The sequence below is a fragment of the Enterobacter sp. SGAir0187 genome (assembly GCF_002952735.2).
Lineage (GTDB): Bacteria > Pseudomonadota > Gammaproteobacteria > Enterobacterales > Enterobacteriaceae > Enterobacter > Enterobacter quasiroggenkampii.
The window spans coordinates 1537406-1594385 of sequence record NZ_CP025034.2 but is presented as its reverse complement, the minus strand read 5'-3'; the positions used below and the strand labels follow the sequence as shown (position 1 = coordinate 1594385).

55 protein-coding genes and 1 tRNA gene (2 of these 56 cut by a window edge) are annotated in these 56980 nt (G+C 53.2%); 35 read left to right on the top strand and 21 right to left on the bottom strand.

From position 1 onward, the window contains the following. The 4 genes from proB to CWR52_RS07705 form a co-directional block, all read left to right on the top strand. Positions 1 to 61, top strand: the 3' portion of a protein-coding gene (gene proB / locus CWR52_RS07720; protein WP_008501877.1) for a glutamate 5-kinase. Its footprint begins 1043 nt before the window's first position; the window shows 61 of its 1104 coding nt (coding positions 1044–1104); its start codon lies off the left edge, out of view; it ends in the stop codon at positions 59 to 61. Positions 62 to 72: 11 nt separating this feature from the next. Then, positions 73 to 1326 (top strand): glutamate-5-semialdehyde dehydrogenase, encoded by a 1254-nt coding sequence (gene proA / locus CWR52_RS07715; protein WP_032646979.1) that lies wholly within the window; start codon positions 73 to 75, stop codon positions 1324 to 1326. 111 nt (positions 1327 to 1437) lie between these two features. Further along, positions 1438 to 1513 (top strand) — tRNA-Thr (locus CWR52_RS07710). A gap of 577 nt (positions 1514 to 2090) precedes the next feature. Next, positions 2091 to 2405 (top strand): hypothetical protein, encoded by a 315-nt coding sequence (locus CWR52_RS07705; protein ID WP_104949315.1) that lies wholly within the window; start codon positions 2091 to 2093, stop codon positions 2403 to 2405. Here CWR52_RS07705 and CWR52_RS07700 read toward each other — a convergent pair. Further along, positions 2402 to 3208 (bottom strand): DUF4225 domain-containing protein, encoded by an 807-nt coding sequence (locus tag CWR52_RS07700; protein WP_104949314.1) that lies wholly within the window; start codon positions 3206 to 3208, stop codon positions 2402 to 2404. The two genes, CWR52_RS07705 and CWR52_RS07700, sit on opposite strands and share 4 nt — an antisense overlap. Positions 3209 to 3556: 348 nt before the next feature. After that, positions 3557 to 3991 (bottom strand): tyrosine-type recombinase/integrase, encoded by a 435-nt coding sequence (locus CWR52_RS07690; protein WP_104950900.1) that lies wholly within the window; start codon positions 3989 to 3991, stop codon positions 3557 to 3559. Positions 3992 to 4024: 33 nt separating this feature from the next. On the opposite strand from CWR52_RS07690, the gene CWR52_RS07685 reads away from it, so the two are divergent. Then, on the top strand, positions 4025 to 4603 hold the full coding sequence (locus tag CWR52_RS07685; RefSeq protein WP_129546952.1) for a hypothetical protein: 579 nt from the start codon (positions 4025 to 4027) through the stop codon (positions 4601 to 4603). Between the two features lie 35 nt (positions 4604 to 4638). Then, a complete protein-coding gene (locus CWR52_RS07680; RefSeq protein ID WP_252152185.1) occupies positions 4639 to 5130 on the top strand; it encodes a DNA-binding protein in 492 nt (163 codons plus the stop codon). Positions 5131 to 5621: 491 nt separating this feature from the next. Here the strand turns inward: CWR52_RS07680 and CWR52_RS07675 are convergent, their stop codons facing one another. Beyond that, positions 5622 to 9665, bottom strand: coding sequence for an NACHT domain-containing protein (locus tag CWR52_RS07675; protein WP_104949312.1), 4044 nt, complete (start codon positions 9663 to 9665; stop codon positions 5622 to 5624). A 756-nt stretch (positions 9666 to 10421) separates the two neighbouring features. Here CWR52_RS07675 and CWR52_RS07670 point away from each other — a divergent pair. The 3 genes from CWR52_RS07670 (at position 10422) to CWR52_RS07660 (ending at position 12040) form a co-directional block, all read left to right on the top strand. After that, positions 10422 to 11486, top strand: coding sequence for a hypothetical protein (locus tag CWR52_RS07670; RefSeq protein WP_104949311.1), 1065 nt, complete (start codon positions 10422 to 10424; stop codon positions 11484 to 11486). Further along, entirely contained in the window at positions 11483 to 11782 is a 300-nt protein-coding gene (locus CWR52_RS07665) for a DUF6966 domain-containing protein (RefSeq protein ID WP_104949310.1), read from the top strand. The genes CWR52_RS07670 and CWR52_RS07665 overlap by 4 nt, the downstream gene beginning before the upstream one ends. An 81-nt stretch (positions 11783 to 11863) precedes the next feature. Then, entirely contained in the window at positions 11864 to 12040 is a 177-nt protein-coding gene (locus CWR52_RS07660; protein ID WP_080347335.1) for a thermonuclease family protein, read from the top strand. 70 nt (positions 12041 to 12110) lie between these two features. Here the strand turns inward: CWR52_RS07660 and catA are convergent, their stop codons facing one another. The 6 genes from catA to CWR52_RS07630 form a co-directional block, all read right to left on the bottom strand. Further along, positions 12111 to 12788 (bottom strand): type A chloramphenicol O-acetyltransferase, encoded by a 678-nt coding sequence (gene catA, locus CWR52_RS07655; protein WP_104949309.1) that lies wholly within the window; start codon positions 12786 to 12788, stop codon positions 12111 to 12113. Between the two features lie 63 nt (positions 12789 to 12851). Further along, positions 12852 to 14783, bottom strand: coding sequence for a putative bifunctional diguanylate cyclase/phosphodiesterase (locus CWR52_RS07650; RefSeq protein ID WP_104949308.1), 1932 nt, complete (start codon positions 14781 to 14783; stop codon positions 12852 to 12854). Positions 14784 to 14800: 17 nt separating this feature from the next. Next, a complete protein-coding gene (locus CWR52_RS07645) occupies positions 14801 to 15295 on the bottom strand; it encodes a molybdopterin-dependent oxidoreductase (RefSeq protein ID WP_024909477.1) in 495 nt (164 codons plus the stop codon). Between the two features lie 401 nt (positions 15296 to 15696). Further along, entirely contained in the window at positions 15697 to 16284 is a 588-nt protein-coding gene (locus CWR52_RS07640) for a cytochrome b (protein ID WP_104949307.1), read from the bottom strand. Then, positions 16281 to 17354 carry a catalase family peroxidase gene (locus tag CWR52_RS07635; RefSeq protein ID WP_104949306.1) on the bottom strand — a complete coding sequence of 358 codons (1074 nt, stop codon included), beginning with the start codon at positions 17352 to 17354 and terminating at the stop codon, positions 16281 to 16283. Before CWR52_RS07635 ends, CWR52_RS07640 begins: the two co-directional genes overlap by 4 nt. 162 nt (positions 17355 to 17516) lie before the next feature. Then, positions 17517 to 18128 carry a flavin reductase family protein gene (locus tag CWR52_RS07630; RefSeq protein ID WP_104949305.1) on the bottom strand — a complete coding sequence of 204 codons (612 nt, stop codon included), beginning with the start codon at positions 18126 to 18128 and terminating at the stop codon, positions 17517 to 17519. A gap of 276 nt (positions 18129 to 18404) precedes the next feature. Between CWR52_RS07630 and CWR52_RS07625 the strand changes: the two genes are divergently transcribed. Continuing rightward, positions 18405 to 18698, top strand: coding sequence for a hypothetical protein (locus CWR52_RS07625; RefSeq protein WP_104949304.1), 294 nt, complete (start codon positions 18405 to 18407; stop codon positions 18696 to 18698). Here the strand turns inward: CWR52_RS07625 and CWR52_RS07620 are convergent. The 4 genes from CWR52_RS07620 to CWR52_RS07605 all read right to left on the bottom strand — a co-directional run bounded on the left by CWR52_RS07620 (position 18695) and on the right by CWR52_RS07605 (position 24187). Then, positions 18695 to 20479 (bottom strand): diguanylate cyclase, encoded by a 1785-nt coding sequence (locus CWR52_RS07620; protein ID WP_104949303.1) that lies wholly within the window; start codon positions 20477 to 20479, stop codon positions 18695 to 18697. The genes CWR52_RS07625 and CWR52_RS07620 overlap by 4 nt on opposite strands. A gap of 119 nt (positions 20480 to 20598) precedes the next feature. Continuing rightward, positions 20599 to 21708, bottom strand: a complete 1110-nt coding sequence (locus CWR52_RS07615) for an AI-2E family transporter (protein ID WP_008503245.1) — start codon at positions 21706 to 21708, stop codon at positions 20599 to 20601. 98 nt (positions 21709 to 21806) lie between these two features. After that, positions 21807 to 22988, bottom strand: a complete 1182-nt coding sequence (locus tag CWR52_RS07610; protein WP_104949302.1) for an amidohydrolase — start codon at positions 22986 to 22988, stop codon at positions 21807 to 21809. Between the two features lie 11 nt (positions 22989 to 22999). Next, positions 23000 to 24187 carry an MFS transporter gene (locus tag CWR52_RS07605; RefSeq protein WP_104949301.1) on the bottom strand — a complete coding sequence of 396 codons (1188 nt, stop codon included), beginning with the start codon at positions 24185 to 24187 and terminating at the stop codon, positions 23000 to 23002. Positions 24188 to 24314: 127 nt separating this feature from the next. Between CWR52_RS07605 and CWR52_RS07600 the strand changes: the two genes are divergently transcribed. The 7 genes from CWR52_RS07600 to tauD all read left to right on the top strand — a co-directional run bounded on the left by CWR52_RS07600 (position 24315) and on the right by tauD (position 31837). Continuing rightward, a complete protein-coding gene (locus CWR52_RS07600) occupies positions 24315 to 25223 on the top strand; it encodes a LysR substrate-binding domain-containing protein (RefSeq protein ID WP_104949300.1) in 909 nt (302 codons plus the stop codon). Between the two features lie 237 nt (positions 25224 to 25460). Then, positions 25461 to 26861, top strand: coding sequence for an S-methylmethionine permease (gene mmuP, locus CWR52_RS07595; RefSeq protein WP_008503244.1), 1401 nt, complete (start codon positions 25461 to 25463; stop codon positions 26859 to 26861). Further along, on the top strand, positions 26848 to 27780 hold the full coding sequence (gene mmuM, locus CWR52_RS07590; RefSeq protein ID WP_104949299.1) for a homocysteine S-methyltransferase: 933 nt from the start codon (positions 26848 to 26850) through the stop codon (positions 27778 to 27780). Before mmuP ends, mmuM begins: the two co-directional genes overlap by 14 nt. A gap of 647 nt (positions 27781 to 28427) precedes the next feature. Beyond that, complete coding sequence (gene tauA / locus CWR52_RS07580) at positions 28428 to 29390, top strand: taurine ABC transporter substrate-binding protein (RefSeq protein WP_104949298.1); 963 nt, start codon at positions 28428 to 28430, stop codon at positions 29388 to 29390. A gap of 10 nt (positions 29391 to 29400) precedes the next feature. Then, a complete protein-coding gene (gene tauB, locus CWR52_RS07575) occupies positions 29401 to 30168 on the top strand; it encodes a taurine ABC transporter ATP-binding subunit (RefSeq protein WP_069720213.1) in 768 nt (255 codons plus the stop codon). After that, positions 30165 to 30992, top strand: a complete 828-nt coding sequence (gene tauC, locus CWR52_RS07570; protein WP_104949297.1) for a taurine ABC transporter permease TauC — start codon at positions 30165 to 30167, stop codon at positions 30990 to 30992. Before tauB ends, tauC begins: the two co-directional genes overlap by 4 nt. Beyond that, the gene (gene tauD, locus CWR52_RS07565) at positions 30989 to 31837 is read left to right on the top strand and encodes a taurine dioxygenase (protein ID WP_104949296.1); all 849 of its coding nucleotides are present in this window, start codon (positions 30989 to 30991) and stop codon (positions 31835 to 31837) included. The genes tauC and tauD overlap by 4 nt, the downstream gene beginning before the upstream one ends. A gap of 104 nt (positions 31838 to 31941) precedes the next feature. Here the strand turns inward: tauD and CWR52_RS07560 are convergent, their stop codons facing one another. Next, positions 31942 to 33642, bottom strand: coding sequence for a lysophospholipid acyltransferase family protein (locus CWR52_RS07560; protein WP_104949295.1), 1701 nt, complete (start codon positions 33640 to 33642; stop codon positions 31942 to 31944). Between the two features lie 127 nt (positions 33643 to 33769). Beyond that, positions 33770 to 34744: a porphobilinogen synthase gene (gene hemB, locus CWR52_RS07555; RefSeq protein WP_104949294.1), complete on the bottom strand. Its 975-nt coding sequence runs from the start codon at positions 34742 to 34744 to the stop codon at positions 33770 to 33772. Between the two features lie 451 nt (positions 34745 to 35195). On the opposite strand from hemB, the gene CWR52_RS07550 reads away from it, so the two are divergent. Next, the gene (locus CWR52_RS07550) at positions 35196 to 37970 is read left to right on the top strand and encodes an autotransporter outer membrane beta-barrel domain-containing protein (RefSeq protein ID WP_104949293.1); all 2775 of its coding nucleotides are present in this window, start codon (positions 35196 to 35198) and stop codon (positions 37968 to 37970) included. Between the two features lie 94 nt (positions 37971 to 38064). Then, on the top strand, positions 38065 to 38688 hold the full coding sequence (locus CWR52_RS07545; RefSeq protein WP_104949292.1) for a helix-turn-helix domain-containing protein: 624 nt from the start codon (positions 38065 to 38067) through the stop codon (positions 38686 to 38688). Between the two features lie 2 nt (positions 38689 to 38690). On the opposite strand, the gene ampH is transcribed toward CWR52_RS07545, so the two are convergent. After that, positions 38691 to 39851, bottom strand: coding sequence for a D-alanyl-D-alanine-carboxypeptidase/endopeptidase AmpH (gene ampH, locus CWR52_RS07540; protein WP_032638396.1), 1161 nt, complete (start codon positions 39849 to 39851; stop codon positions 38691 to 38693). Between the two features lie 204 nt (positions 39852 to 40055). Between ampH and CWR52_RS07535 the strand changes: the two genes are divergently transcribed. The 3 genes from CWR52_RS07535 to CWR52_RS07525 all read left to right on the top strand — a co-directional run bounded on the left by CWR52_RS07535 (position 40056) and on the right by CWR52_RS07525 (position 43036). Continuing rightward, on the top strand, positions 40056 to 40589 hold the full coding sequence (locus CWR52_RS07535) for an isochorismatase family protein (protein WP_104949291.1): 534 nt from the start codon (positions 40056 to 40058) through the stop codon (positions 40587 to 40589). Positions 40590 to 40703: 114 nt separating this feature from the next. Beyond that, complete coding sequence (gene sbmA / locus CWR52_RS07530; protein WP_104949290.1) at positions 40704 to 41924, top strand: peptide antibiotic transporter SbmA; 1221 nt, start codon at positions 40704 to 40706, stop codon at positions 41922 to 41924. 14 nt (positions 41925 to 41938) lie between these two features. Then, complete coding sequence (locus CWR52_RS07525; RefSeq protein ID WP_104949289.1) at positions 41939 to 43036, top strand: DUF1615 domain-containing protein; 1098 nt, start codon at positions 41939 to 41941, stop codon at positions 43034 to 43036. Here CWR52_RS07525 and CWR52_RS07520 read toward each other — a convergent pair. After that, entirely contained in the window at positions 43033 to 43332 is a 300-nt protein-coding gene (locus CWR52_RS07520; RefSeq protein ID WP_008503287.1) for a DUF2755 family protein, read from the bottom strand. The two genes, CWR52_RS07525 and CWR52_RS07520, sit on opposite strands and share 4 nt — an antisense overlap. Before the next feature lie 247 nt (positions 43333 to 43579). On the opposite strand from CWR52_RS07520, the gene CWR52_RS07515 reads away from it, so the two are divergent. Next, complete coding sequence (locus CWR52_RS07515) at positions 43580 to 43816, top strand: DUF2754 domain-containing protein (RefSeq protein WP_104949288.1); 237 nt, start codon at positions 43580 to 43582, stop codon at positions 43814 to 43816. Here the strand turns inward: CWR52_RS07515 and ddlA are convergent. Then, the gene (gene ddlA, locus CWR52_RS07510; RefSeq protein WP_104949287.1) at positions 43813 to 44913 is read right to left on the bottom strand and encodes a D-alanine--D-alanine ligase; all 1101 of its coding nucleotides are present in this window, start codon (positions 44911 to 44913) and stop codon (positions 43813 to 43815) included. The two genes, CWR52_RS07515 and ddlA, sit on opposite strands and share 4 nt — an antisense overlap. Before the next feature lie 103 nt (positions 44914 to 45016). Here ddlA and CWR52_RS07505 point away from each other — a divergent pair, with 103 nt between their 5' ends. The 6 genes from CWR52_RS07505 to adrA all read left to right on the top strand — a co-directional run bounded on the left by CWR52_RS07505 (position 45017) and on the right by adrA (position 50684). Beyond that, positions 45017 to 45700, top strand: a complete 684-nt coding sequence (locus CWR52_RS07505; RefSeq protein ID WP_104949286.1) for an extensin family protein — start codon at positions 45017 to 45019, stop codon at positions 45698 to 45700. A gap of 168 nt (positions 45701 to 45868) precedes the next feature. Then, complete coding sequence (locus tag CWR52_RS07500) at positions 45869 to 47083, top strand: multidrug efflux MFS transporter (protein WP_104949285.1); 1215 nt, start codon at positions 45869 to 45871, stop codon at positions 47081 to 47083. Between the two features lie 208 nt (positions 47084 to 47291). Beyond that, positions 47292 to 47552, top strand: a complete 261-nt coding sequence (gene iraP / locus CWR52_RS07495; protein WP_023293178.1) for an anti-adapter protein IraP — start codon at positions 47292 to 47294, stop codon at positions 47550 to 47552. Positions 47553 to 47651: 99 nt separating this feature from the next. Next, positions 47652 to 49067 carry an alkaline phosphatase gene (phoA, locus tag CWR52_RS07490; RefSeq protein ID WP_104949284.1) on the top strand — a complete coding sequence of 472 codons (1416 nt, stop codon included), beginning with the start codon at positions 47652 to 47654 and terminating at the stop codon, positions 49065 to 49067. A gap of 90 nt (positions 49068 to 49157) precedes the next feature. Further along, positions 49158 to 49478, top strand: coding sequence for a phosphate starvation-inducible protein PsiF (gene psiF / locus CWR52_RS07485; RefSeq protein ID WP_023334671.1), 321 nt, complete (start codon positions 49158 to 49160; stop codon positions 49476 to 49478). A gap of 102 nt (positions 49479 to 49580) precedes the next feature. Next, entirely contained in the window at positions 49581 to 50684 is a 1104-nt protein-coding gene (gene adrA, locus CWR52_RS07480; protein WP_104949283.1) for a diguanylate cyclase AdrA, read from the top strand. Positions 50685 to 50700: 16 nt separating this feature from the next. Here the strand turns inward: adrA and proC are convergent, their stop codons facing one another. Next, positions 50701 to 51510 (bottom strand): pyrroline-5-carboxylate reductase, encoded by an 810-nt coding sequence (proC, locus tag CWR52_RS07475; RefSeq protein ID WP_104949282.1) that lies wholly within the window; start codon positions 51508 to 51510, stop codon positions 50701 to 50703. Between the two features lie 97 nt (positions 51511 to 51607). Here proC and CWR52_RS07470 point away from each other — a divergent pair, with 97 nt between their 5' ends. The 5 genes from CWR52_RS07470 (at position 51608) to ppnP (ending at position 54245) form a co-directional block, all read left to right on the top strand. After that, entirely contained in the window at positions 51608 to 52066 is a 459-nt protein-coding gene (locus tag CWR52_RS07470; protein WP_010428006.1) for a YaiI/YqxD family protein, read from the top strand. 144 nt (positions 52067 to 52210) lie between these two features. Then, positions 52211 to 52735 carry a shikimate kinase AroL gene (gene aroL, locus CWR52_RS07465; protein WP_104949281.1) on the top strand — a complete coding sequence of 175 codons (525 nt, stop codon included), beginning with the start codon at positions 52211 to 52213 and terminating at the stop codon, positions 52733 to 52735. Positions 52736 to 52779: 44 nt separating this feature from the next. Next, positions 52780 to 52971 carry a protein YaiA gene (gene yaiA / locus CWR52_RS07460; protein WP_023334675.1) on the top strand — a complete coding sequence of 64 codons (192 nt, stop codon included), beginning with the start codon at positions 52780 to 52782 and terminating at the stop codon, positions 52969 to 52971. A gap of 237 nt (positions 52972 to 53208) precedes the next feature. Continuing rightward, entirely contained in the window at positions 53209 to 53886 is a 678-nt protein-coding gene (locus CWR52_RS07455) for an AroM family protein (RefSeq protein ID WP_045909804.1), read from the top strand. A gap of 71 nt (positions 53887 to 53957) precedes the next feature. Continuing rightward, the gene (gene ppnP / locus CWR52_RS07450) at positions 53958 to 54245 is read left to right on the top strand and encodes a pyrimidine/purine nucleoside phosphorylase (protein ID WP_008503270.1); all 288 of its coding nucleotides are present in this window, start codon (positions 53958 to 53960) and stop codon (positions 54243 to 54245) included. A 48-nt stretch (positions 54246 to 54293) separates the two neighbouring features. On the opposite strand, the gene rdgC is transcribed toward ppnP, so the two are convergent. Next, positions 54294 to 55208 (bottom strand): recombination-associated protein RdgC, encoded by a 915-nt coding sequence (gene rdgC, locus CWR52_RS07445; protein WP_023310540.1) that lies wholly within the window; start codon positions 55206 to 55208, stop codon positions 54294 to 54296. A 123-nt stretch (positions 55209 to 55331) separates the two neighbouring features. On the opposite strand from rdgC, the gene mak reads away from it, so the two are divergent. Further along, entirely contained in the window at positions 55332 to 56237 is a 906-nt protein-coding gene (gene mak, locus CWR52_RS07440) for a fructokinase (RefSeq protein WP_104949280.1), read from the top strand. A gap of 534 nt (positions 56238 to 56771) precedes the next feature. On the opposite strand, the gene sbcC is transcribed toward mak, so the two are convergent. Continuing rightward, positions 56772 to 56980: the 3' portion of an exonuclease subunit SbcC gene (gene sbcC, locus CWR52_RS07430; RefSeq protein WP_104949279.1), read on the bottom strand. Its footprint extends 2923 nt past the window's final position; the window shows 209 of its 3132 coding nt (coding positions 2924–3132); its start codon lies beyond the right edge, outside the window — the gene reads right to left on this strand; it ends in the stop codon at positions 56772 to 56774.

Here is a 56980-nt window from a genome sequence, read left to right as displayed (position 1 = left end):
CATTCTGGGCTATGAATATGGCCCGGTTGCCGTGCATCGCGATGACATGATTATTCGTTAAGGAGCCAGAACATGCTGGAACAAATGGGCGCCGCCGCGAAGGCCGCCTCTTATAAACTGGCGCTCCTTTCCAGCCGCGAGAAAAACCGCGTGCTGGAAAAAATCGCTGATTATCTGGAATCACAGTCCCAGGAAATTTTGCTCGCCAACGAGCAGGATTTACTGGAAGCGCGTCGCAACGGTCTGAGCGAAGCCATGCTCGACCGTCTGGCGTTGACCCCGGCTCGCCTGAAAGGCATCGCCGACGATGTTCGTCAGGTCTGCAATCTGGCCGACCCGGTAGGGCAGGTGATTGACGGTGGGCTGCTGGACAGCGGTTTACGCCTGGAGCGCCGTCGCGTGCCGCTCGGCGTTATCGGCGTGATTTATGAAGCCCGTCCAAACGTGACGGTGGATGTCGCCTCCCTGTGCCTGAAAACCGGCAACGCCGCTATTCTGCGCGGTGGGAAAGAGACCTGGCGCACCAACGCCGCGACGGTGAAAGTCATTCAGCAGGCGCTGGAAGAGTGTGGCTTACCGGCGGGTGCCGTGCAGGCAATTGAGAGCCCGGACCGCGCGCTGGTCAACGAAATGCTGCGCATGGACAAATACATCGACATGCTGATCCCACGCGGCGGCGCGGGCCTGCACAAGCTGTGCCGCGAGCAGTCGACGATTCCGGTTATCACCGGCGGTATTGGCGTGTGTCATATCGTGGTAGACGACAGCGCTGAGATTGCTCCTGCTCTGAAGATTATCGTTAACGCGAAGACCCAGCGTCCTAGCACCTGTAACACCGTTGAAACGCTGCTGGTGCATCAGGACATAGCGAATACCTTCCTGCCGGCCCTGAGCAAACAGATGGCAGAGAGCGGCGTGACGCTGCATGCTGACGCCAGTGCGCTCGCGCTGCTGCAGGATGGCCCGGCTAACGTCGTTCCCGTCAACGCGGAGCAGTACGATGACGAGTTCCTGTCACTGGATCTGAACGTGAAAATCGTGAGCGATCTTGACGACGCGATTGCGCACATCCGTGAGCATGGCACGCAGCATTCTGACGCCATCCTGACGCGTACGCTGCGCAATGCCGATCGCTTCGTGAACGAAGTGGATTCCTCTGCGGTGTATGTGAATGCCTCCACCCGCTTCACCGACGGCGGCCAGTTCGGCCTCGGCGCTGAGGTGGCGGTTAGCACGCAGAAGCTGCACGCGCGCGGTCCGATGGGGCTGGAAGCATTGACCACGTATAAGTGGATCGGCTTCGGCGACGATACGATTCGTGCGTAAGTAATCACGGGTGATGCAAAAATAGCCGTTTGATTCAAAAGGGCATTGACGCATCACCCGGATAGATCTAACCTTTTGCCCCGTGGTTACACTCGTAACCGGCCTCTCAGGGCCGATATAGCTCAGTTGGTAGAGCAGCGCATTCGTAATGCGAAGGTCGTAGGTTCGACTCCTATTATCGGCACCATCTAAAAAATCAATCACTTAGCGAAAAATATCTAACGGATTGTATCTTCAATTATCATCCTTAATAACACCTGGTAAACGCCTTTGCGTTGTATCGGCTCAAGGATTGTACAACGTACTTGCGGGTAGTTACCGGGTTCAACCCCGAACAGCATTAGAAATTTTGCCATCCCTTGAAGCTGAAAGAGTTGCCGGACTCTCTAAACACATCACTTGAACCCTTAGCGATACGTTCCGCGCTTCGTGCGGAGCTCAATGAAGCTACACGTCGAGATGACGTTGCAGAAAATAAACAGGCGTAATGTTGGGGAGAGTTGGCGCGAGCGGCTAATAACATGTTTTAACCTAGCGATCACGGCACTAAATGGTTTGTATTGTTAGAAATCTAATAAATTGTACAAACATCATGTGATCGATAGCCTTTAATGGTCGAAATGCCTTGGCGCCACCCAGACGACATGAAAGGGGATGGAGTCTGCCGAAAAGTTTCGGCTGGATTGCTATAAAGTTCATCAGTATGATTGCTGACACAATCAGTGATTGGGAAACAACTTCCGAGTGATAAAGGACGATACAATATGAAAGTGACTGATGAGGCGTTGTTACGTTCAGGGTTTACACCATCGGATTTGCAGAAGATAAAAAATAACGTTGATAGTTACGGCGGAACCTTGGGGGAAGCGATTCAGGATTTGGCTAATCGATTCAGGGTTGTTTTATGGATAACATCGGCATGTCTGATGGTTTTTATCCTTTTAGTGTTGTTTACTGCGAAAGAAACCGTCGTGGGTGGTGGGATATCAATTCTGATCGCAATAGTCATCGTTGCATTTATTCAGCCGCCAGTTCTTTCTTACAAATCCTGGCGGTTCTGGAGAAAATTCAGAGGCTAATTGTTCGATGTGTCAGTAGAAAGCAGGTCAAATATTACTTTGGCCTTAAGTCCATAACCTACTATTTTCATTGTTAATTTGGGACGGCTCATTGTATCAACCTTACGATAGAAATCACGAGGCATCCATTTAAACAGTCTCCATGCTTCGGGTTTTCTTGCTAATCCAAAGATGCTGTAAACACTTGCGCTTAACGTAACAGCGTTATAAATCGCCAGTCCTGTTTCAGGCTTGAAACCCATAAAGTGAGCCGCTTCCATAGTGCCATCAGCTACAAATCCCTCTGTTTTATATTGTTTTCCATATATACCAGGAATGATTTCTTTTGACAGACCGTTAATGCCATCTGTTACAAGAATAGCCCCTGCCAGCATACCTAAAGGTGTCATCGTAGCGACCATCAACGCACCGCCAGCAATTGCCATTCCAGAAACCACAATATGAATAGCTGAAATCATGTAGCCGACGATTTTATTATTTTCCTTAACAAACTCGACCTTCGCGTAAAGCTGTGCGGACTTGGTTCTTAACAGACGCTCTTGTTCAAGCAGATTGTCTGTTTCAGCGCGCAGATTTTTGATGCATACAATACATTCTTCATCGGTTTTAGCTCGTCGAGCTGTTTCAAACTCTCTATCTACAACCTGTTTTATCTCTCCAACAAACTTGATGCGCGTTATCCCATCTAGCAAATAGAATGCTGATAGCCGATTTGCTGTTTCGACCAGTTTCCGGGCTTCCAGATTCACCATGGTATCTGACCATGTTCTGTTCCAGCCCCTGTTGAGCAGCGCGATATCCATTAAAGACTCCTTCCCAAAATGTGTCTGGTCATTTTACGTGCAATAAGGTCGAAGACAACAGGAAATGATTTCCCAACATCTGATTTCAGCGGAACGAACACATAATTAAACCCTGAGACTCCACGCGGTAATTCTCTATTTTCATTGTCCGACGTATCAAACGTCCTGGCGTACGGGCAGGACTGTGAGCTCGTCACCACTGTAAACAAGTAAATGCTGTTCTGATACGTGCATAGCGTTTTCCCGTACTCCGTCTGTTCCCCCTGCGGGTTGGTCATCGTAATTTGTCCGGCAATCGCCAGGGCTGGGAATAGTGCCAGCGTGAGCACACAACATGTTTCATGTTGATCACTCCCAAATCTTTGCAAGGGCAGCGCCCACGCTCTTAACGTCAATCTTCAAATAGTTCATGGTGACTTTAGGGGCTGTATGGTTCAGTGCTTTTATGGCTAAAGCTAAATTTCCGTTAGACTGCTCCCACACCTGTGTGGCAGAAAACTTGCGAAAAGAATGGCAGCCTATCGTTCCTTTAATCTCGACATTCTTCGCAGCCTGTTTGATCTCACGGTTCACCTGCTCACGGCTTGCGGGCGCTTTTCCAGATGTACGGTTGCTGTGTGACGTGAAAACATATTCGTCTTTCGGGAATGCCTTATGGAGGCGTTCTATGTTCTCCTTTTTCTTGCTCGTCTTACTCTCAAGCACTTCCAGCGTGTTTCCCTCCTTGAACTGGTTGAACTTCAAATTCACCGTGTCACCGACACGCAAAGATAAAGAGGCCATTGTTACCGCTACATCTGCGAATAGCTGTTTGTTATGGCTTTCAAGCCAGCTAATCAGCTTAACCCGGACACGCTCAAAGACTTTACCCGCGGGGTGGCAGCCGTAAGCGAGCAGGCCGCAAACATTCTCGATTACCTGAAGAATAAGCTCGCACCGGTTAATCCCCTGGCATCTGATGATGTCCAGGGATTCATGCGTGACAGCGAAATGCGCCAGGCATTCGCCCGACTGGATCGCCGTAGTCAGGAAAAAATGCTGCTGTCGATGCACAGTGGAAAGCATCAGGAGCTGGCGGACGCCTTACTAAGGGCGCACGCGGTGTGTTCGGGACTCGATACGGAACAGCTAAAACGTCTCGGCTTCTCCCGTATTGCATCAGAGAACGGGCAGGTGATTAACGCGGTTGCCGATCTGGTCGACGCGGTAAGGAAGGACGTCGCACAAATTACAGCTGTCCGAACCTGGTATAACAATCTCGTTTACGGGAAGAACGACGATCCATCAGAAGTTCTGCCCCGCATGACCGGCCTTGATCAGTTAAGCGAACATGTCAGCGCGATGCTCAAAGGCAGCCAGCGGCAGACACATTCAGAAGAGAAGCAGGCCGCCTGAGGGCGGCTTTTTTCTGCCCGGAGGGAAACATCACGATGCTATTAAGTAAATCAGCCTACGCCAGGCATATGGGCGTCAGCCGGCAAACTGTTTACGACTGGATAGCCCGCAGTGAAATTGTAATTTCAGGCGATAAAGTGGATGTCGAAGCATCGCAGGCTAAACAAAATTCTGCTGGTGCTGGCGAACACCAGACTGAAATGACATGGGCGCAGGCCGCCGCATGGGTATGGAAGCATGACGGCGGGAAAGAGCTGCCGGCTGATATTAATGCTGGCCAGCGAATAGAGGCAGCAGCCGCTGAGCTGGGTTTTGATGTTCAGCACGAGCCCGATGAACAATTGCTGATTCTCTTCCGGCCGGATGAAGAAACCCACAGCTTGTATGGCAAAGACCGTGCCGCGGGCGCTTTACGGTTTCTTCGTTCTGAGCTGGCTTACGTTGCCACAATGCACCCCGATACGCCGGATGACTGGAGCAAAACAAGATTAAGGGCGCTCTGCCTGCTGGACGGCGAAAAACTGTAAATCTCCGACCAAACCTAACTCCTCTAACTTGACACTTTTTCGTGAAAAACAGGGAAAAGTGTCAACCCAACCTAACGGATCCTGACGCCTACGAACAGCAGCTACAGCAGAAGTGTAAAGGGCTGGCGTTGAGATTTGTTGAGCCCTGGCTGTTAGCTTTTGTTAATCCTGATGCGAAGCAGGGCAGGTGTCAGCCTGTTATGGTTTGTTATGCCTCACCAGAAAAGTGTCAGCCGCTGCCGCTTCAGAAAACTTCAGGTACACGAACTCGTGAAGGGGAGGTGTTAAGCACTCCCCCAATGCAACCATCCTCGAGCCTCTTTCAGACGCTGTTCTGGTTTGCCCGGACGCTGGCGTTCAGATTGAGTTGTCAAAAGTTGTCCCCACCGGCAGCACCAGTGGGGATTTTTGGCAGAACGCGCTCTAAGTTACAGTTGCTTCAGATAAACAATTACGCCTATCAATGTAGATTTAGAACACCCTTTATTGAATTAAGTTCTGCTGACGTCAAGTACAAAAACATCTATTAAATTTTTTAATTCGTGGGGTAAAAATCCTTCAATTTTGGTTTTCAGCTCTTCAGCTGATTGAAACTGATGCGTTTTTTTTCCTGCAACCGCAACTTCTTTTCCAAACCAAAGTACAAGAAAAATTCCTTGTTGCTCAGCATCAGGATGAATGGAGTAACGTTCATACAGTTGTGCGGATGCAGCATTGTATAATTCTCGATGCCACTGCCCTTTAACCTCTGTAACTAATAAGCAACGTTTGCCATTTAATATTTTTGTGGCTGTAAAATCACTTCTATTATGGTTTTTTAGCTGATGCTCTGGAGTAATTGAAATTCCTTGGGGTTCTAAACGTAAGTTTAAACGTTCGGCAATAATTGCTGTTGAATCATTCTCACTGAGATGCTGTCCATTCTGATAGAATCTATCGGTAGAATTAAACTCGCCACCATATAATGCGCCTTGAAAATCATTTAGTTCTTGAATTATAAGTTGACGTAAAGATTCGACCGTAACAATTTCTCCATTATCTAAATACTTTACAATTTCATTTGGAGTAGGAGGGACGAAATCATGAAGAGCTTGTTTTCGAACTTGCTGTGTATGAATGCTTTGCAGTGCATTTTTCAATAATGTAAATTTTGGATCGGATAATAATCTTTTAGTTACGGTTAATGCATCTAATGAGTCATCTGAATTAATTTTCCAAACTAAATCACTCATGAATCTAGATGCTTTCTCTTCATTTGAACTGTCGTTGATCAAATCGGACGAAGGATTGGTTTGAGGCCAAAGATTGTAAAAAGCTTTAAGAATATATTCAATTTTAATTGCTGAAAGTTCTGGCCAAGTAGACTGATTGTCATAGGGAATTCTATCAGAAACACCTTGAAATAAAAGGATGTTTTCCCTGTCGAGCGACAAATAGCGCCACCTAGTTTGATTTACTTCATCATTAAAATAAAAATCCCGAAGATACCAAAATGTTTTTTGTAAACTAACAGGGGAATTTTTTAAAGATTCGACGTCTTCTAATAATAAACACTTGTGAGAAATTAATTTTTTTAAAGAGTCTCTATTACTGTTTTTAACAGCAATCTCGAAAAGTGTATACAGGGTGTCACTATCTATATCTGGATATTTTTCAAGCCATTCAAGAGCTAGTTTTGAACGCAGATGGTTAAAAACTGTTTCATTTTCAAGTAGCCATACTTCTGGGTGTGCGCATGGTTGTTGAAGCTGGGGTTCAACATATTCTCTTAAGAACTCCTCAGCAAAATTTTTATCATTATCGAAGAGGATTCTATCTATCTCAGCTTTCAATAACTCGGATTCATCGGAGGTTAATGCACTAAACCCCATATTAATTCCAGTGCGTAAAGAAGCTAGCATTGATGAAGGTACACGCTCCAGGCTTTTTTCCGCTCGGAAGATTTCTAAACAGGCTGCATACAATACCATTTCATAATGTGAATATTTGGATTCACACTGTAATTTAGCGAGTTCTCGGAGGTTTGGCACGTGAGCGGAAATAAATCCGATACAATTTTTTAAGGCATTTCTAACTAATGAATTGTCGCCAACTTCTATTGCTATCTGGTCTGGTTTAGAGAGAGTAAGATGCGCAAAATGGAGAAGACAATTCCAGTGCTGCCCACTTTCGATCAGAGTTCTATTTTCATTAATATAAGCTATATTAGTAAATCTTTTTTCTTGTCGTTTTTTTTCATATCTTTTCCTCTTGCGATCAAGTTTACGATGTAAACCAGAATCATTCTTTTCCATATCTTTAAAAACTTTATTTAACCGCATCCATACTTTCATAAACTCAGGTTTGGAACATGCGTGCTGGCGCATTAAATGACGCAATTCATCTTTTCCACGAAGATTATTAACACCAAATCGTCTGTGAGGACTGAAGAAACCAGCCCAAAGCTCATGGTTATCGATTTCAAAAGCATAGGTGATAATAAATTTATAATCTTCGTTACGCATTTGAAGGCCAGAGTGAGCATTTAATGAATTTTGAAATGTATGTATCTTAAGGTCAAATATTTCATCTCGATCTTTCAATGGGCCAAATACAAAAGAAATAATTCCTTGTCTTAATTTATTGTTTGACTGAATTACTTCAACTGATTTGCTATGTTGTTGCTGCATAGGATGAACAAAATTAAGATTATGCAGCCAAGCCCATACTTTTTCTGGTGAGTATGGAGGTGCTACAAATTCAAAGTAACGATCAACAATTAATCCAACTATTTTACTAATACCCAGTCGACAATAACACTCGTAGCTTTCTTTTCCACAAGTACAAGTAATCTCATAAGTTAATGAATTAAGTAACGGTTCGAGATGATATGTAGGTAGTGACCTCACAAACTTCTTAATGAAATATCGAGTGCCAACTACTCTTTCTAAAGGTTGTCTTTCAGCGGGATATAAATGCGTACATAGTTTTAAGTAGTTTGACAAGAATTTTAATGAGAAATTCTCAATACCAATTTTTTCAATTATTTTAGCGGACATATTTAATGACAAATTGGTAGCTTCAAAAAGTAATATCTGAAGTGTTGGAAAAAGGTTATAACCTTTTAAATGCAACAAACAATCAACTGCGGAAGTTCTGATATTATTAGATTCTCCAATGTCTCCTGCAATTTCATAAATATCGTTAGCAAGCGATTCAACTACTTCTGAGCCAGAGATTAATTCAAAAATGAGTCCTCTTAAATGACTGTCATTACTTCCAACTATTAATGATCTAATTTGTTCAGAAACATCTCTTGTAAAAAAACCAGCTACGCTGAATCTACGCCAAAAATCACCTCTCCGGAAATAAGGATCTTTTTCTTGAATTTCTTTCAGTTTTGTTAAAAGTAGTTTTTTTGATGATGGTTCTAATTGTGAGGGATCACCGTTAGCCAATACTGCATAAGCATCAATTTCAATCAATTTCTCTTGTATTGACTTGCTTCCTAATGCTGCCATCCATCCGATCAGGCCTCTCAATTCATCGCGAGCTACATTGTTTGGTGCAATAATCGGAAGGCATTTCCACAGAGTAAGTGGATCACTACTATTATTTATTCTTTTAATTAAGTGATAAGCGGCGCAGTATTCAACTACTATCTTATGTACTGGACGATGTTGATATTCACATTCTCCTAGTCTAAACAACCTTGTTGAAAGGATGTCACTAGATGCTTGATTTTTAGGAAGAAGTGTTTTTAGTAACGGATAAATTATACTTTCATTCGCCTCTGATGTTGTTATACCTTCCGATGCTGATAGAAGTAATTTTGCGAATGCTTCTGAAGCAAGTTCGATCTTTTGTTCTACTGTTAAATGTGATGGCTTCAAGGGAGTTTTAGCATTAGCCTCTTTCGCTAAACGTTCAACTGCTAATGAAAAAATTGAACGTTTATTTATAAAATGTCTATTACTTTCAATATAAGCGTCTGCAAACATTTTTAAAAATTGCGGATTTGGCAAAAGCATCTCTAAGTTAAAACGACAAACTTCTCTTTCGAAACTATTAAAATCTTCGCCAGATGTATGAAATTCAAATATTTCAGATTGTTGTTGTCGATCAAATTCGTTCAATCTAACTATTAGAGGGGGGAACCCTAAAAATTGCTCAAATGCTATAGTTGATGATTGCCCCCATTCACTTGAACGACTTGACATAATTACTAATGAAGGGGTGTTTTTCTTGACTTCGCTCAATAATCTATAAATGCTTGATTGATCGATAGTTGCAACTTCATCTACCGCGTCGATCAATAATGGAGCGTTTTTTTCATTAATTCCTGCGAACAAAAAAACGCTGGCATTAACAGTTTCTGTCTCTAATCTTCGGGCAAGATTATTCATTAGCTCTGTTTTACCGCCACCCGGTTCAGCTAAAATCACAATGTACCTTGAAGCTTGGAGTAATTCAGTTTCAGTGAACGTTCTGTCACTATAAGAAAGGTTTCGTTCAAGATAAATTGATGAAGGCCTAGCCAAAGTATCGTTTTTCATAGTTCCTTTCATGAGTTTTCAATGAGTTCATTATGATGAAAATTTTAACACAGCTCTTACTACTGCCGTATGTTCATGTTGAACATGGTAAATCTATCAGATAAACAACTGGGTTCGCTGCATTGTGATTTCTTAGTATGAAGGGTTCAGTTCTCTCCATCTGTTACTTAGATATCATTTTTTAACCTAAGTATTCATTTGTGGGGTTTTTTAGGACTGAAGTTGTGGGGGAGGCTGGTTGGGCTTGCTGTAATTTTGCCGCCTTGTCTCAGAGAAGAACTGATGGGGGTACTTCTGGGGGTATCTAACAATGACATTCTTTTTTTTTCGATTAATTACAATAAGTTATCATGCATGATTTGTTCCTATTATCGGCACCATCTCAACTTCCCCAAACGTCCGTTTTCATCCATAAACACCCTGCTTTATAACGATTTTATTTCTTTTTAGTCCGTTGCTGTCCGTAACCTTCCAGTAAAATCGATGCTGAATCTGTATAGGATTGTGTATATATTCCTGTTCGGTTTGCGCCGTCCGTGGTTAAACAACAAACAGATCTTCGTCATCATTTACGTTCGGATGGGGCGCTAATGTGGGCTGTCTGTCATCTTCCGCAAGCAGTGTGCTTTCTTCTCAGCGTGCAGAACCCGTTGCTTACAGCCACAGAACTGGCCATTACCTGCTATATTCGTGTCTTTGCCAGATTTCCGGAATGAGCGATAATGTGGCACATAATGGCAGCGTAAAAGGGGCAATATGCTTCATCACAGCCAGGCAATGTCACTGGATGACATCTACCTTGAGGACATTCCTCACATTATTCACCCGGATACGGCGGCAGGAGACCTCGCAGATACTGCAAGGCCTAACCGCATCATTCAGGAGTGGAATTTGCCACAGGGCTACACCCGGTTTGTCAGCCGGTATCAACTGTACCACTGGCAACATCCCTGGATGGCATACCGTGACACGCTCGACGACATCAAATCCGGGAAGCTCGTTCTGCTGAGAAAAGACATCACCGGCCATGCAATTTCGGGCGTGCTGACGACATCCGGTGACCTTCGCAATGACCTGCCTCTGTTCCTTCAAACTCGACTCCGACACATCCTGTCCCGGCAACTGAAACGCCCGAGATATCAGGTCCGCCATGCGGCACCGGTGCAACATGCCCAGGCCGCAAAAACCATCAACAGCAAAACTGCCGGTCGGTTGCTGGCCGCGGGCGGGATCTATAATGGCAATATCGAGGGATTCCGTCAGACCGCGCAGCAGCTCGGTGGTGATGCACCGGCGGGTTACGATCAGGTTATGGATAATAAAGGGCTGATTATCGCTGGTGCTTCTGTTGCTGCGGGCCTTGGCCTGGGCAGACTGGGGACGGCGAGTGAGCTTAGCAATCTTCATGTTCTGGGAAAAGTCGAGGGTGAATACTCGATGATAAAACCCGGACCATTACCTAAAGAGCTGGCTGAAACCTTCTCCAGTGGTACATATAAAGAGATCACGCTATCAACAGACACGAGTTTCTACAGAGGTGGTATAGAGGGGCGACCACTAGGTCAGTTTTTCGGATATGAACAACCTCAGGGAGTGCTCCAGACCAGAATAGATAAGGCCCTGCTCCCCAAATGGCCTAACGGAAGTGAATCCCCTCTTGATAGCTATCACAAGATACAAATACCCGCTGGAACGAAAGTATATGTTGGAGAAGTTGGCTATCAAACAGACCTTTTTTCCGGTGGCTCTGAGCAAGTTGTGATACCTACCCCGTGGAAAATACCTGGCGTTAAGATACTTGAAAGTGGTGGTTTGAAATGAAAAATGAAATAAAGAAAACGGTAACTGATATCATCAAAATCCTCTCCTCAAATGATGAGGATTCATGGGCAAAAACATTCGAAAAACTAGCCATTGAGCTCGATGTTGATTGCGAGTCATCCATTTACTCGTTGAAAAAACTCTACGGCGGGATGGGATCATTTAACGATATTGTTCTTCATAAAAATGGCATACCTCTCATTCGGGAAAATGACGAGTTAGACGATTTGAGACACAAACTCTACAAGCAGCTTGACCATGCAATCGCTTTGTTAAAAGCAGGTGATTTACCATAGCGTTAGTTTCCGGCGCCGCCAGTAAATTATTGGGTACGCCTCCAGCCTGACAGGGGAAGCGCAGAACCTTACAACAGCCTCATGTGTGTTCGTCTCGTCAGCATCGATGCCCCCGAAAAGAACCTGCCCTTTGGGCAGCGTTCCCGGCAGACATTCTCATCGATAGTGGCGCAGTGTGCCGTCTCCATAACGTGCAGGAACGCAGATCTCTATGGTCCTCTACTGGATACGGTGTGGCCTCACATGGAAAGCGCATAAAATAATGAAAGGCCGGTAGGCTTCTCACACTCACTCCTGCCAGATGGAAACCATCAGCACTTCTTACGCATCATGCGCCAGGTTCCTCTAACAGCCCTGGCAAACCATCACACATCTCCTGCAGCTCATTAAACATCCTTGCCACATGGAAGCCATCGCACACCGAGTGATGAACCTGCACCGCGAGCGGCAACAGCACTTTTCCGTCCTGCTCGTAGTATTTTCCAAACGTGAACATAGGCGAAAAGAAGTTCTTCATGTGCGCAATGTTCATATTAAAGTTGGTAAACGTAACCCACGGAATAGACGACACAAAAAAGACATTTTCCCGGGACTCTTCCTTAGGCCAGTAAGAAAGGCTATTTCCATAGCGGGCCGTATCTTCAGCATACGTGTTCTGGAAGTGATGAATATTGCCGTCATAGTGGCTCCACAGTGACGAAAACGTCTCCGTTTCGGGGTGGAAAATGGTGTAGCTGGGATGAACTTCATTCCATATGACAAGCTCATTGTCCTTCATGGCCATGCGGAACTCAGGATGCCGGTTCATGATGTTAGACAGGAGAAAAATGATCGTCGGGTAAAACTTCCAGCCCACCGCTTTGATATGTTTTCGCAGCGCGGTAATGTCGATCAGAACGGTTTGGTTAATTGTGCATTCAGCAAATGACTGGAAGACTTCAAAATGCTCCTTCCTTGGCCAACGAGATAAATCAACAGGCGTATAGTCCGGGGCTGTTTTTTTCATTGTTTAACCTTTGATTATCAATCGTCTACATGATTTTGGGCCAGAAACAACCGCACAATCATTTCAACCGTATCTAATCTTCCTGTCAATCTCAGCCTGTGGTTTTCCGAACAGGTATCCCTGCACGAGATCGCAACCAAGCGCCTGAAGACGTTCAAGCTGTGCTTCGGTTTCAACACCCTCTGCAATGACCCGCATATTGAGGCTCTTCGCCATGCCGGTAATCAATTTAACGATATTAAGGGCATCATCCTGCGTGGATATCGGGTTCACAAAGGATTTATCTATCTTAATTTTATCAAAATTAAGTTCACTCAGTCGCGAGAGCGAGGAATATCCGGTTCCGAAATCATCGATGGAAATTTTTACGCCCAGTGCTCTAAGCTTTTTGAGAATAGTGATCGGCATGTTGCTGTCACTGAAGAGCGAAGACTCTGTTACCTCTAACTCAAGTCGGTTGGCCGGTAGCCCCGTCTCTTTCAGGATGGACTGCACCATCGTGGTAAACGATTTCGTGCCTAACTGAACGGGTGAGACGTTCACCGAGATCCTGGCCGGCACCGCCCAGGACACTGCTTCCCGGCAGGCCATCTCAAGCACCGACTTGCCGATCTCATTGATCATCCCCGTTTTTTCAGCGACGGAAATAAAATAATCTGGCGCGAGTATCCCTTTCACCGGGTGTATCCAGCGAATAAGCGCTTCATAGCCGTAAATTTCATTGCTGAATGAATCGACAATAGGCTGGTAATACACAACGAATTCATTGTGATCGATCGCCAGAGCCATATCATGTTCAAGGGTTCTGCTTTCCTGCAGTCTTTGCAACATCCACTGACGGAAGACTTTGATCTGCTGCGAACCTTCTTTTTTCGCCTCGTAGAGCGCCAGGTCGGCAAATTTATAAAGATAATCAGAGCGTCGTTCATTATCAGATAAAACGATGCCCACGCAGGTGGCAATTTTTATCAGCTGATTATTAATCGTATAGGGCTGGCTGATATGATCGCTGATTTCTTTGGCGCGCGAAACGGCAGCGGTTTCCGTGAGTCCGCTGGAGAGAAGGGCGAATTCATCGCCACCCAAACGGTAAAACGTATCCGTTGCGCTGCTCATCGAGGTCAGCCGTCGGGATACCTGATTCAGCAGCAAATCTCCTGTATCATGGCCATAGGTATCGTTGACCTCTTTGAAACGGTCTAAATCAAATAACATCACCGTGACGGGGACGTGGTTTTTATCTGCCTGAAGATTAATTTTGTTGAGATCGTCCCAGAAGAAAAGGCGGTTTTTCATGCCGGTGAGGGAGTCATGATAAACATCATACTCCAGCTTCGAGTTCTGAATTTGCAGTTTTTCTTTTGATATTTGAAGTTCATCAGCCAGGCTTTTAACCTGCATGTGTGCTTTCAGAATGTTTTTATTCTGGTAGATCATTAAGAAGCCAAGAATAAAGCTTAAAATCACCAGAAGCAAAGAAAGTGCGGAATAAATATAATACAGGATTTGTATTTTGTTGTTGGATTCATTAACCGTGTTAATATCTTTTGTTAATGCCGTTGCAGACAGCTGGCTGAGCGGTGCGTCAAGCTCATGCATATTTGTCAGGTATGCCTGTAACTCCGGGTGGCTCATATTTTCAAGATGGCTATCCAGATAGGCCAGTATGTTTTCTAAGCGTAAAGCGAGCTCCTGATGCGTTTTATCGCTGTCAATGTAACGACCTAAATCGCCCCCCTTCATTAAATCGCCCTGACTGAGCATAATTTCGAGACGCATGCGGACCTGGTCTATCGTAACGTCATCAGTATCGGTTGCGTATAGACCAAGCCATGATTCAAAACGGTAATACTCTGATACCAGTTGTGCCACGGACCAGGACTCAGTGTATTGAGTCAGTTTTTGCAATTCCTGCTGACGATCATAAACAAGGTATGCAATATATCCTGTCGTGATAAAAAGAGAAAAAATGATACCAACCAGTATCCTGTTCATTATGTTCTCCTGAACGGCTACTCAATCTTCATTTTGCTTACCTGCCATGCTGATCGTGAGTAATAAATCTGATTATTCAACTCAGGAAGACTGTCATAGGGGTATACAATGAACGATGGGCCCTTATCGCGGATGCGCATATATTCGCCATTGACCTTTAAGGCAAGGATGGCGTTGTATTTTTTAAAGTCGCTGAGAGGGATGACGGTTGAGTAATCATTGAGCGCAATAACATTCACGTTCGTACCTTTTGCACCCACATAATCCATGAGCTTGCTCATGGGGACACCCTCAAACTTCGTACGACCGTTATACCAGGGGGAGGTCGTCTCGAAACTCACTACTCCGAGTTTTTCAAGGCTGGCGAGATCAAACACTGCTTTTCCATTTTCGTTGGTATTTTCTATATTACCGTAAATCGTTAAAATGGGTTTACCAACTGGTTTTGGCAGGTCGCCAGCCCAGGTTACACTTTGTACCAGACAGCATAACAGCAGTAGGGTTAATCGCATTTTGACCTCCACCTTTTTAACAGAAGTATAAGAATTATAATTTAGATATCACACGAGTTGATATATTTTGTTGGGGAGTCGGGGATTTTATCGTTTTTATTGATGTAAAGTCTTTTTAATCAATAGGTTAGGTGTTGTGAGTGTCAGGGTGTTTGATACGCGAGCGACGCTTAACTTTTTGATAAAAGCTAAAATTGCGGGCATAAATGCTCTTCTGTTTAAAAAATAAACGCTTTAATTGAGAGATATTATCTTCCACGATAATTGTGGGGTGTCCATGGCTTTTTGGCGCGCGGAATTTAGCGGCTAAATACGCGCCCCGGTTGTGTGCGCTGTTTCAGGATGGCGATGATAAGCGAGGACACGAACATTCTGATTGTGCGTGTCACCTGCCGCTTGCCTTACTTCAGGTCATCCCGGATGGCTGACGCCGGCTTACCCCCTTTCGCCATGCTGGCAAATACTGTGTCCCGGTAGATCCACGCATGAACGAGTGCGGCGGAGAGATGAACCAGCACCACGGCAAAAAGCAACTTTGCCAGAAGGCTATGGGCGTCGTGACACCATGCATACAGTGCCGGACTGGTCGGGACAATTGCCGACAGGTTGACGCCATCAAACATGACAATTGGCAGGCCCGCTGCCGACAGTTGCGCCCAGCCCAGCAGCGGCATTGCCAGCATTAACCCATACAGCATCCAGTGTGATGCCTTTGCGGCAAGCACCTGCCAGACGGGCAAATCGGCAGGAGGTGGGGGCGTGCGGCTCAGGAGCCGGTTGACCAGACGAACCAGTGCCAGCAGTAAAATGGCGATACCCAGCGGCCGGTGGAGGTCGATTAACCAAATCCGGTGATGTAACGACGTCATCATCGCGGCACCGATGAACAGCATGGACAGGATCATCACCGCCATCAGCCAGTGCAGGGTTCGCGCCAGAGTATTGAAGTGCCGCGGCACGTGTGCTCGCCTATCTTTATTTGAGATCATTTTACCTCCTGCTTTTGCACGGCTTCGGTGGCCTTGCCGTAGCCGATTTCCCGCTCACGGCGGCTGAAAGAGTGGGAGTAGGCCGCGGAGCGGGCGTTTAAGATGGGATCATCAGACACCGCAACGCCTGCAGGAACGACAGAAGGGTCAAAGTTAACGTCGCGGCACGCGCCTGTGGATTGTGCTTCGACCCGCGTCACTTCCAGCGTACCGGCCACCCTTTTTTTGCGATCGTCCGGCCATGGCTGGGAAGGGTCATCCACCGGATCGCCCGGCTGTGCGAGCTGCAAAACGTAATCCCAGTAGAGTGGCTTCTGCGCCAGGCGCTGACGCAGGTTTTCGAACAGGAAGTTGTCATCGGCTTTCTGTCGTTGCTCATCGCTTATCGACAGGAAAGGCTCGTGTGGACGCATCATCCAGCGAACGGCCTGGCGATCCCCCTGCGCGTTCACAAGGTAAAAGGCGTTAATGCTGTAAAACGTCGCACCCGCGAAGCTGCCGGGCGCAGGTTTTTGTGCCGCCCATTTTAGGTATTTCTCCGCCTCCGGGTACGCTTTCAAAAAGTCTTTGAGACGCTGCGGATCCGGTTTGCCGGTGGCCGCATCAATGGCCGTGGCTTTTCGCAAGGCCAGAAAACCTTCCGGGCTGTGCGTGGCGAAGAAAGGCTCGTTGTTCATCGCCATTCGCCATTGTTGCTTGTCATCTGTCTTTAGCAGCAGCGCCATGCTCAGGGTTTTGGTCGTACTATCCGGGGCATGCGGATCGCCGGTACCAATAGAGAATCGGCCCACCACGGGCACTTCCTGCTGTGAGAAGAGGCGGGAGGTTGAAAGGGAATCCGCCGAGCCGTTTGGCGTAAAGGTGCCGGCAAAGCAGATGCCTTTTCCATGCGCGCGGCGAAAACCCGGTGGGAAGGGTTTCGGTGTTTCCCCTACCAGTGCCTGGCTGACCGTGCGTGAACCAAGCCAGCCTGCCGTCCATGCAAAAGCAGATGCCAGCGTACCGGCGACAACGGCGATCGCTGCCAGCGCGCCCCAGGTTTTTTTGGATCTCAAATCCAGTTTCGACATAGACGTTTTTCCAGAACAAAATATCTTCACCTGTCATACGCAACGTATTGCGCGCGACAGGTGTTAATACAGTGGCGAATATGGCTCGAGTATAGGAACTAAGGGGCGTAAAGAAAGAATATCACGAAAAGTTTAAACCTTTCCGCTGTCGAAAAGACCGGGTTACTCATCGTGTCGGAAGTTGTGACCGAGTCGGTGACCCAGTGAGAAATAGTGGCGAAATAGATAATAGAGGGGTTTCCATTTCTCCACATTAAATTTTACCCCTCTCTGAGTACGAATTAATAATGCCTCAGATATGTGGACGCAGGTTATCGTGGCATCAACGGACACCAGGTTCCCCTGCGAACCGGTCAGGGGCGATATCCCGCAAACCTTAGCCTCTATTTGTACAGGACACTCTTTAATTCTCAATGAGTTAATCGTCACCGCCTTTTCCTTATGGAAATTCCCGCAGCTAAATTTGTCCTGTTCAAAAATATATCCCATCTTTTTCTTCCATTCCGGTGGCGATGCTTTTCCCGTTTTATTTGCGATAGCTTCAATATTCTGCCAGAGCCTGCTGTCCGGTATGTTCAGAACAATATCGGGGTTACCCGTGATATTTTCATAACATTTTCCGGAGGTGCCAAGCCCGAACACGATATTCCGGTCAAGGACCCACCACGAGGAGATCGGGCTCAGGTTGGTTGAACCGTCAGGATTTTGGCTGGAGATAATGGCGACCGGTGTACCAAAATATAAAGAAGCAAAATCGACCTGCTGGGTTTTCATTTTATCATCCTCTGATTAACGAAGGTCCAGTCTACGTTGTGCAAACGTGCGTTACTTCGGTGAAGCGCGAAGTAAAACACGGCAGGCTAAAATTCCCAGGGGAACGGCAATAGCTGCCTTGTACCCAACTGAGCGAGAACGTGCGTAATGCGTCTACCTTTTGCGAGAACGCGTAAGGTTCGTTGTCCCTGCCGGAACAGATTTATTGACTTAAATCATGATGTCTATTTCATTCGCCGCCTATCGTGTGCACCCCCTCCTTAAAACGAATCAAAAATGAAAAAAAGACCGTTCCTGATGGTGCTTTGTGCTGTGTGCTGCTTTTTTGTAGCGGACATCGCCATGGCAAAAAACAGTTCAATTTCCAGTGAACAGGTTAAAGAGAACGTTATTGCAGAGTCGATAGCATCTTATCCCGGAGTATGCGCTTGTCCTTTTAACCGGGCCAGAAACGGAAGCGCTTGCGGGAGACGCAGCGCATGGAGTAAGGCGGGAGGCTATGCTCCCATTTGTTATAAAAATGAAGTAACAGATGAGATGGTAAAGCAGTGGCGTGAAAATAATAGCTAACCCGCCTCCAGCATCCCAAAACTCACAATCCGCGCGCGTCCCAGCTCTTTTGCTCGGTACAAGGCCACATCCGCGGCGCGCAGCAGGTTGTCGGTCTGGGCATGTTGTGGGTAGCTGGCAATGCCAATCGACACGTCCACCGGCCCAATCTCGGTCAGCCCGTAGCGAATCGAAAGCTCATGCACGCCGGTGTAAATCTTCTGCGCGCAGGCGTACGCTTCTGCTTCATCGGCACCGGAAAGCAGCACCAGAAACTCCTCGCCGCCGTAGCGGAATGCCAGCCCGTTGTCATGTGCGGCCCGCTGAACAATTGACGCCACGCTTTTGATCACCAGATCGCCCGCTTCATGGCCGAACCGATCGTTAATGCTCTTGAAGTGATCGATATCAATCATCATGCAGCTTAACGGTACGCCAGTGCGTATCGCCTGTGCCGTTTGGGTTTGCAGGGTATCTTCCAGATGATGACGGTTACGCAGGCCGGTGAGCGGGTCAAACAACGCTTTTTCCAGCAACGCGTCGCGCAGACGCTGGTTGGCCAGCGCCAGCCCGAGCGCCTCGGCCATCAGCTCCAGATACGCGCGGGAAGGGGCATTATCCGCCGTGATATTCTGGAAGGAGAGCAGGCCAATGGCCTCACCCTGAGCGATAAGCGGCACGCAAAGCGCGCTTTCCGCCTGGGATGCCGGAAGATGGTAGCAGGCAATATCCGGCTCGCCGTTCACCGGCGGGTGACTCTGCCCGCGACGCACGGCCCAGCACTCGTCCGGGTGGAACGTCGTCTCTTCACCAACCGGCGAAAGCCACTGCGCGACGCACCGCATCTGCCACGGTTCGCGGTCAAGGACGTAGAGTCGGCCCGCGATCCCCGGCGCGATATTGGGGGCAAACAGCTCCGCCACGTTAATCACATCGTTAAAGTTCTCACACCCCTGCAGCCGCTGGGTCATGCGCGCCAGCAGCTCGCGGATGGCCCAGTCGGCATCACGCTCTTTTTCCAGACGCTGCCGCGCCAGGCCGTTTTCACGGAAGATGCTGATGGCCTGAGCCATATCGCCTATCTCATCGATCTGGTTGAAATTGGGCGTTTCAACCGCGTAATCCTGGGATGCCAGGCGGTGCACCACGTCGCTCAGGCGCACCACGGGGCGCAGCACGCGGCGTTTTAATATAAAGCCGAGCACAAACAGGAACAGCAGGGCGGTCAGGCCAACCGTCAGCTCAGAGGCGGTACGCAGCGCTTTCGATTTTTTTGTCGCCTCCTGAACGGAGCCGATGACGCGCTTGTCGAGTATCTGGCGAAAGTGATCGATCTGATTCTGCGCGCGATCCAGCTCCTGCTCATAGGGCTGACCATAGAGTAAAGCAACGGCCTGGGCGTCTTCACCGCGTTCCAGGCTGGCGAGGGCGGTTTGCTGCTCGTCCTGCAGCTCATCGACGATCTTTATTCCTTCATGCAGCAGGGCCAGCTCTTCATCCGATGCGCCGTTATCCTGCAGCTTTTCCAGCCGAAGCTCGATGCGCTTCAGGCTGTTTTCTGCCTGGTTATATTCCTTGAGCACCTGAGGATCTTTTTTAATGACGTACAGCCGCGCTAAATCAGACTGCGCCCAGATATCGGTTTCGATATCTTCCGTCAGTTGATCAAATTTCTGCCGTTGTTCAACGGCCTGACGTTCGAGGGTATCCGCACTGGACGCCATCAGCATGATGATGCCGGAGGCGATAGTCAGGCAGACCGTGGCCCCATAGGCCCAGTTTGTTATCGTCGCGATTCGCACCAGATGATCCTTTTACGACATGAGTAGGATGGCGTTCTTCAAATTATAGAAAACGTCTGATTTAAGGCGAAAAAAAAGGCGGCACAGCGCCGCCTGGTGTGGTCTTTATCGTCACGTCCTTACAAATCTGGAGGATTTTTTCCTTCTTCGATGAAATCCGCGTCCAGCTCTTCGGCGTTACCTTCGTGATCGCGTCCGGAGAAGAGGTTCCAGCAGGCGATAAACAGCGCGGCGATGAGCGGCCCAATCACAAAGCCGTTAATGCCGTACAGCTCCATGCCGCCGAGGGTGGAGATCAGAATCAGGTAGTCCGGCATTTTGGTGTCTTTCCCCACCAGCAGCGGGCGCAGGATATTGTCCACCAGCCCAACGACGATCACGAAGAAGCCGACAATAAACAGCCCCTGCCAGATCTGGTGCGTGGCGAACAGGAAGATAGCGGCAGGCACCCAGACAATCGCCGAGCCGATGGCGGGCACCAGCGAGAGGAAGGCCATCAATGCGCCCCAGAGCACGCTGCCGTCGATACCGGCAATTGCAAACGCAATCCCGCCGAGGATGCCCTGAACCACGGCCACCGCCGCCGTCCCTTTTACCGTGGCGCGTGACACGCCGACGAATTTGGCGAACAGGTGCTGCTTCGCGAAGTCGGACAGGGGGAGGGAGTCGAGGATCTGGCGTACCAGATACGGGCCGTCTTTCAGCAGGAAGAACAGCAGATACAGCATGATGCCGAAGCTAATTGCAAAGCCAAACGTTCCCTTGCCAATCAGAAACGCGCTGCCGGCGAGATACTGTCCGCCCTGCAGAGCGACATCGGAGAGTTTTTTCTGGATCTGCGCCGCGTTGGTCAGGTTGTGATCCGCGAGGAAGCCGCTGGCCCAGTCAGGCAGGTGGTTGAAGATGCTCGCCACCACTTCCGGGAACTGGGTGTTGTTCTCCTGCAGTTTGGTGTAAACCACGTTCAGCTCAATGGCGAGCGAGGAGAGGATCACCATCAACGGAATAAAAACGATCAGGCAGATAATGCCGATGGTCAACAGCGAGGCCAGCCCGTTGCGATCCCCCAGCGCGGCGCGCAGCTTGTTTTTTACCGGGTTGAAGATAACGGTCAGAATGGCGGCCCACAGTATCGCGGAGAAGTAGGGCGACAGCACGTCGAAGAAGGCCCAGGTCACAAGGGCGAGAATGAAAATAAAGAAACCTTTAGTCAGTCCGTTAAAGCGCATCAGTCAGTCCTGGTTACTAAGAAACTGTGACGACTATAGAACTGATTATGAGAATTACCAACCATTGCACCGGTTAAAGTGCAATGGTTGGTGAGGCGTTAAATCGCCTCAAATAACGCGCTTACCAGCGCAATATGTGCCTTAACGCCCACGGCCAGCGCGGCTTCGTCAATGCGGAAATGTGGGTTATGGACGTTCCATACCGCACCCTTTTCCTCGTTGCCGCAGCCGATAAACAGGAACGAGCCGGGAATTTTCTCCTGATAGGATGAGAAATCTTCGCTGCCGAAGAGCGCGCGATCGGTCAACTGCAGCGTCCCGTCACCAAAGTGCTCCGCAATGGCTTTTTTGGCGATGGCGTTGGTGTCGGTATGGTTATTTCCGACGGCATAACCCTGCTGCCAGCGGATCTCGCAGCGCGCCCCGTGGGCGCTCACTACGCCTTCAACAATACGCTGCATCAGCTGGGGAACCTGTTCACGAACCTGCTGATTATGGGTTCGCACCGTTCCTGCCAGACGGGCGCTGTCCGGAATGACGTTATAGCTATCTCCGGCCTGGAAGGTGGCAATGGTCAGCACCGGGGCGTTAATCGGGTCAAGATTACGTGCGACCACGTTTTGCAGTGCGGTAACCACTTCAGCACCGATTACCACCGGATCGATACAAAACTGCGGCATTGAGCCGTGGCCACCCTGCCCAAAAATAGTGATGTCAAAGTTATCGCTAGAGGCGACGTAAACGCCCTCTTTCAGTGTGATTTTTCCAGTAGGGCTGTTCGGAAAAACGTGCAGGCCGAAAATCTTTTCGACGTCGTCAACGACTCCTTTCTCCACCAGCTCGCGTGCGCCGCCCGGCGGCACCTCTTCGGCAGGCTGGAAGATAAACTTAATGCTGCCGCAAAGCTGGCTGCGCAGATGGCAGAGCACTTTCGCTGCCCCCATTAACATGGCGGTGTGGGCATCGTGACCGCAGGCGTGCATCACGCCGGGCCGAGTGGAGCTAAATGATTCTCCACTCTCTTCCTGTAGCGGTAGCGCGTCGATATCGGCCCGTAGCGCCCACGTTGGGCCTGGCTTTTCGCCTTGCAATACGGCTACTACGCTGTTATCCAGCGGGCGGCTTATCACCAGCTCCGGCAGATTCCCCAGCTCGCGGGCAATAAAATCAGCGGTGGGTTTTTCCTGAAACGAGAGGTCCGGGTTGGCGTGAATATGCCTGCGCCAGCGGATCACCTCTTCATTAACGTCGCGGATAAGGTTTTCAGTGGTACTTTTCATGACGGTCTCCTTCAGTCAGTCACCGGCAGCGTGGCCACAGGTTTTTTTATCAGCGGTACTATCGCCGCACCCGCGCAGACCATTGCCAGTGACAGGAAAATAAACGCGCTTTCGTAGCTGTGGCTTTTCCCGACAAGATAGCCAATTACGACAGGCGAAACGAAGCCTCCCAGCGTTCCGCCGGTGTTTATCAGGCCGATAGCCGAGCCCATAATATTCTCCGGAAGACGTTTCATCGGCAGGGTAAAGGCGGTTACAAAGGTTGCCATCAGGAAAATCTCCCCCACGAACAGCAGGATGCTGGCCGTCAGTGCCGTGGCGGTATGGAAGATGCCGAAAATAGCAGCAGCACCGATCAGTGCGCAGATCAAAATCACCTGCGGCTCGCGGTTGTGGAAATATTTCCCGACGAACCAGCCGGTGCACAAGGACGAGAACCAAATCCCCGCGCCGCCGACGGCGACGATATAGCCGGAAATTTCTAGCGGCATCCCCCTGCTCTGCACGAAGAATTTTGGCAGCCAGGCCATCAGGCCATAGCTGGGAATATTGATGCAGAACACAGAGACAAAGAGTAGCACCACCGTCGGGTTACGCCACAGGACGCCGTTTTGTTCACCTGACTGCTGGCGCGGCGCAGGTTTCTGATAGGGCACGCGCACGGCGATCAGCACGGCGATGGCACAAGCAACAATCCCCAGCACCACAAACGACGCGTGCCAGCCCAGATGCTCCAGCGCAGAGACGGCCACAATGGGCCCCACGGTCATTGCCAGCCCGGCGGAGGAAAGTAAAACCGATTGTGCAAAAGTGCGTTTTTCCAGCGAGAAATTGCTGACCACCGCTTTTGCGCATGAGCAGGGATAGCCGGAATGCCCCACTCCGGAGAGAAAGCGAAACAGCAGCAGCAGGCCAAAGCTCATGCCCAGCGCACCGAAGCACAGGGCGAAAATCCCCAGCGCGCACAGGGAGAGGAGCAGCATGGTTTTATAGCCGAGCCTGTCGTTCAGCCAGCCCGCTGGCACCTGAAAGAGAGAATAGGCCAGGAAGAAAATGCCGGTGATATAGCCCAGCTCCGCGCTGGTGAGGCTGAACTCTTTTTCGATAGGCAGCAGGGCAAACCCCATGACGGTTTTATCGATATAGACCACGACATAGCCGACAAAAAGCAAAAAAATCATCTGTGACTGGCTTTTCATTTTATTTTCCGCCTGACGTCAGAGTGTGATGAGGAGTGTGGTGTGTATTCCGAATCTAGGGGTTTACCTGAGACTCGGGAAGATATAATTTTTCTATAGGTGATGCTTTTTTGTTATAGGGTGAGTGATGAGATATTTGCCAAAGCTTGGGCATCTTCAGGCCTTTCGTCAGGTGGCACGTAGCGGCAGTATTCGTTCAGCCGCGCGTGAGCTGGGCGTTTCTCAGCCCGGGTTGAGCCGAACATTGCGTGAGCTTGAGCAAACTTTAGGCACGCAACTTTTATTGCGCAGCAAAGAGGGCATCGCCCTGACCGAGGCGGGAGTGGCCTTTTCTCACCGCGCGGAGTGGGTGCTGGAGGAGTTGCGCCGTGCGGCAGATGAAGTGGAACAGATTAACCATTACACCCACGGACGGCTGACCGTGGGATTCTCGTCACTGATTGCGTTGACGGTGTTTCCCGATGTGGCCGAAGCGTTTAAAGAGACGCTGCCGCAGGTGCTGCTGACGGTTAAAGAAGGACAGTTATCCTCGCTGTTACCCGGCGTACGCAACGGTGAAATTGACATTGCCATCGGTTCTGTCGATCCGATGGCGCCGCCAGAAGGGGTAATGATCGAACCCCTGTTCACCTCGCCGTTTTGTATCGTCGCGCGCAAAGGACATCCGCTGGCTGACGCACGGGATCTGATGGCGCTACGTCAGGCTAAATGGCTACTGCCGGAGTCATCAATGGGTTACTACCAGCAGTTGCAAAACGAGCTCAGCCATTTTTACCGACAGGTCGACGTGACTCCGCTGCGTACGGATTCTGTTATCACCGGACTGAGTATGGTACTCAACGCGGACTATCTGACGGTGGTTGCTCGGGCAATGTGTCAGCCGCTGCAGCTTGATGACAAGCTGGTCGCGCTGCCCATCGCCCAGTTGCCGTCGGCTCAGTATTGCGCGGTGTGGTCGCAGAAATCGGCGATGACGACTAACGCGCGCCAGTTTTTAATTCGCCTGCGCGAGGCATGCAGAAGGTTTAGCTGGTAGGGAAAAGATACGACTTTTGTCTGACCCAGGAGCGACCTCGTCCGCACCATGCTGTAAGTATCTGCTTGCGGAGGTGCTTATGGCCTGGCGTCCTATTCTGTATGTGATCCTCACAACCCACCCCAGACTCAGCGCGCGGCGCGCCCGTTTGCGTCTGGTCATCTAGCTTTTTATTAACAATCGCGGTATAACACACCTTCTTTGGATGTTTAGATGTCCATACGTATAGAAGGTAATATGCAAACACAACAAGAAAATGGGCAGCTTAAGCGCACCATGAAAACACGCCACCTGATCATGCTCTCGCTGGGTGGCGTGATTGGGACAGGGTTATTCTTCAATACCGGCTACATCATTTCCACGACCGGGGCGGCGGGCACGCTGCTGGCCTACCTGATAGGTGCGCTGGTGGTCTGGCTGGTGATGCAGTGTCTGGGCGAACTCTCCGTGGCGATGCCGGAGACCGGCGCGTTCCACGTCTATGCCGCTCGCTATCTTGGCCCGGCGACGGGCTACACCGTGGCGTGGCTCTACTGGCTCACCTGGACGGTAGCGCTCGGTTCAAGCTTCACCGCCGCGGGCTTTTGCATGCAGTACTGGTTCCCGCAGGTGCCCGTCTGGGCGTGGTGCGTGGTCTTCTGCGTGGTGATTTTTGGCCTGAACGTCATCTCAACGCGCTTCTTTGCGGAAGGCGAGTTCTGGTTCTCCCTGGTGAAAGTCATCACCATCATCGCCTTCATTATTCTTGGCGGCGCGGCAGTCTTTGGCTTTATCCCGATGCAGGACGGTTCCCCCGCGCCGGGCTTAAGCAACATCACTGCCGAAGGCTGGTTCCCGCACGGCGGCCTGCCGATCCTGATGACCATGGTGGCGGTGAACTTTGCCTTCTCCGGGACAGAACTCATCGGCATCGCCGCGGGCGAAACGGAAAATCCACACAAGGTGATTCCGGTTGCGATCCGTACCACTATTGCTCGCCTGATCATCTTCTTTATCGGCACCGTGTTTGTGCTGGCGGCGCTGATCCCGATGCAGCAGGCGGGCGTGGAAAAGAGCCCGTTCGTGCTGGTGTTTGAAAAGGTCGGTATTCCTTACGCGGCGGATATCTTTAACTTTGTGATCCTGACGGCGATCCTTTCGGCGGCGAACTCCGGGCTGTACGCCTCCGGGCGCATGCTGTGGTCGCTTTCTAATGAGAAAACGCTCCCGCGCTGTTTTGCCCGCGTAAATAAAAACGGTGTGCCGCTGACGGCGCTGTCGGTTTCTATGCTCGGGGGCGTGCTGGCGCTGTTCTCAAGCGTCGTGGCGCCGGACACGGTGTTTGTCGCGCTCTCGGCGATTTCTGGCTTTGCGGTGGTAGCCGTCTGGATCAGCATCTGCGCGTCGCACTTCGTTTTCCGTCGTCGCCATCTGCAGTCCGGGCAGCCGCTCTCTGCGCTGCAGTACCGCGCGCCGTGGTATCCGCTGGTACCGGTGCTCGGTTTTATCCTCTGCGTGGTGGCCTGTGTCGGCCTGTGGTTTGACCCAAGCCAGCGCATTGCCCTTTATTGCGGGATTCCGTTTGTCGCCCTGTGTTATGGTGCCTACTATCTGACCCGAAATATGACATCGCAGGAGCCTGAACATGTCGCAGAATAATCCGCTTACCGCCCTCCTTGAAAAGCAGCCGTTTGTGGTGCTGGATGGCGCGATGGCGACGGAGCTGGAAGCGCGCGGCTGCAACCTGGCAGACAGCCTCTGGTCTGCCAAAGTGCTGATGGAAAACCCGGAGCTTATCCGCGAAGTGCATCTTGATTATTACCGCGCAGGTGCGCAGGTGGCGATCACCGCCAGCTACCAGGCCACGCCTGCGGGTTTTGCGGCGCGCGGCCTGGACGAAGCGCAGTCCCGGGCGCTGATTGGCAAAAGCGTGGAGCTGGCGCGTAAGGCCCGCGAAGCGTACCTGGCCGAAAACCCGCACGCGGGCACGCTGCTGGTAGCGGGCTCCGTTGGGCCGTACGGCGCGTATCTGGCGGATGGCTCAGAGTATCGCGGCGACTACGTGCGCAGTGCCGAAGAATTCACAGAATTCCACCGCCCGCGCGTGGAAGCGCTGCTGGACGCGGGTGCAGACCTGCTGGCCTGCGAAACGCTGCCTTCGTTTGGGGAAATTAAGGCGCTGGCGGCGCTTCTGGCCGAGTATCCTCGCGCCCGGGCGTGGTTCTCGTTTACCCTGCGTGACAGCGAGCACCTGAGCGACGGTACGCCGCTGCGTGACGTAGTCAGCGCGCTGGCCGACTCTCCGCATATCATCGCGCTGGGCATTAACTGCATCGCGCTGGAAAACACCACGGCGGCACTGAAGCACCTGCAAAGCCTGACGCCGCTGCCGCTGGTGGTCTACCCGAACTCGGGCGAGCATTATGATGCGGTGACCAAAACCTGGCACCACCACGGCGAAGCGTGCGAGACGCTGGCGGGGTATTTACCGCAGTGGCTGGAAGCGGGAGCGAAGTTAATCGGCGGATGCTGTCGGACCACGCCGAAAGACATTGCTGAGCTTAACGCGCAGCGCTGAGTGCTTTGCCGGGTGGCGGCTGCGCCTTACCCGGCCTACGGATCGCTGGCCCTCTCCCACAGGGCTGAGGGATCCCCACAAAATAATACCTGCACGGACAACCCCCTCTCCCTTGAGGGAGAGGGCTGGGGTGAGGGGGAACATACGGCTGAAGTGGTCATTCCGTTCACTTTATGTTCCTTGCTACTCTGTAAGGACATGGCCGGTGAACGTGCCAGGGCGGCTCAATCGCCACCGCCCTGGCGACCCGGGCTCCCGGCGGTAAATCGCCGCTTCGCGGTGCCTTCGGCTTATTCCTTCCGGCTTGTCGGGGACGGGCGGAGGTAACATCCCTGTAAAGCCCGCCCTCTCGGCGCATCCATGCGCCTCGCCCCGGCCTACAGGAAACGCCTCAGCGATTTACAGCCGGACCAGGGCATCGCTGTAAGCCATTTATTTTCCTGAAGTCACATGCATCGCTTCAGGTATAAAATTACTGGGGATTCCTCACCCCACAGGGAGAGGGAAAAAAACAAGCGCACAAAACCAACTATCCTTTCCCGCTTTTTATCTAAAAACGAATCGTTATGAGCGATTCATTTTTATTCCTTTATCAAAATTCCCGCGTTGGAAATACTGCCCTCATAACAACAAGGGGAGCAGGCTCTATGGCAATTTCATCGCGAATCACACTTCTCGGCGCACTGGCGCTGTGGGCATTTCAGGCGCAGGCGGTGGACGTCACCGTCGCGTATCAAACTTCTGCGGAACCGGCGAAAGTCGCGCAGGCGGACAACACCTTTGCCAAAGAGAGCGGCGCGAAAGTTGACTGGCGCAAGTTCGACAGCGGCGCGTCCGTGGTGCGTGCGTTAGCCTCCGGCGACGTGCAGATCGGCAATATCGGCTCCAGCCCGCTGGCGGTCGCGGCCAGCCAGCAGGTGCCGATCGAGGTGTTCCTGCTCGCTTCGCAGCTCGGTAACTCTGAAGCGCTGGTGGTGAAGAAAAACATCACCAAACCGGAAGATCTGATCGGCAAACGCATCGCCGTGCCGTTTATTTCGACCACCCACTACAGCCTGCTGGCGGCGCTCAAACACTGGGGCATCAAGCCGGGGCAGGTACAAATTATTAACCTCCAGCCGCCGGCGATTATCGCGGCCTGGCAGCGCGGTGACATTGACGGGGCGTATGTGTGGGCACCGGCCGTGAACGAACTGGAAAAAGACGGCACCGTGCTGACCGACTCCGAAAAAGTGGGCCAGTGGGGCGCGCCAACGCTCGACGTGTGGGTCGTGCGTAAAGACTTCGCCGAGAAACATCCTGAGGTGGTGAAAGCCTTCGCGAAAAGCGCGATTGACGCCCAGCAGCCGTACATCAGTAACCCGGATGAATGGCTGAAGCAGCCCGCCAACCTGGAAAAACTCTCCCGCCTGAGCGGCGTGCCGGAAGCGGACGTGCCGGGGCTGGTGAAGGGCAATACCTATCTGACCACCGCGCAGCAGGTGCAGCAGCTGACCGGGCCGGTAAACAAAGCGATTGTTGATACCGCCACCTTCCTGAAAGAGCAGGGCAAAGTGCCCGCGGTAGCGACGGATTACAGCCAGTACGTGACCGATCGTTTTGTGAAATAAGGAGTCCGCCATGCTGAATATTACAAATCTGTCTGCTGATTACGGTGGCAAACCCGCGCTGGAGGAGATCAACCTGACGCTGGACAGCGGTGAGCTGCTGGTGGTGCTTGGCCCGTCCGGGTGCGGAAAAACCACGCTGCTGAATCTGATCGCCGGGTTTGTCCCTTATCAGCATGGCTCCATTCAACTGGAAGGCAAAAAGGTGGAAGGCCCCGGCGCCGAGCGCGGCGTGGTCTTCCAGAATGAAGGCCTGCTCCCGTGGCGCAACGTGCAGGAAAACGTGGCGTTTGGACTACAGCTTGCGGGCATCAATCGTGAACAGCGGCTGGAAACGGCGCGGGCGATGCTGAAAAAAGTGGGGCTGGAAGGCGCGGAAAAACGCTATATCTGGCAGCTTTCCGGCGGCCAGCGACAGCGTGTCGGAATTGCCCGCGCGCTGGCCGCGAATCCGCAGCTGTTGCTGCTGGATGAGCCGTTCGGGGCGCTCGACGCCTTCACCCGCGAGCAGATGCAAACCCTGCTGTTGCGCCTCTGGCATGAGACGGGCAAGCAGGTGCTGTTGATTACACACGATATCGAAGAGGCGGTATTTATGGCTACCGAGCTGGTGCTGCTCTCGCCAGGGCCGGGCCGCGTGCTGGAGCGCTTGCCGCTGGATTTCGCCCGCCGCTACGTCGCGGGGGAACCCGTGCGCAGCATCAAATCCGATCCGCTGTTTATCGAACAGCGTGAGTACGTTTTAAGCCGCGTGTTTGAACAGCGGGAGGCCTTCTCATGAGCATCGTCTTCAGTGAAAAAACGCGCCGCACGCGTCTGGCGCTGCGCTGGCCTTTCTCACGTCACATCACGTTGAGCGTCGGCACGCTACTGGTGCTGCTGGCGGTCTGGTGGGCAGTTGCTGCCATGCAGTGGGTCAGCCCGCTGTTTCTGCCGCCGCCGGGACAGGTGCTGGCCAAACTCATTACCATCTTCGGGCCGCAGGGCTTTATGGATGCCACGCTCTGGCAGCACTTAGGCGCCAGCCTGGCGCGCATTCTGGTGGCGCTGCTGGCGGCGGTGATTATCGGCATTCCCGTGGGGATTGCGATGGGGCTGAGCCCGACGGTGCGCGGCATCCTCGACCCGCTGATTGAGCTTTACCGCCCGGTCCCGCCGCTGGCCTATCTGCCGCTGATGGTGATCTGGTTCGGCATCGGTGAAACGTCAAAAATCCTGCTGATCTATCTGGCGATTTTTGCCCCGGTGGCCATGTCGGCGCTGGCGGGCGTGAAGAGCGCTCAGCAGGTGCGGATCCGCGCGGCACAGTCGCTGGGAGCCAGCCGTACGCAGGTGCTGCTGTTCGTTATTTTACCGGGCGCACTGCCGGAAATTTTAACCGGGCTGCGCATCGGCCTTGGCGTGGGCTGGTCCACGCTGGTGGCGGCAGAGCTGATTGCAGCCACGCGCGGCCTCGGGTTTATGGTGCAGTCGGCGGGAGAGTTCCTGGCGACTGACGTGGTGCTGGCAGGGATCGCGGTGATCGCCGCGATCGCCTTCGGATTAGAACTGGGGCTGCGCGCGTTACAGCGCCGCCTGACGCCCTGGCATGGAGAAATACAATGAGTGAACGTCTGACCATTACCCCGCTGGGGCCGTACATTGGCGCACAGGTATCGGGCCTGGATGTGACCCGTCCGCTGAGCGATAACCAGTTTGAGCAGCTGTACCACGCGGTGCTGCGTCATCAGGTGGTGTTCCTGCGCGAGCAGGCGATCACCCCGCAGCAGCAGCGCGCGCTGGCCCTGCGCTTTGGCGATCTGCATATCCACCCGGTCTATCCGCATGCGGAAGGGGTGAAAGAGATTATCGTCCTCGACACCCACAACGATAACCCGCCGGATAACGATAACTGGCATACCGATGTGACCTTTATCGAGACGCCGCCTGCGGGGGCCATTCTGGCGGCGAAACGGCTGCCGGAGACGGGGGGCGATACGCTGTGGGCCAGCGGGATTGCGGCGTATGAGGCGCTCTCCGCGCCGTTCCGGACGCTGCTGAGCGGGCTGCGGGCGGAGCACGACTTCAAAAAATCGTTCCCGGAGTACAAGTACCGTAAAACAGCAGAGGAACATCAGCGTTGGCAGGAGGCTGTGGCGAAGCATCCCCCGCTGCTGCACCCGGTGGTGCGGACCCATCCGGTGACGGGCAAGCAGGCGCTGTTTGTGAACGAAGGGTTCACTACGCGCATCGTGGACGTCACGGAAAAAGAGAGTGAGGCGCTGTTAGGTTTCCTGTTTGCGCATATCACCAAACCGGAGTTCCAGGTGCGCTGGCGCTGGCAGGAAAACGATCTGGCGATCTGGGATAACCGCGTCACGCAGCACTATGCCAATGCGGACTATCTGCCGCAGCGCCGGATTATGCAGCGGGCGACGATTTTGGGCGATAAGCCGTTTTATCGTCCTTAACCCGTCGCTCCCGTAGGCCGGGTAAGCGCAGCGCCACCCGGCGAAAACGGTGCACAATTGCCGGGTGGCGGCTACGCCTTGCCCGGCCTACAAATACCGCACATTTAAAGGTGCGCCTCAATATACCGCTGATAGCGGTTCGCTTTCAGGTAACACAAATCCACCAGCACCAGCCCGTCAACGCAGTTGTTGAACGCCGGGTCGCTGCCAAAATCAATAAACTGTACGCCGCCGGGTTCACAGAGTTCGGAATATTGCTTGTAGAGCGGCGGAATGCCGCAGCCCAGATTGCCGAGCAGGAATTTCAGCTTCGTCAGGTCGTCCACGTAATCCACGCCGCCAAACTGTGCCAGCACGTCCGGCAGCGATGCCGGGTACGGCTGGCGCGAGGCGGCGAGCGGATGTGTCGCCGGGAACCACAGGCGGTAAAAGGCGACCAGCAGATCCCGCGCGGCAGGCGGTAAGCCGCCGGAAATCGAGACCGGGCCAAACAGGTAGCGGTAGTGCGGATAGCGCGCCAGGTAAGCCCCAATGCCGGACCATAAATAGTCCAGGCCGCGGCGTCCCCAGTAGCGCGGCTGAATAAAGCTGCGCCCCAGCTCAATGCCGTGTTCCAGCACGTCCTGCATTTTGTCGTCGTAGTGAAACAGGCTATAGCTGTACAACCCCTCAACGCCGCGCTTTTCGATCTGCATGGCCGTCGGCATAAAGCGATACGCCCCGACGATCTCCAGATCGTCCTCATCCCACAGGATCAGGTGCAGATAATCATCGTCGTAACTGTCGGTGTCACGACGTTTGCCGCTCCCTTCCTCCACCGCGCGAAAGGCAATCTCGCGCAGGCGGCCCAGCTCGCGCAGCAGCGGGGCGTCTTCCTGACCGTTTCGCTGCCAAAGATAGATGGTTTTACCGTCGCTGGTTTTACCCAGACATTCGGCCTGCGCCAGCGCGCGTTTCAGGGTGGCCCGGTCTTCCGGACGGGCAATCGCGCACTGGGTTTTAAAGACGCCGGGCACTCCCTTGCCAAGACGCATCACGTGCTGACGGCAGTGCTCGGCCATCTCACGCGACGAAAGGTTAGCGCTGTGCCAGTGATGCCACGCAATCTGCTGGCCGATTTTGATCGGCAGCTGGCTATGGCGGCGGCGGAACATCTGCTGCATCAGCAGCAGCATGGACAGCGTCGGGGAGACCAGCGTGCTGGCATAAAAGAGCAGGCTGTTATGCGCCTGAATATGCACCGGCAGCAGCGGAGCGCGCAGCTTGCTGGCGAGTTTGATAAAGCCAGAGTGCCACTTTTTGTCGCGAATGCCTTTGCGCGTGGGGCGGGACACTTCGCCTGCCGGGAAGAAGATCAGCACGCCCGCGTTTTGCAGATGCTGTTCCATCTGCACCAGAGACGTTTTCGCCGTCCTGCCGCCCATGTTGTCCACCGGAATAAACAGCGAGCTGAGGGGCTCAAGGTGGGTCAGCATCCGGTTGGTGACGACTTTAACATCGCGCCGTACGCGGGAGACGGCATACAGCAGCGCCAGTCCGTCCAGCGTACCCGTCGGGTGGTTGGCAATAATGACCAGCGGGCCATGTTCGGGGATTTGTTCAAGATCGCGGGCGGAAACGGTGCAGAGAATATCCAGGTGTTCCAGAACCTGCTCCACCATATCCAGGCCTTTCAGGTGGCGGTGAGCGGCGGCAAATTGCTGAAATTCGTCTTCATAGAACAGTCTTTTTAACAGACTTTTTTGCCATGGTGCGGGCCTCGCCTGAGGCCAAAGATCGTCGAGAACGCTATCGAGGCTAAACATGGTCACTCCTCCTGCCGTCTTGCGAAGACAGTAGAAGGAGCAGATGTCGGTTGTATTGCAGTTGGGTGAAGATTTGAGCAGAGCGTAGGCCGGGTAAGGCGAAGCCGCCACCCGGCGCTAAAGCGGATTAACGCAGAATTTTCTTCTCGGCCAGATCCAGCGCGAAGTAGCTGAAGATCAGATCCGCGCCTGCGCGTTTGATCGCACCCAGGCTTTCCAGGATCACTTTCTCTTCATCAATGGCACCCGCCAGGGCGGCGAATTTGATCATCGCGTACTCACCGCTCACCTGATAAGCGCCCAGCGGCAGCTCGGTGCGCTCGCGGATGTCGCGCAGGATATCAAGGTACGCGCCAGCCGGTTTTACCATCAGGCAGTCTGCGCCCTGGGCTTCATCGAGCAGGGATTCACGAATCGCTTCCCGACGGTTCAGCGGGTTCATCTGATAGGTTTTACGATCGCCTTTCAGCGCCGTCCCGGCGGCTTCACGGAACGGGCCGTAGAAGGAGGAGGCAAATTTGGTGGAGTAGGACATGATGGCGGTGTCGGTGAAACCGGCCGCGTCCAGGGCCTGACGAATCGCCTGAACCTGTCCGTCCATCGCAGCAGACGGTGCGATGAAATCTGCGCCCGCAGCGGCCGCGACAACAGCCTGCTTGCCAAGGTTAAGCAGGGTGGCATCGTTATCCACGCCGTGATCGCACAGCACGCCGCAGTGACCGTGCGAGGTATATTCGCAGAAGCAGGTATCGGACATCACCACCATTTCAGGCACGGTCTCTTTGCAGATGCGGGACATGCGGGCAACGAGGCCATCTTCTTTCCACGCGTTGCTGCCGGTCGCGTCAGTGTGGTGGGAGATGCCGAAGGTCATCACCGAGCGGATCCCCGCGTTGGCGATACGTTCGATCTCACGTGCCAGATATTTCTCCGGAATGCGCATGACGCCCGGCATGGCTTCGATGGCTTTGTAGTCATCGATCTCTTCTTCAACAAAAATCGGCAACACCAGATCGTTTAAGCTCAGGGTTGTCTCTTCAAACATAGCGCGCAGTGCCGGTGACTTGCGCAGGCGGCGTGGTCGTGCAATTAAATCGTTCATGGTATGCCTGATGTTTGTGGAACAAAGAGGGCTAGTGTACATCAAAGTGAAGACGGGTGTTTTACTAAAGTGGGCATTTTGTTTTTGTGAAATGCGGCAGGTGAGTTTGCCTGCCATGAATAATATAATACAGGTCAGTATAACGCTGAGAGAAGAATGAAATATTCGTGTTATTTCTATATGGAAATGAATGCATAATTAAAAATGATTTATTATTTTCCGGTATGTTCTTCCGGTAGGTTTAGCTGTGTATTAACATTCTGTTTTTATAATATTTATTTTATGACGCCTTTTGGTTTGTGGTCTGAATGTGTTTTTTGTCTGAAAACGGACTTAATGGAAACATTCATTGAACCTTTTCGAAATGAAACTGCATAATTCCCTCCGCAATTAAATATTGCAAATTCATTGATGGACAAACTTGCTTACGTCCCTGAGGAGGGATGACCCAATGCAAACATGGAAAAAGAAACTCGTTGTATCTCAACTTGCATTAGCCTGCACCCTGGCTATCGCTTCTCAGGCCAATGCGAAGGATATTTCCGGTACGACATATAATACCTTCGGATACGATAATACAGCGTCCACCCCCTGGTATTATGGTTATGCCGACTGGGATTACTCGGATGCCATCCATGATGGTGATATTTATCCCGCGATTAATAAAGCCACCGTGAATGGCGTTATTTCAACGTACTACCTGGATGATGGCATCAATGGCCGGGCGAATGCGTTGAGTATTTCCAATAGCACCATTAACGGCATGATCACTTCTGAGTGTATGACCACCACGTGTGCAAACGGTATAGATACCGACGGCACGACACATTCACAGTACGATCGTTTTAGCCTGACCGTGGATAACACTACGATCAACGATACCTATGAGCATTACGCTTATGACGTCGTCAATGGCCAGAGCACAGAGACGCATTATCTGGACACTTATGCCCTGGGTAACGCGATTACCCTGGATGTGGAATCGGATATCGTTATCCAGAATAACTCCCACGTTGCGGGGATTACCCTGACGCAGGGGTACCAGGAACTCGATAATACCCCGTACGACGGTGTTGAAGGCGTAGCCAACAGCAGCAACGTCTTTACCGACACGCTCGTGGTGAAAGATTCGGTACTGACTTCCGGCGCGTACAGCGATTTAGGGACCAGCGGATTCTACGGTCAAACCGCGAAGCCGAGTGACTATGGTGAAACCGGCGCGACGGCGGCAGACGATGCGGCGCTGATTGTGGCCGCCAGCGCGTCGGATAACGCGATGCAGACCAGCGCCACGTTCGATCACTCCACCGTTACGGGCGATATTCTGTTCTCCAGCACCTTCGACAACAACTTCTACCCGAACGGCGATCCGGCAACGGATACCACCGAAGACGGTGTGTACAACCCTACCACCAACGGCTGGGACGGTACTGATACGCTCGATGTTACGCTGACCAACGGCAGTAAATGGGTGGGCGCAGCTCAGTCCAGCGTCGAAGCTATCGGCACGGCGCAGATGTACGGTCAGGGCTACAGCAACGTCGACTGGCGCACGCTCTCTCCAAACAGTATCTGGCCTGATTCCACTTACGACAGCAACGGTCACGTTGCGGGCGAAGAGGTGTATCAGAGCGGTCTGTTTAACATCGCGCTGGATAACGGCTCCGAGTGGGATACCCGTAAGGTATCTAACATCGACACGCTGGCGGTAAACAACCAGTCTCAGGTCAATGTTGAAAACTCAGGCCTGCTGGCGGATACCATCACCCTGACCAATGCGTCCTCATTGAATATCGGCGACAACGGCGGCGTGGCTACCGACCATCTGTATCTGGACAGCGATAGCCGTGCGGCACTGACGGAAGAAACGGCCGACCTGTATGCCAACACCATCACCGTGGATAACGGTGCTGAGCTGGCGCTGGGGCTTGGCCAGGTTGATACGCACAATATGGTGCTGACCGATGGCGGTGTGCTGAACGTTGCCAGCCGTGATTACGTGCTGAACAGCGATCTGAACAACGCCCGCTATATCACCAACGATAAGCGCAGCGCCGATTATGATTACGGCGTAGTGGCCATTAACTCTGACGGCCATCTGGCGGTGAACGGTGACGTCGCCGGTAACTACAAGGTCCGTATCGACAACGCGACCGGAGCCGGTTCCGTCGCCGATTACAAAAACAAAGAGATTATTCGCGTCTATGACAATAACGCGGATACTGCAGCCAGCTTTACTGCTGCAAACAAAGCCGATTTAGGTGCTTACACTTACCAGGCGCAGCAGCAGGGTGACTCTGTTGTCCTCCAGCAGAAAGCGCTGACCGACTACGCCAATATGGCGCTGAGTATCCCTTCTGCTAATACCAATATCTGGAATCTGCAGCAGGATACCGTAGGTACGCGTCTGACCAACAGCCGTCACGGCCTGGCGGACAACGGCGGGGCGTGGGTGAGCTACTTCGGTGGTAACTTCGACGGTGACAATGGTGTTATTAGCTACGATCAGGACGTGAGCGGCATTATGGTCGGTCTGGATACCCAGATTGACGGTAATAATGTGAAGTGGATCGTCGGTGGTGCGGCAGGTTTCGCGAAGGGGGATATCAGCGATCGTACCGGTCAGGTCGATCAGGATAGCCAGACGGCGATGATCTACGCGTCAGCGAAGTTTGCGAACGATCTGTTCCTCGACAGCTCCCTGAGCTACACCCGCTTCAACAGCGATCTCTCTGCTAACATGAGCAACGGCCAGTATGTTGACGGCAACACCACTAATGACGCTGTTGGTTTTGGGCTGAAGCTGGGCTATGACTGGAAACCAAACCTGTCCGGCTATGTCACACCATACGCAGCCGTGTCTGGCCTGTTCCAGTCTGGCGATGATTATCGTCTCAGCAATGACATGCGCATGGATGGGCAATCTTACGACAGCCTGCGTTATGAACTCGGTGTTGATACAGGTTACACCTTCAACTACGGCGGCGATCAGGCCCTGACGCCTTACTTCAAACTGGCCTGGGTCTATGACGACGCCGATAACAATGCCGATATTAACGGTGACAGCATTGATAACGGCGTGAAAGGCTCCGCTGTGCGGGTAGGGCTGGGCACCCAGTTCAGCTTCACGAAGAACTTCAGCGCTTACACGGATGCCACTTATCTGGGCGGCGGCGACGTTGACCAGAACTGGGGCGCAAACCTGGGTGTGAAATATACCTGGTAATACCTGAAAGCGGGGGAGGGGTTGCCTCCCCCGCTTTTTACAGAAGTAAGAAAAATAATATTGAACCGACAAATACGGATGCCTTGAGGTCTGCATGAACGTTAATGCGAAACCGCTTTCTGAATTACGCCGGCTCGAACAGTGTTTAATATCGGCCAGTACCCCTTTTACATGTGCTCCCCAACAATTAATTACGTCAGGCGAATCAATTGAGCCTCGAACGATCGTATTACAAACCGGTGTTATTGAGGTCTATCGCCCTGCCGATGAACTGCTGGTGGGGATCGCGACGGCACCTTTTATTTTCGGTCTGTCTACGGTGGTTATTCATCACTCTCAGGAATACAGGGTAATGGCTAAAACGGCCTGCACCGGTTTTTATTTACCTACGGAAACTACCCGTCAACTCATCCAACAGAATTCACTCTGGAAAGAGGCTTTCTGTTGGTTATCCTGGATAAACTACATTCTCGGAAAACGCGATATGCAGCTGGTGGGCAATAACTCCTATCACCAGATCCGGGCTATGCTGTTAAATATGGCCGAGTGGGATGAAACGCTGCGTTCAAAAATCGGTGTAATGAATCATATTCAGCAAAGCACACGCATTTCACGTTCTGTTGTTGCCGAAGTTCTGGCCGCCTTGCGACAGGGAAACTATATCAATATGAGCCGGGGCAAGCTGGTCAGCATCAACCGCTTGCCCACGGAATATTAATATCAGTTGGATGCGGTGAGTACCTGGGCTTTATTGGCGCTCAGTTCTGCCACCAGGTTATTAATCCCGTCACTCATATTGACGAAACGCGTATGCGGGGAGCGAGTGACCACCACAAACGCGCCCACGTTTGACTGCGGGATCATGGCCATATAGGTGATGAATCCGCCGCCGCCGCCGGTTTTCTGAATAATACCCGGACGCCCATTTTTCGGCGCCATATAGACCCACCCCATGCCGAGCGCATCGGCTTTACCCGGTACGTCCATCCCGATGACCCGATGCAGCTGAGTACGCTGATAAATCAGGGTCTGCATACGATCGGCCTGGCTGCTGCGCGAGTAGAAATCCGAGGAAAGGAACTGCTGCATCCAGCGCATCATGTCGCCAGGCGTAGAGTAAACCCCGCCGCTGCCCACGGCCGCCAGCGTGTTATTACAGGGGCTGGCGCCTTTCTCCGCCACCATCAGGCGACGGCACTGGTCCGGGGAAGGGGTAAACGTGGTGTCTTTCATGCCGAGCGGACGGGTGATCTGCTCTTCAAACAGCTGCGTGTAGGGTTTGCCAGCCGCCGTTGAGAGGGCATCCGCCAGCAGGTCGAAAGCCAGGTTTGAATAAGAGGCCTGCGAGCCCGGTGCCGCTTTCAGCGTGGCGGTACTCAGATAGCTCCAGCGCTGGTCGCGCGTTGGCCAGACAAACACGTCACGATGCGCCGCTCCGCCTGGCTGCTCACGCGGCAGGGCGCTGGTGTGGGTAGCAAGGTTCACAAGCCGGATCGGGGTTCCCTGATACGTGGGGACCCGGGCACCTGGCGGCGCGTATTTGCTGAGCGGATCGTCGAGCTTCACCACGCCCTGGTCGAGCAGTTTCACCAGCATTTCGCTGGTCATGAGCTTGGTTAAGGATGCGATGCGGATGACGGAATCCAGCTGCGGGTGAATGTTATTTCCCGGGCGCGTTTCGCCAAAGCTGCGGAATACACGCTGGTTTCCGTCGATGACAACCATCGCCATTCCGGTCGCGCCGCTGCCGTAATAGATAAGGTTCGCGTAGCGATCGGCAATATCTGAAGCTAAAACGGGAGCCGTCAGCGGTTGGGCTGCCTGGGCGGTAGAGAAGCTCACCGCACACAGCGCGGCAAAAGAGAGCAGACAACGTTTCAACGAAAAGCATCCATGAAGTGAATGAGGAAAGTAATGGGTATTTATACTACTAATCGGTACCGTGCAATGCCCCGAATTGCATAACGATAGCGAGAAAAACGTAACCATGGGTAAATATGAACAATTTACTTGCGAGCCATCTCCCATTTTGTGACATCGGGCTTATGATAGGCACCAGTGTCACTCAATCTTACGGAGAACGGTATGTCTGAGAAGCGTGTGGTTATGGTTGTCGATATGCAGAACGGGGTATTTGAAACCCCTCGTCATCAGCGCGAAAAGTGTGTCTCTCTGATCAACCAGCTTACGCAGGCAGCCGACACGGTGATTTTTATACAGCACACCGAGGCCGGTGGGCTGGAAGAGGGGAGTGCAGGGTTTGCGCTACTGCCTGAACTCCATCAGCCTGCCGACGCGCTTTACGTGACCAAAACGGCCTGTGATGCCTTCTACAACACCGGGCTTGAGACGCTGCTGTGGGAGCAGGGCATTCGCGAGTTTGTCATTTGCGGCTGCGCCACCGATTACTGCGTCGATGCGACGGTTAAGAACGGCGTCAGCCGGGGTTATCACATCACCGTGGCGGAAGATGCCCATACCACCGCCAACCGTCCGGCTGCTGACGCACAGATCCTGATTAACCATCACAACGACGTCTGGCGTAACTTCATTGCGCCAGCGAATCCTCTCGCGGTGAAACGCACCGAAACAATTCTTGAAAACTGGAAAGCGAACTAATAATTAACGATCGGGTCTGACCTTTTTGCCGGAGCCGGGAGGCTGGCTCGGGCAGGTTTTCGTGTGGTGACGTGTTGTACACAGCAACAGCCATAACAACAAGAAGGGAGCATTATGTTTAAGTCTTTTTTCCCAAAGCCGGGGCCTTTTTTCCTGTCGGCATTTATTTGGGCACTGATCGCGGTCATTTTCTGGCAGGCGGGCGGCGGCGCATGGCTGACGCGCATCACGGGGGCGACTGGCGAGGTGCCGATTAGCGCGGCGCGCTTTTGGTCGTTGAGCTACCTGCTGTTTTACGCCTATTACACGGTGTGCGTAGGGCTGTTTGCCTTGTTCTGGTTTGTCTATTCTCCGCACCGCTGGCAGTACTGGTCGATCCTCGGCACATCGCTGATTATCTTTGTGACCTGGTTCCTCGTGGAGGTGGGCGTGGCAGTGAACGCCTGGTATGCGCCGTTCTACGATCTGATCCAGACCGCGCTGAGCTCGCCGCATAAGGTGACCATCAACCAGTTCTACCATGAAGTTGGCGTCTTCCTCGGCATCGCCCTGATTGCGGTTATCATCGGCGTGATGAACAACTTCTTCGTCAGCCACTACGTTTTCCGCTGGCGTACCGCGATGAACGAACATTATATGGCGCACTGGCAGCACCTGCGCCATATCGAAGGTGCCGCGCAGCGTGTGCAGGAAGACACCATGCGTTTTGCCTCCACGCTTGAAGACATGGGCGTAAGCTTTATCAACGCCATCATGACGCTGATTGCCTTCCTGCCGGTGCTGGTGACGCTCTCTGCGCACGTGCCGGATCTGCCTATTGTCGGTCATATTCCGTATGGTCTGGTGATTGCCGCGATTGTCTGGTCGCTGATGGGGACGGGCCTGCTGGCGGTGGTGGGGATCAAACTGCCGGGTCTGGAGTTTAAGAATCAACGCGTGGAAGCCGCTTACCGTAAAGAGCTGGTTTACGGTGAAGACGATGCCAACCGCGCTTCGCCGCCAACCGTCCGCGAGCTGTTTGGCGCCGTACGTCGTAACTACTTCCGACTCTATTTCCACTACATGTATTTCAACATTGCGCGTATTTTGTATCTGCAGGTGGATAACGTTTTCGGTTTGTTCCTGCTGTTTCCGTCCATTGTTGCGGGTACGATTACGCTCGGGCTGATGACGCAGATCACCAACGTTTTCGGTCAGGTTCGTGGGTCATTCCAGTACCTGATCAGCTCCTGGACCACGCTGGTGGAATTGATGTCCATCTACAAACGTCTGCGCAGCTTTGAACGCGAGCTGGACGATCGTGACCTGCAGGAAGTCACCAACACATTTAGCTAATACAGGACGTTGCTATGCCTTTTGCCGTACCGCGCGCATTACCGTTGACCATTCTGGCCGCTTTCGTGCTGGCAGGCTGTGCCGAAAAGGGGGCCGCTCCGCTCAAAAAGGGGGAGAAGCCCGTCGATGTGGCAAGCGTTGTGCGGCAGAAAATGCCCGCCAGCGTGAAGGATCGCAATGCGTGGGCAGACGCGCTGGCAAAAACCTTTGAAAGCCAAAAGATCGCGCCCACCGAGGAGAACATCTGTTCGGTGCTGGCGGTGGCGCAGCAGGAGTCGATGTACCAGTCAGACCCGGCTGTGCCGGGGCTAAATAAAATCGCCTGGAAAGAGATCGACCGCCGCGCGGAGTCTATGCATATCCCGGTGTTCCTTGTGCATACCGCGCTTAAAATCACCTCGCCGAACGGCAAAAGCTACAGCGAGCGGCTGGATACGGTGAAAACCGAAAAACAGCTTAGCGCTATCTTTGATGATTTCATCAGCATGGTCCCAATGGGGCAGAAGCTGTTTGGTTCACTGAACCCGGTCCACACCGGCGGCCCAATGCAGGTAAGCATCGCGTTCGCGGAGAAGCATACCGACGGCTACCCGTGGAAAATCGACGGCACGGTGCGCCAGGAGGTCTTCTCCCTGCGTGGCGGGCTGTGGTTCGGCACGTATCAGCTGCTGAACTACCCGGCGAACTACGATGAGCCGCTGTATCGCTTTGCCGACTTTAACGCCGGCTGGTATGCCAGCCGTAATGCGGCATTCCAGAGTGCGGTCAGCCGCGCAAGCGGCGTTAAGCTCGCGCTGGACGGCGATCTCATCGCTTACGGCAGCAGCGAGGCGGGAAGCACTGAGCTTGCCGTACGGAAATTATCGACCACGCTTGGCTTGAGCAACAGCGACATTCGCCGTCAGCTTGAGAAAGGCGACAGCCTGGCCTTTGAGAAAACGGATCTGTACAAGAAGGTGTTTGCGCTTGCAGAGCAGAAAAGTGGGAAAACGTTACCGAGGGCTATCCTGCCAGGTATTCAGCTGGAAAGCCCGAAGATCACGCGTAACCTGACCACCGCGTGGTTCGCAAAACGCGTGGACGATCGCCGGGCTCGCTGTATGGGGCTTTAACGACGGCGGCGAAAGCGCAGCACTAATGCCACAACGCCCAGAATCATACATCCCGCGAGGAAGGGGATCAGGCCGAACAGGGTGCTGACGCCAAAGCCAATCTCAACTCGCGGGCGTCCGTTATCCTGCACCTGCATCAGGTGTTCGTAAACGCCGGGCGCATGGACCAGCATATTGAGCAGCTGCGAGCCAGCCCAGAAGCAGAACAGGACAAACAGGGCATACGCGATATTACCCGCCGTGGAGGTTTTTGGTTTTCCGCCAAAAATCGGTTTCGACAATGTAAAGTCAGCCATGATGACCTCCGGATAAATCGCTCTGTTAATACGCTTCGTACAGGGTGAGTTTGACAGGTCATCGCATTTGTCAATATCAGAATCGTGGTAATTTAGGCGACGGAATCCTCCTGGATTGTTGATTTCTGCAGCACGTCACAATTTATTAACTTAAGTGAAATTGCGTCGCGTTTCAGAATTTCCGTATGTGCCACAGACCTGGTCGTAAAACTGTGAGAGGATGTCTTTTTTTCCTGCCGGAGTTGTTATGAAGCTCACGTCCAAACTACGCCGTGACTGGCACTACTACGCCTTCGCAATCGGGCTGATCTTTATTCTTAACGGTGTCGTGGGCCTGCTGGGGTTTGAAGCAAAAGGCTGGCAAACCTATGCCGTCGGGCTGGTGACCTGGGTCATCAGTTTCTGGCTGGCGGGGTTGATTATCCGCCGTCGTCCTGAAGAGACGACAGCGGATGAGGCAGAGTCGGCGACGCGCGCCGATTAACCGTTTACGGAACTTTTAAGCGCGCTGTCGGCGGCGTGACGCTCCAGCGCGAGTTCGATCAGGCGGGTGATCAATTCCGGGTAGCTCAGGCCGCTCGCCTGCCACAGCTTCGGATACATGCTGATGTTAGTGAACCCCGGCAGCGTGTTAATTTCATTGATCACCACCTCGTTTTCCGCCGTCAGGAACACATCCACGCGCGCCATGCCGCAGCAGCCGAGCGTCTGATAAGCGCGAATGGCGATCGCCCGGATCTTATCGTTAACCGCCGGATCGAGATCCGCAGGCACGACAACCTGCGCGCCTTTATCATCAATGTATTTGGTGTCGTACGAGTAGAAGTCGCTTTTTAAGACCACTTCACCGCAGGTGCTGGCCTGTGGGAAATCGTTGCCCAGCACGGCGCACTCAATTTCACGGCCTTTGATGCCCTGCTCAACCACCACTTTATGGTCGAACTCAAACGCCAGGCGGACGGCTTGTGTGAACTCAGCTTCGCTGGTCACTTTACTGACACCCACGGAGGAGCCCTGGTTTGCTGGCTTCACAAACAGCGGCAGACCCAGCTCTCCGCTGATTTGCGCGAAGGTGTGTTTGTCGCGGTTGGCGCGGGTGAGCGTAACGAACGGGGCAATATTCAGCCCGGCATCGCGCAGCAGGCGTTTGGTCACGTCTTTGTCCATGCAGGCGGCAGAGCCGAGGACATCCGAGCCGACGAACGGCAGGTTGGCCATGCGCAGCATTCCCTGCAGGGAACCATCTTCGCCCAGTGTGCCGTGAACGATAGGGAAGACGACGTCGATCTGGGCGAGAGCCTGTGCATTGCCGGCGTCGATAAGCTGCCCCTTCACGACGCCGGGTACGGTGGCGACGCTCACTTCTGAAGGATTCAGGGCGATGTGTGCCGGATCGTGAGCATTGAGCAGATACTGGCTGGCATCGTTAACGTGCCACTGGCCCTGTTTATCAATGCCCAGCAGCACCACGTCGAAACGGCTTTTATCGATCGCATCAACGATATTTTTAGCCGATTGCAATGACACTTCGTGCTCCGCTGATTTTCCCCCAAAGACAATACCTACGCGCTGCTTAGCCATCTCACTCTCTTCCAGTCTGACGAAAAGCCAATAACATACCACGATGCCCGGCGTGTTTCGCGGCCTTCTGCCATAATGTTTTGGGGAATGTTGAGGGGGGAGAGTGAGAGGAAAAACGCTGCTGACCGGATTTATCATTTTGACCATCGCAACGCTGGGTTACCGCTGGTTGCCGCCTTACTACAACCCTTTCACGCCGCTGACGCTTGACGATCCGCCAGGCCGAATCACTCAGTATAAGCTTCGGCGCTTAACGCCCGAGGCGTGCGCGAGCCTGCTGTTACAGGCTAATCAACGCGATCTCATCCGCACCCTGCCGGTAGCGGACAGCGGCGGCGCGTGTCCCCTTAACAACGTCGTGCGCGTGCGTGACTTTGGTCCCGTCGGCCTGAACAACAGCTTTCTTGCCAGCTGCCCGCTGGCGCTCAGCTCAGCTCTCTTTATCAGCCAGCAGGCCCGGCCGCTGACAAAACGCTATACGGGCAGCGAGCTCGCGAGTATCGACCACCTTGGCAGCTTTGCCTGCCGCAATATTTATCACCGCCCTGACGCGCGCCGCAGTGAACATGCCACGGCGGAGGCGCTGGATATTGCCGCTTTTCGTCTGGCGAACGGTGAACGCGTCACGGTGCTGAATGGCTGGAAGGCGACAACAACGCAGCCCTGGCTGAAGGCCATGCTGGCGGCGAGCTGCGGCTACTACGGGAACGGCCTGGGACCGGAGTATAACGCGGCGCATGCAAACCATTTTCATCTGGGAATGCGCGGTTTTGGCCTCTGCCGGTGAAGCATAATATTCCGCCAGGAAATGGATGAATTGTGACTTATTTCACAAATATGATGACTGGGAAGATAAAACACCAAAGTCTGTCGGGCCGCATCTCTGGTGCGACGTTGACACGCGTAACTTGCTAATCTGTCGGCGAATTCGCCTAAAAATGAAGACTATTTCGTTATGGAATCCTGGAAAGTTAATCTTATCTCGGTCTGGTTCGGTTGCTTCTTTACCGGGCTGGCCATCAGCCAGATTTTACCGTTCCTGCCGCTGTACGTGTCGCAGCTGGGGGTGACCTCGCATGAAGCGCTTTCCATGTGGTCCGGTCTGACGTTCAGCGTCACGTTTCTGGTCTCCGCCATTGTGTCACCGATGTGGGGCAGCCTGGCAGATCGAAAAGGCCGTAAACTGATGCTGCTGCGCGCCTCGCTCGGGATGGCGATTGCCATTCTGCTGCAGGCCTTCGCCACCAACGTCTGGCAGCTGTTTTTCCTGCGGGCGGTGATGGGGTTGACGTCCGGGTATATTCCAAACGCCATGGCGCTGGTCGCCTCTCAGGTGCCGCGCGAACGTAGCGGCTGGGCGCTGAGTACGCTCTCCACGGCACAGATCAGCGGCGTCATTGGCGGGCCGCTGCTGGGGGGCTTTCTGGCGGACCACGTCGGGTTGCGCGCGGTATTTATTATCACCGCGATCCTGCTGGTGGTCAGTTTTCTGGTCACGCTCTTTCTGATTAAAGAAGGGGGCCGTCCGGTTATCAATAAATCTGAACGTCTCAGCGGCAAGGCCGTTTTCGCCTCGCTGCCTTATCCGGGGCTGATGATTAGCCTGTTTGTGACCACCATGGTGATCCAGCTCTGTAACGGTTCGGTCGGTCCGATTCTGGCGCTGTTTATTAAGTCGATGGAGCCGGAGAGCACGAATATCGCTTTTCTGAGCGGCATGATTGCCGCCGTGCCGGGCGTATCCGCCCTGATTTCCGCACCGCGTCTGGGTAAACTGGGGGACAGGATCGGCACGGCGCGCATCCTGATGGCGACGCTGATCTTTGCGGTGGTGCTCTTCTTCGCGATGTCGTTTGTCACTTCTCCGCTTCAGCTTGGCATATTGCGATTTCTGCTCGGCTTTGCTGACGGCGCCATGTTGCCTGCGGTACAGACCCTGCTGGTCAAATATTCCAGCGACCAGGTGACGGGGCGAATTTTTGGATATAACCAGTCATTTATGTATCTGGGGAATGTTGCCGGTCCGCTTATTGGCGCATCCGTTTCCGCAATGGCCGGTTTTCGTTGGGTATTTGCGGCGACAGCGATTGTTGTTTTAATCAATATTATCCAGCTGGCTATTGCGCTGCGACGCCGCAGACAAATGGCGGAGGCCAAATCGGCGAGATAACACTTTCGAAGATGTATTATATATTCTTATGGTAGCCGCATTTTTATATAACAAAATGCGGCGTCTTTTTTAGAAAAACGTTTCGCTCACGGCGCTACCTCTTTATTTTCGTTCCTGTGTCACTTTTGCATACCATAATTAATTTCTTCTCTTTGCAATAGGGATTCAGAGTGATAACGTCAGATAAAACTGAAAAGGAACTGGCACGATGAAAAACCTCATTGCTGAATTGCTGGTCAAGCTGGCACAAAAGGAAGAAGAGTCAAAAGAGCTGGTGGCTCAGGTCGAAGCGCTTGAGATTGTGGTCACCGCGTTGCTGCGACAAATGGCGAAAACCGATCAGCAGGCGTTGATTGAGAGCGTGGAAGGCGCGCTGGAGAGCGTCAGGCCTGAATCGCAGGTACCGGTTGAGGATGCGGAGATGCTTCACCAGTACGTAAAGAAGCTGTTAAGGCATCCGCGCAGCTAAACCGTCACAGGACGTAACGACGTGTCATAGAATTGTCATGCAGGATGCCTATAGTCGCTCTGTTTTTATTTTTATGTATTTGTACATGGAGAAAATAAATTGAAACAGAGCGCACTTTTCATTGCATTACTTCCCCTGTTAATTACCCCTGCCATTTATGCAGATACGACACAAACCAGCGTGCTGGATAATCGTGCGGCAAAAGGGGATATCACCCAGCCTGGCGGCGCGCGCCGTTTATCAGAAGATCAAACTGCTGCTATTCGCGCTTCGCTGAATGAGAAGCCGGCAAAAAATATTATTCTGCTGATTGGCGATGGAATGGGCGATTCCGAAATCACGGCGGCGCGAAATTATGCCGAGGGAGCGGGCGGCTTTTTTAAAGGTATCGACGCCTTACCGCTAACCGGACAATATACCCACTACGCGCTGGATAAAAAAACCGGTAAACCGGATTACGTAACGGATTCCGCGGCCTCTGCCACGGCGTGGTCCACCGGCGTGAAAACCTATAATGGTGCGCTGGGCGTGGATATTCACGAACACGATCATCAAACCCTTCTGGAGATGGCAAAAGCGGCGGGCCTGGCGACCGGCAACGTCTCTACCGCTGAACTTCAGGATGCGACGCCTGCGGCGCTGGTGGCACACGTGACCTCGCGTAAGTGCTACGGCCCGTCAGTGACCAGCGAAAAATGCCCAACAAATGCGCTGGAAAAAGGCGGGAAAGGCTCGATTACGGAACAACTGCTGAACGCACGTCCTGACGTGACGCTGGGCGGCGGCGCGAAAACCTTCGCGGAAACCGCGACGGCGGGCGAATGGCAGGGCAAAACGCTGCGCGAGCAGGCGCAGGCTCGCGGCTATCAGCTGGTGAGTGACGCAAATGCTCTGGCGGCGATAAGCGAGGCGAACCAGGACAAGCCGCTGCTGGGGCTGTTCTCCGACGGTAACATGCCCGTGCGCTGGGAAGGTCCAAAAGCCTCGTATCACGGCAATATCGATAAGCCTGCGGTGACCTGTACGCCAAACCCGAAACGCACGGACAGCGTACCGACGCTGGCGGCGATGACCGATAAAGCGATCTCTCTGCTGAGCAAGGGCGAAAAAGGGTTCTTCCTGCAGGTAGAAGGCGCGTCAATCGATAAGCAGGATCATGCGGCGAATCCGTGCGGTCAGATTGGCGAAACCGTCGATCTGGACGAAGCGGTGCAGAAAGCGCTCGCGTTCGCGAAAAAAGACGGTAACACCCTGGTGATCGTCACCGCGGACCACGCGCACGCCAGCCAGATCATTCCGCCAGATACCAAAGCCCCTGGCCTGACGCAGGCGCTGAACACCAAAGATGGTGCCGTCATGGTGATGAGCTACGGTAACTCTGAAGAAGAGTCCATGGAGCACACGGGCACCCAGCTGCGCATTGCCGCTTACGGCCCGCACGCGGCAAACGTGGTAGGCCTGACGGATCAAACGGATCTGTTCTACACCATGAAGGCGGCACTGGGTCTGAAATGATAAAAATCCCGGCGGAAATCACATCTGCCGGGTGGTTTTTTTCCTGTCACGAACCAGACTTACAGGGAATGTTCACAAAAGGATGGTGCAATGAAAACAACATTACTGGTTACTCTGCTCTCCGGCCTGTTCCTGGTCGCCTCGGCGAACGCGGAAGAGAAAACGTTAACGCCGCAGCAGCAGCGTATGACCACCTGTAATCAACAGGCGACGTCTCAGAGTCTGAAGGGCGATGCTCGCAAGACCTACATGAGCGACTGCCTCAAAAACGGCGCCGCGAAGCCAGCTGAAAAAAGCCTGACGCCTCAGCAGCAAAAGATGCGCGAGTGTAATGCCAAGGCCACCGAACAGTCTCTGAAAGGGGATGACCGCAGCAAGTTTATGAGTGCCTGCCTGAAGAAAAAAGTGTAGTTCGAACGGGTGAGCGGCTCCGGCGGCTCACCCGAAATTTCATACTTTCCCCGCAGACCCCCTCTCTATAATTTGGGAAAATGTTTCAGAATATTCCCAAAAATGATGAATGATGAAACGTATTACAACAAAAAGCGCATTCGGGAAGAGTGGAATTTAACCCTTTCTCAGGATGACCCTCACCGCGCCGGCATTCAGTTTGCCCGGCGGGTTCGGCTGGCGCGCGCCGTGGGGCTGGCAGCGATGTTTTTTCCGGTTGCAGGAATGCTGGTCACCCATTTTTTACCCGGAGGCTGGTGGCTTTTACTGGTCGGTTGGGCGTTCGTCTGGCCCCATTTCGCCTGGCAGTTATCCTGCCGGGCCGCGTCACCTCATCAGCAGGAAGTATTCAATCTTAAGATCGATGCCATCATTGCCGGGCTCTGGATCGGCGTGATGGGGATGAGCGCGTTACCCACGGCAGCGCTGGTGATGATGGTAGGGATGAATATGATGGGCTCCGGGGGCTGTCGTCTGTTTATTCCGGGGATCCTGTTGACCCTGCTCTCCGCGCTGGTGACGCTGCCGCTTGTCGGCCGCGTGGCCGTCTTTAACCCCGACCCGGTGGAGTGGGGCTTAACGCTGCCGGTGCTGGTGCTTTATCCCATGCTGTTTGCCTGGCTCAGCCACCGCACCGCCGTCAGGCTTGCTGAGCACAAGCAGCGGCTGGAAATGATGAGCACCCGCGACGGCATGACCGGGGTCTTTAATCGACGCCACTGGGAAATGCTGCTGCGAAATGAATTTGAGCATTGCCGCCGTGACCACTGCACCGCCACGATTTTGCTGATTGATATCGACCACTTTAAAAATATCAACGATACCTGGGGGCACGCCGTGGGCGACGAGGCGATCATTGCCATCACGCGCCAGCTCCAGATGTCGGTGCGGTCAGGTGATGCCATCGGCCGGTTTGGCGGGGATGAGTTTGCGGTGATTATGTCGCAGACCGCGGCGGAAAGCGCGATCGCCGTGATGTCCCGGGTGCATGAGCGGCTGGAAAAGCTGACGTTACCGTGCGCGCCAAAAGAAGCGCTGCGCATTAGCGTGGGCGTTGCCCCCTGGGGGCCGCAGTTTGGACACTATCGGGAATGGCTAAAGGCGGCTGACGTGGCGCTGTACAAGGCGAAAAATGCCGGGCGCGGCCGCACCGAAGTGGCGGCCTGACGCCCGACGGCGAGGATCAGGATTTACTCAGCTTCTCTGATTTTTCCATGCATTTTGCCATGGCTTCAATGACGGCCGAGCGGAATCCGCGCTCTTCCAGCACCCGCACTGCTTCGATGGTGGTACCGCCAGGGGAGCAGACCATATCTTTCAGCTCGCCCGGGTGTTTGCCGGTCTCCAGCACCATTTTGGCGGAGCCCATGACGGCCTGCGCGGCGAACTTATACGCCTGGGCGCGCGGCATTCCGCCAAGCACGGCGGCATCGGCCATCGCTTCTAAAAACATGAAGACATACGCAGGCGCAGAACCACTGACGCCGACTACCGGATGGATCATCGATTCGGCAATCACTTCTGCTTCACCGAAGCAGCGGAAAATGTTCAGTACATCCGCCACGTCTTCTGAGGTCACCAGGGCGTTAGGCGTGACGGAGGTCATGCCGGCGTTGACCAGCGACGGTGTGTTCGGCATCGCACGGACGATTTTGCGGTCGTGACCCAGCGCGCGCGCCAGCTGATCGAGCGTGACGCCCGCGGCAATCGACACCACCAGCGTCTCTTTGTTCAGGCTGGAGGTGATATCGCTCAGCACTTTAATCATGATGTTCGGCTTGACGGCGCCAAAGACGATATCGGCGACCTGGGCCACTTCCTGCGCGCTTTCGGCGGCGTTGATCCCGTACTGATCGCGCAACGCGGCGACCTTGTCCGGTGACGGGGTATAGACCCAAATCTGACCCGGCAGCACCTGCCCGCTGGCGATCAGACCGCCCAGGATGGCTTTGCCCATGTTACCGCAGCCGATAAACCCGATTTTCTTGTCCATCACGATTCTCCGTCATTATGCGTTGTTTTCTCTGATTGATAGCTTAACAACGAAATGCAGGCGACAATAGTCGGCAGAGTTATTATGGGGAGACAATATGGCGATTTGGGTTGATGCGGACGCGTGTCCGAATGTGATTAAAGAGATTTTATTTCGTGCCGCCGAGCGCGTTCAGATGCCGCTGACGCTGGTGGCGAACCAGAATATTCGCGTACCGCCTTCGCGCTTCATCCGCTCTTTACGCGTGCCGGCCGGGTTTGACGTAGCGGATAACGAAATTGTCCGCCTGTGCAGCGCGGAGGATCTGGTGATCACGGCGGATATTCCGCTGGCTGCCGAAGTGCTGGAGAAAGGGGCGGCGGCGCTCAATCCGCGCGGAGAGCGATACTCGCCGTCGACCATTCGCGAGAAGCTCACTATGCGCGATTTTATGGATACGATGCGGGCCAGCGGCGTGCAGACCGGTGGGCCGGATAGCCTGTCACAGCGCGATCGCCAGCAGTTTGCTGCCGAACTGGATAAATGGCTGCTGGAAGTGAAGCGCCGCACAGCGTAATGATAATTATTGTCAATTTGTGGTACAGTGTGGCCTCCACAGGGTTGTCATCCCGTACCGCTTTGCAGTAAAGTAATCGCAACATCTTCTGCAATTATTTCTTTACACTCTTCAGCCATCCGGCATCAAGGGGAACACCTGGCTATGACCCAACCCATCTTTTTAGTTGGCCCCCGCGGCTGTGGGAAAACCACCGTTGGCCTGGAGCTGGCACGCGTGTGTCATCGCCAGTTTGTGGATACCGACCACTGGCTGCAAACCGAGGCTGGAAAAACCATCGCTGAGATTGTGGAGCAAGAGGGATGGGAAAGCTTTCGCGCACGCGAAACCGCCGCGCTGAAAGCGGTCACTATCTCGTCTGCGGTTATCGCAACAGGCGGGGGCATTGTTCTGGCGGAGTGTAATCGTCAGTTTATGCGCGAAAAGGGGATTGTGATTTACCTCAGCGCGCCGGTGTCGGCCCTGGTTGGGCGTCTGGAAGCCTTTCCGGAAGAGGGGCAACGCCCCGCGCTAACCTCGAGGCCGCTGAACGAAGAGGTGAGTGAAGTGCTGGCGGAACGCGATGCGTTATACCGCGAAGCGGCTCACCACGTGGTGGATGCGTCAGCCTCTCCCGAAGACGTTGTGATTCAGATTATTACCGCCCTGCGTTTGGCGTGTGCCAGCTAAGCGGCGTCTATACTTATAGCTCAGACATAAAAAAAGGATGAGCTATGCCAACCAGACCTCCCTATCCGCGTGAAGCGCGCATTGTTACCGTTGAAAAAGGCCATACGGGTCATACCGTGACCTGGTATCAACTGCGTGCCGATCACCCAAAACCGGACTCGCTGATCAGTGAACACGAGACTGAACAGGAAGCGCTGGATGCGAAACGGCGCTACGAAGATCCCGACATAACCTGAATGTTTTCCTAAACGCTCCAGGATCGTGCCTGAATCACACTTTTTACTCATCGTGAAAGTTAAGCAGGAGTTAATATTTAGTTATTACAAGTAACTCTGGTATCGGCAGGCGATCTTTACATTTCGATGTCGGGATCACCTGCTACGCTTGGTGCTGTTTTGTTGAAAAAATGAACTGTGCAGCGTAGTGAGCCTGTACCTGTGTGCACGATGTTGGAGTAATGGAAGGCGATAAAGATGAAGGCAACGTTGGCGATCCTCACCATTGGTGTGGTCCCTGTAAGCGAAGTGTTACCGCTCTTAACCGAGCATGTATCTGAACAACAGATAACGCATCTGAGCCTGCTGGGGAAGATGAGTCGGGAAGAGGTCATGGAGGACTACGCTGTCGAGGCGGGGGAGGATCCCCTGGCGACGTTATTAAGTGACGGTAAACTGGCGCATGTTTCACGCCAGAAAATCGAGCGCTCGCTGCAGGGCGTAATAGAAGTGCTCGATAATCAAGGTTATGACGTTATTTTGCTGATGAGCACGGCCCCCATTAAGGGGCTCATGGCGCGCAATGCGATTCTGCTGGAACCGATGCGCATCATTCCGCCGCTGGTGGCCTCCATCGTGGATGGTCATCAGGTGGGGGTGATTGTCCCCATTGAGGAGCTCATGGATAACCAGGAGGCAAAATGGCACGTGCTGGAAAAAGTGCCCTTATACGCGCTGGCCAATCCGTTCTGGGACAGTGAGGCCAAACTCATTGCGGCCGGGAAGGAACTGCTGGAAAGAGGGGCCGATGTCCTGATTCTGGACTGCCTGGGGTTCCACCAGCATCATCGTGATTTGCTGCAAAAAGCGCTGGATGTGCCGGTGCTGTTATCCAACGTTCTGATGGCTCGCCTGGCCTCAGAACTGCTCATGTAATGATTTTGCGTGACAGGTGATGAGCATGGCCCCTATAGTGAATTTTTATCTAAAAATATAAGGGCCAGTTCATGCTTCAGAGTAACGAATACTTTTCCGGTAAAGTGAAATCCATTGGTTTTACCAGCAGCAGCACTGGCCGCGCCAGCGTTGGCGTAATGGCGGAAGGGGAATATACCTTTGGCACGGCGGAAGCGGAAGAGATGACGGTGGTCAGCGGCGCGCTGAACGTCCTGCTGCCGGGTGAAACGGAATGGAAAGTTTACGCTGCCGGGCAAGTTTTCAACGTCCCTGGTCACAGCGAATTTCATTTGCAGGTGGCTGAGCCTACCTCTTATCTGTGCCGCTACCTGAAATAAAAAATTAGCCGGGTGGCGCTAACGCTTACCCGGCCTACGTTTTACCCGTTATCTCTGCGCTTCGCCGCCGAGACCTTCCACCAGATTCTGAATCAACGCGGCCAGCTCGCCGGTCATCAGGATGAAGTCCGCGTCAAAACGCTGGGCGTAATCTTCCCGGTCGATATCTTCGTTCTGATCGCGCAGCTCGTCGCAGAACTTCAGACGCTTCACGGAGCCGTCGTCGCACATCACGAACTGGATGCGCTGCTGCCAGTCGAGCGCCAGCTTGGTGACCACTTTACCCGCTTCAATGTGTACGGCGATCTCGTCGCTGACCAGATCCTGCTTCTTCGCGCGGATCACGCCGCCATCTTCCAGCAGGGCTTTCAGCTCGGCTTCATCAAGGATCTGGAAACCCTGTGCCGCAGCACCGCTGCGTACCCATTCGGTCAGCGTTAACTCAATTGGCGTTTCCAGCGCCAGCGGAACGACCGGTAACGAGCCGATGCTCTTACGCAGCAGGGCCAGCGTATCTTCTGCTTTCTTGGCGCTGGCGCAGTCCACCATGATCAGCCCGTTAACGGTGTCGATCCACATCATGGTCTGGCTGAAGCGGCTGAAGGCGCGCGGCAGCAGAGAGTGCAGCACTTCGTCTTTCAGCGAATCTTTTTCGGTCTTTTTCAGCTTGCGGCCCTGCTCGGCTTCCAGCTTGAAAATTTTCGCCTCGAGCGCCTGCTTAACCACCGGCGTGGGCAGAATCTTCTCTTCTTTACGGGCGCAGACGATGATTTGACCCGTGCTGCTGGCGTGGGTCAGTGCATCGCTTTGTGAACCCATTGGCGGAACCCAACCGGTTTTTGCCATATCCTGGCTACCGCAAGGGGAAAAGGTATAAGCGGCTAACTGTTTTTCCATCTCTTCTGCACGCAGCGAAACGTCGCGGCTGAGACGGTAAACCATCAAATTTTTGAACCACAGCATGATAATTTCCACGGCCTTGTCGTTAAATCAGCGGGCATGATAACGAATTGTCGCATCGCTTGCATTGCTAATCGGGAAGCGTGCTTCTACTCTGTTGATAATCAAAATAATGAGGAGAGTCTTGTGCGTATTGGCATTGATTTGGGCGGCACCAAAACAGAAGTTATCGCACTGAGCGAGCAGGGGGAACAGCTGTTCCGCCACCGTCTGCCTACGCCGCGCGATGATTATCACCAGACTATTGAGACCATTGCCAGGCTGGTTGAGATGGCCGAGGAGGCGACTGGGCAAACTGGCAGCGTCGGGATGGGGATCCCGGGGTCGATCTCGCCGTATACCGGCGTGGTTAAAAATGCGAACTCCACCTGGCTCAACGGTCAGCCGTTTGATAAAGATTTAAGCGCGCGCCTGAACCGGGAAGTGCGTCTGGCCAACGACGCCAACTGCCTGGCCGTCTCTGAGGCCATCGACGGTGCGGCGGCCGGTGCCCAGACCGTGTTTGCCGTGATCGTCGGTACCGGCTGCGGCGCGGGCGTGGCGTTTGGCGGGCGTGCCCATATCGGCGGTAACGGCACGGCGGGCGAGTGGGGACACAACCCGCTGCCGTGGATGGATGAAGACGAACTCAAATACCGCACTGAAGTCCCGTGCTACTGCGGAAAACAGGGCTGTATTGAGACGTTTATCTCCGGTACCGGTTTTGCGACCGACTACCATCGCCTGAGCGGCCAGCCGCTGAAGGGCAACGAAATTATGCGTCTGGTCGAAGCGCAGGACCCGGTGGCCGAGCTGGCCCTTAGCCGCTACGAAATGCGGCTGGCGAAATCCCTGGCGCACGTGGTGAATATTCTCGATCCGGACGTGATTGTGCTCGGCGGCGGCATGAGCAACGTCGATCGGCTGTACGCCACGGTGCCGAACCTGGTGAAGCAGTGGGTCTTCGGCGGCGAGTGTGAAACCCCGATCCGCAAAGCGCTGCACGGGGACTCCAGCGGCGTGCGCGGCGCGGCGTGGCTGTGGCCGGAATAAACGCGAAACGGCAACTTGCGTTGCCGTTTTTAATGTTTCTACCCTCTCCCTGTCGGGTGAGGAATCCCCAGTAATTTTATACCTGAAGCGATGCATGTGACTTCAGGAAAATAAATGGCTTACAGCGATGCCCTGGTCCGGCTGTAAATCGCTGAGGCGTTTCCTGTAGGCCGGGGCGAGGCGCATGGATGCGCCGAGAGGGCGGGCTTTACAGGGATGTTACCTCCGCCCGTCCCCGACAAGCCGGAAGGAATAAGCCGAAGGCACCGCGAAGCGGCGATTTACCGCCGGGAGCCCGGGTCGCCAGGGCGGCGGCGATTGAGCCGCCCTGGCACGTTCACCGGCCATGTCCTTACAGAGTAGCAAGGAACATAAAGTGAACGGAATGACCACCAGAGCCGTATGTTCCCCCTCACCCCAGCCCTCTCCCTCAAGGGAGAGGGGGTCGTCCGTGCTGGTATTATTTTGTGGGGATTCCTCAGCCCTGTGGGAGAGGGCCAGGGTGAGGGCACCAGACGGCACCCCTCCCCCCATTTATTCCACCGCAAACACCTTATCCAGCCTGCTATACCCCAGCCCGTTAATCTTCTTCACTTTGATCTGCACCGGAATACGCTCTTTCATCGCCTCTACGTGGCTGATCACGCCGATGGTTTTCCCGGTGGCGTTCAGCGCGTCGAGCGCATCCAGCGCCGTATCCAGCGTCTCACTGTCGAGCGTGCCGAACCCTTCATCCAGGAACA

Bases quoted from the DNA above. Each gene is read 5' to 3' on its own strand.
- proA (WP_032646979.1), top strand. From the start codon at position 73: ATGCTGGAACAAATGGGCGCCGCCGCGAAGGCCGCCTCTTATAAACTG.
- CWR52_RS07705 (WP_104949315.1), top strand. From the start codon at position 2,091: ATGAAAGTGACTGATGAGGCGTTGTTACGTTCAGGGTTTACACCATCG.
- CWR52_RS07700 (WP_104949314.1), bottom strand. From the start codon at position 3,208: ATGGATATCGCGCTGCTCAACAGGGGCTGGAACAGAACATGGTCAGAT.
- CWR52_RS07690 (WP_104950900.1), bottom strand. From the start codon at position 3,991: ATGGCCTCTTTATCTTTGCGTGTCGGTGACACGGTGAATTTGAAGTTC.
- CWR52_RS07685 (WP_129546952.1), top strand. From the start codon at position 4,025: ATGGCTTTCAAGCCAGCTAATCAGCTTAACCCGGACACGCTCAAAGAC.
- CWR52_RS07680 (WP_252152185.1), top strand. From the start codon at position 4,639: ATGCTATTAAGTAAATCAGCCTACGCCAGGCATATGGGCGTCAGCCGG.
- CWR52_RS07675 (WP_104949312.1), bottom strand. From the start codon at position 9,665: ATGAAAAACGATACTTTGGCTAGGCCTTCATCAATTTATCTTGAACGA.
- CWR52_RS07670 (WP_104949311.1), top strand. From the start codon at position 10,422: ATGCTTCATCACAGCCAGGCAATGTCACTGGATGACATCTACCTTGAG.
- CWR52_RS07665 (WP_104949310.1), top strand. From the start codon at position 11,483: ATGAAAAATGAAATAAAGAAAACGGTAACTGATATCATCAAAATCCTC.
- CWR52_RS07660 (WP_080347335.1), top strand. From the start codon at position 11,864: ATGTGTGTTCGTCTCGTCAGCATCGATGCCCCCGAAAAGAACCTGCCC.
- catA (WP_104949309.1), bottom strand. From the start codon at position 12,788: ATGAAAAAAACAGCCCCGGACTATACGCCTGTTGATTTATCTCGTTGG.
- CWR52_RS07650 (WP_104949308.1), bottom strand. From the start codon at position 14,783: ATGAACAGGATACTGGTTGGTATCATTTTTTCTCTTTTTATCACGACA.
- CWR52_RS07645 (WP_024909477.1), bottom strand. From the start codon at position 15,295: ATGCGATTAACCCTACTGCTGTTATGCTGTCTGGTACAAAGTGTAACC.
- CWR52_RS07640 (WP_104949307.1), bottom strand. From the start codon at position 16,284: ATGATCTCAAATAAAGATAGGCGAGCACACGTGCCGCGGCACTTCAAT.
- CWR52_RS07635 (WP_104949306.1), bottom strand. From the start codon at position 17,354: ATGTCGAAACTGGATTTGAGATCCAAAAAAACCTGGGGCGCGCTGGCA.
- CWR52_RS07630 (WP_104949305.1), bottom strand. From the start codon at position 18,128: ATGAAAACCCAGCAGGTCGATTTTGCTTCTTTATATTTTGGTACACCG.
- CWR52_RS07625 (WP_104949304.1), top strand. From the start codon at position 18,405: ATGAAAAAAAGACCGTTCCTGATGGTGCTTTGTGCTGTGTGCTGCTTT.
- CWR52_RS07615 (WP_008503245.1), bottom strand. From the start codon at position 21,708: ATGCGCTTTAACGGACTGACTAAAGGTTTCTTTATTTTCATTCTCGCC.
- CWR52_RS07610 (WP_104949302.1), bottom strand. From the start codon at position 22,988: ATGAAAAGTACCACTGAAAACCTTATCCGCGACGTTAATGAAGAGGTG.
- CWR52_RS07605 (WP_104949301.1), bottom strand. From the start codon at position 24,187: ATGAAAAGCCAGTCACAGATGATTTTTTTGCTTTTTGTCGGCTATGTC.
- CWR52_RS07600 (WP_104949300.1), top strand. From the start codon at position 24,315: ATGAGATATTTGCCAAAGCTTGGGCATCTTCAGGCCTTTCGTCAGGTG.
- mmuP (WP_008503244.1), top strand. From the start codon at position 25,461: ATGCAAACACAACAAGAAAATGGGCAGCTTAAGCGCACCATGAAAACA.
- mmuM (WP_104949299.1), top strand. From the start codon at position 26,848: ATGTCGCAGAATAATCCGCTTACCGCCCTCCTTGAAAAGCAGCCGTTT.
- tauA (WP_104949298.1), top strand. From the start codon at position 28,428: ATGGCAATTTCATCGCGAATCACACTTCTCGGCGCACTGGCGCTGTGG.
- tauB (WP_069720213.1), top strand. From the start codon at position 29,401: ATGCTGAATATTACAAATCTGTCTGCTGATTACGGTGGCAAACCCGCG.
- tauC (WP_104949297.1), top strand. From the start codon at position 30,165: ATGAGCATCGTCTTCAGTGAAAAAACGCGCCGCACGCGTCTGGCGCTG.
- tauD (WP_104949296.1), top strand. From the start codon at position 30,989: ATGAGTGAACGTCTGACCATTACCCCGCTGGGGCCGTACATTGGCGCA.
- CWR52_RS07560 (WP_104949295.1), bottom strand. From the start codon at position 33,642: ATGTTTAGCCTCGATAGCGTTCTCGACGATCTTTGGCCTCAGGCGAGG.
- hemB (WP_104949294.1), bottom strand. From the start codon at position 34,744: ATGAACGATTTAATTGCACGACCACGCCGCCTGCGCAAGTCACCGGCA.
- CWR52_RS07550 (WP_104949293.1), top strand. From the start codon at position 35,196: ATGCAAACATGGAAAAAGAAACTCGTTGTATCTCAACTTGCATTAGCC.
- CWR52_RS07545 (WP_104949292.1), top strand. From the start codon at position 38,065: ATGAACGTTAATGCGAAACCGCTTTCTGAATTACGCCGGCTCGAACAG.
- CWR52_RS07535 (WP_104949291.1), top strand. From the start codon at position 40,056: ATGTCTGAGAAGCGTGTGGTTATGGTTGTCGATATGCAGAACGGGGTA.
- sbmA (WP_104949290.1), top strand. From the start codon at position 40,704: ATGTTTAAGTCTTTTTTCCCAAAGCCGGGGCCTTTTTTCCTGTCGGCA.
- CWR52_RS07525 (WP_104949289.1), top strand. From the start codon at position 41,939: ATGCCTTTTGCCGTACCGCGCGCATTACCGTTGACCATTCTGGCCGCT.
- CWR52_RS07520 (WP_008503287.1), bottom strand. From the start codon at position 43,332: ATGGCTGACTTTACATTGTCGAAACCGATTTTTGGCGGAAAACCAAAA.
- CWR52_RS07515 (WP_104949288.1), top strand. From the start codon at position 43,580: ATGAAGCTCACGTCCAAACTACGCCGTGACTGGCACTACTACGCCTTC.
- ddlA (WP_104949287.1), bottom strand. From the start codon at position 44,913: ATGGCTAAGCAGCGCGTAGGTATTGTCTTTGGGGGAAAATCAGCGGAG.
- CWR52_RS07500 (WP_104949285.1), top strand. From the start codon at position 45,869: ATGGAATCCTGGAAAGTTAATCTTATCTCGGTCTGGTTCGGTTGCTTC.
- iraP (WP_023293178.1), top strand. From the start codon at position 47,292: ATGAAAAACCTCATTGCTGAATTGCTGGTCAAGCTGGCACAAAAGGAA.
- psiF (WP_023334671.1), top strand. From the start codon at position 49,158: ATGAAAACAACATTACTGGTTACTCTGCTCTCCGGCCTGTTCCTGGTC.
- adrA (WP_104949283.1), top strand. From the start codon at position 49,581: ATGATGAATGATGAAACGTATTACAACAAAAAGCGCATTCGGGAAGAG.
- proC (WP_104949282.1), bottom strand. From the start codon at position 51,510: ATGGACAAGAAAATCGGGTTTATCGGCTGCGGTAACATGGGCAAAGCC.
- CWR52_RS07470 (WP_010428006.1), top strand. From the start codon at position 51,608: ATGGCGATTTGGGTTGATGCGGACGCGTGTCCGAATGTGATTAAAGAG.
- aroL (WP_104949281.1), top strand. From the start codon at position 52,211: ATGACCCAACCCATCTTTTTAGTTGGCCCCCGCGGCTGTGGGAAAACC.
- yaiA (WP_023334675.1), top strand. From the start codon at position 52,780: ATGCCAACCAGACCTCCCTATCCGCGTGAAGCGCGCATTGTTACCGTT.
- CWR52_RS07455 (WP_045909804.1), top strand. From the start codon at position 53,209: ATGAAGGCAACGTTGGCGATCCTCACCATTGGTGTGGTCCCTGTAAGC.
- ppnP (WP_008503270.1), top strand. From the start codon at position 53,958: ATGCTTCAGAGTAACGAATACTTTTCCGGTAAAGTGAAATCCATTGGT.
- rdgC (WP_023310540.1), bottom strand. From the start codon at position 55,208: ATGCTGTGGTTCAAAAATTTGATGGTTTACCGTCTCAGCCGCGACGTT.